Here is a 57,671-nt window from a genome sequence, read left to right on the forward strand (position 1 = left end):
CTCCATGAACATACATAACAACGGGCTTCCTTTCGCTTGTGTTCCGGAAATAGACGTCGAGTTTATTGTACCGTGGATCTGATACCGGTTCGGTGTGGTAGGAGATATCCGCGATTTTTTTGGCATACCCAAGATCTATCGATTCTCCGAGTTCTGAATTGGTTTGCTCGATCTCCTGGGGACTCGAGGTTTTGATTGGACTTCCAGGATTTGCGCATGAAGCCATCAACATGAGCATAGACATTCTAAGTAATATTGTTTCCATTGGATATCCCTCCCTCTTCATTTGCCAATAAGACGTTTGAGGGCCTCAGTTCGTTCCAACTACCGGCCAAAAAAAATCTCAAAATGAGAAATCTCGGTAAGTGATTGATTCTAAGGGGAGAAAATGAGCATATTCTACTTTATCGCATCAATAACATGACGGATCTTTGTGAAATCCTCTCCTCTGCAGCCGTCATTCGCACAAGAATTGGAGATATTGCAGCCATCTTTGGCGATATAGTCGGTCTCGCCTCTCACTAGAATTCCCTCCACTTGTCCTGTTTTTGAATTGAAAACAGGTGATCCAGAGTTCCCTCCATAGGTGTCTAGATTGGCGACGTAGAATTCGTTTTTGACAGCTCTTACGCGAGCACCACCTGCTATTTTGACGGGAAGGCCTGATGGATGTCCAATGACAAAAACCTCATCTCCCACGCTTAACTCACCTTGTGATCTCAATTCCAGAGAGGATCGTCCAATGGCCATTCTATCAATCCGAATAACAGCATAATCTGCTCCACTGTTTGCAATCTCGGATTTAATGAGCTCTGCACATGAGTAGACCTGTTGATCATCGAAAATATCGTCTTGCGCCTGCGGGCCCTTCACGGCAAAGCCGAAAACAAGCTGTGTGTTTTGGCATTCTGCCTGAGATTGTATGCAGTGTCCGGCAGTTGCCACGAGGTTAGGCGCAACAAGAAACCCCGTGCAAAACGCCGAGATCTGTTGACTGTAGTAGGGTTCCGTCGTGCAAAGTCCATAAGCGGATCCATATTGCCTTCCGGCCAATTTGTACTGGGCACCAGGTAGGTTTTGCAACTGTCGTCTATCTACGAGGGCCAAGGTACTGTCGGCCAAGTCCTTTACAAAGGGGTCGTTGATCTCATAGTATTCCTGTCGATTGTCGACCCCATATATCACTTTTGGTTGAATGCACAGAGACTCCCTCGACGGGAGCGCTCCTGCCATTGGACTCCAAAGGAGAAAAAGGCAGGTGACTGCAAATATGGTTGCTAAGGTATTGACTGGATTCATTTTGATCATGGCTCCCTCCTTGGAACTGAATGATAGATCGTGTCGGCGTCGGTTAAATCCATCCTGGATAATCGAAGTTATGAGTTATTTAGCTGCAAGTATTTGAGGGTCTTGTCATCTATCGCTCACAACGAACAAGCAACGTGAATTTTCTCATTATAAATGAAAAGAGCCGGAGTTAGAAATACGCCTTGATTTCAAAGGAGAAAATGGTCCTCGGTCCATCTGAACTGATGAAATTTAAGTCTAGGAAAATTTCTCTCTCACCTCAGAGATCGTATGCCAATCTTTGGATGTTTCTAGAATGAACCAATGAAGAAGTGCAAGCGCCAAGGGTCTTCGTTACGTTCTTTGATCCGGTCCAACTTGAATCCGATATCAAGACTGACGGGTCCGACTGGTGTATTAAAGCGGACGCCAAATCCCGCTGCATGTCGATAGGGTCTTTCAAAATGGTGTCCCGAAACTTGAACTGCCCCACCGTCATAAAATACGACCCCACCCAAAGAATTATAGACAGGAAAACGGAACTCACTTTTTATTAAAGAGTATTCGCTTTCCTTCTCTACGATCACTTCTTCGTTCGGAAATTCAATTCCTTGCGGAATTCTTTCGTTTGAGCTTGAGCCTCCAAAGCCACGAATACTCGAAGTGCCACCCAAGTAAAAAATTTGGCTACCAGGAACTTTGCTGCCAGGAATGGAGCTGAGATTAGAAACATTTCCGTGTCTGAGTTGGTTTGCCCACACCAGGCTCGGGGAGCCAAGATTCCAGAGATAGGTGTAGGAAATTTCGCTTTTGACAAAATTGACGTCGGACGAGGATCCAAAAGCTGGAGCTGAATAGGACAAATTCCATCGGACATGGGAGCCCCGAGTGGGAACAAATGGATTGTCCCGCAGATCATAATCGAGAGTGGGGCCAAGAAGAGCAATCCGATCTAACTGATCGGGACACTTTCCAGGCTGACCATCTAAGCAGTTGCCATAACGCTCGAAGGTCTTGACGGAATCTAAGCTCCAGAGAGTCCACGTCAGCTTGAAGTTGCGAGATAGGTCTCGTTCTAGGAGAAAGTCGACCCGGCTACTGTCAGAGATTTCAGTTAAAAGGGTAACGTCATTAAAGTTTGAAATCTGCTGTTGTCGAGTGAAATTAATGCGTCCTCTTGTGCGCGTCGAGAATAAAAATGGTTCAAGGTATCCGATAGTGGCCCGATGCGTAAGGTACTTTACTTGATCTGGATTGTATCCCAGCTCGAGTCTTGCGGCTACGGTCCGCGCAGTACCCTCAATATTGTTAAATGAAACGGATGTAAATTGGCGGAGCGTAAGATCGCGTTCACTATCGGCTCCAATGCCTATTTTGAAAAGTCCGGGATCTCGCTCTCGTAAACTAATGAGAACGGTTCTTTGGGATATGGATGTACCTTCCTCAAGTGTGCGAATCCTCACCTGGCTAAAGATTCCCAGGCGGTTGAGCCGCATTTGTGACTCCTCAATCTTTTCGGGAGTCAGGGTTTCACCGATCGAAAACTCAATCTCTCTGAGGATCACATAATCCTTTGTAAACTTATTGCCCTCCAAATTGATTGCCGACACGACAATCTTTGGGCCCTCAAGGATCTCAAAACGCACAATGGCTTGGGTGCCCTTTTCATTGTACTCGACGAGTTGGTTGTTGATGTTTTCAATTTTCATTTCCAGAAATCCGTGACTGAGATAAAAGGACTTCAGTCGATTGATGCTCTCCTCAATTGTAGACAATCGAAGGGGAGTGTTGCTGTGGACAGTAACGACTTCATTCAATTCTGCTTCATTGAAGGCCTTGATTCCTTGAAAGTTTACCTTTTTTACTTGAGTGAGGGGGCCTTCATCCATGACAATTTTAATTTTCGCTTCCGATTTTTTGTTCGTAAACTCCGTTCTTAACGACTGTATTCTTGCTTTGAGAAATCCCTGGTTGCGCAATTCGTTGATAAGATTCTTGTGTCCAAGCTCAATGTCAGTCCTGCTAAAATATCCGCTCTTGATCAGCTCGGAACTGTTATTTCGAATCAGCTCGGCATAGTATTGAGGATTCCTTGAAATTCTTCCGCTGACGTTCAGTTGTCCGATCTGGACTCTAGGGCCTTCGTAGATTAAGATTCTGGCTTTACGCAAAAATTGCTTACTGTCTTCATTGATCTCTGTCGAAACTTGAGCGTGTGCAAATCCACTGGCGAGGTATTTTTTTCGAATTCTCTCTGCTGCCTCAGAGATCGGGTCTCCTCCACTCTGTGCTATGTTCGGAGGGTTGAGTTCTCGGGAAATGTCAAAAATACTGAGTTGCTTATATCCTAATACCTGGCGGTCGTATCTATAAGGATCTTGAATTGAATATTTGAGGTGGGCGGAAGTGCGTTCTTCATTGTATGTGATTTCAGGCTCTCCAATAACGGCGCTCAAAAATCTTTCGTTCCTAAGGAACTCGTCAGATGTCAGCCTGATGTTTTGTAAGGCCGCAGACGTCAAAGCTTGGTGGACGTATTTATGTCCGCGGTATTGCAGTCTCTGTCGTAGGTAGGGATTGAGTGTGTTGAATTCGACCACAGAAATTTCGCATGGATTCTTTTCGTCTATCACAAAAGTGGCTTCTAGACGACCGTCGCTTGCATTCGAGAATCTTATCTCAACAATAGCATTGAAGTACCCTTGCTCGGAATAAAAAGCTTTTAGTCGTTCGCCACTCTCGGTGATCTTTCTTTTATCAAATTTGTCACCCTCCTTGAGTTCTATCATTTCTAGAAGAGCTGTCGTTGAAGCGATGCTATTTCCGGTAACCTTTATTCCTGAGATGAGTTTAATGGCCTGAGCCTCGATTGAGATGTTTCCCTCTGGACTCCGGTAGGCGGATACTCGCTCAAAAGCACCGTGCTCCATCAATAAACGGATCAGATAGTCAATTTCAGATAAAGATGAACTGTTATCAAATAGATCGGGATATCTTTTACGGAGAGATTCAATGATCTCTGGTTGGGCACCATGAATTGTTAGGGTCTGTGCTTTCGCTGGAAAAGCGAGTGTAAAACACAGAACAACAATAGAAATAAAGGGAACGAATAGTGAAAACATGACCTACCTAAACTCCAATCGGTACTCAAGATCCACTCCAACTTTCTCGGTAGAGGTATCTTTGATTTCCGGATTTCCTTCCTTATTCTCCCATGTTCCGATGACAGAAAGCTTTTTGTTTACTTTATATTCAATCTTAGCATTGTTTGTTGGATTATTTTCGACTGTTCTGCTTGCTGAAATACCAAATTTTGGAGTCCATTGCTTTTTTAATGTCAAATTTGGCACGACAGCCTGATCAGCGCCAGTGGCCCCAGACACATCAACTTCTACTCCCGTTAGTTTATTAATGTCTCCCAGTGGCTTTTGGAGCAGGGCTGAGCCTATTTGCAGAGTTGTCTGGGTTGCCAATTCTCCAGTTTGAAACTCCTTGCTATCACTGTCGCTTTTGGGCTTTATTCCGAGAGCCAAGAGGCTAATAATCTCGGATTCAGCCAAAGGGGGTTGGCTGGATAGGTTAAACTGAGGATCCTTGGCTCGCCCTTGAATTAACAGGTTAATATCATATTCATCTTTGACCCTGGAGCTGGCATTGAGAAATATATTTGGATTATCGGAGTCATCGCCCGAAAAAACAACCTGACCTATCGCGACATCAAAGGGCGTTTCATGGAAGAAGACTTTTCCATCTTTTTCCAGTGAGAGCTGTCCTTTGAGAGAGGGTGCAGAAATTTCTCCACTGACTTTAAGAGATCCTGAAAGAGGTGAGTTGACCAAAGAGTTTTTGACAACAATTGGACGCTTCAGAATGACGTTCCAGTCGAGAAGGAAAGGTTGAAATTTGTCTTCAATCAGAAAGGCGGGTAAAAAAGTAGACGGTTTGATTTTCCCAGCTTTTTGGGCGTTTCCATCAATCTCTTTGGAGACTTCTCCCTGACTGACCTGGTATTCGCCTCCCAAACTGTAGGGGAACCAATTTCCTTTCAAAAAGAAGTCACCGGAGCCCTTTGTTTTTACCCCATCAGGAATGTTGAGACTGATATCTTTAAATCGGCCCTTTACATCAATCAAGACGTCATTGATTTTCTTCACCTGAATTTTTCCCTCCGCCGAAAAAGGGCCGCCTCCCAATTGTCCACTGGCTGAGTTGACCACAATTTTCTTATGGCTAAAAAGTAGATCTGCGCGGATCTGCTCAAAGGACTGCGGGAAGTCTCTCACCCTCAGCAGGCCATTATCTATAAACGCAGACCCCATTACTTCTGGATTTTCCCAGTTGCCCTTTAGTTGCCCGGAGAGAGAAAGAACGCCCTTCAAGTCATCAAGAAATGGCAAAAAGAGAAGAGCCAGTCCCATGTCGAGTTTTCCATTTACTCCAATATTTATGCGATCTTTCGAGGTGTCTTTGATGGTAAGAGAAACAAGTGAGCCATGACCCTGAAGGTTAAAGGTTTCTGAACTCAATGTGCCTTCACGTACTTCCAAGTTAATCGGCCGATTTAGTGCAAGAGTGGTGTTTCCTCTCCGAAGTGTGAAATCATCGATTTTAGCGTACCCAGAGCTTTTGAAAAGACCTCCATTGCTTGAGCTTAAGTCGACGGTCGAAGTGAATTTGGAGTCAAAGTCCACTTTTCGTCCGGGCCCTGAAAAGATGGTGAACAATTGGGTAAAATTGAGATCATTGGCTTCTATAAACAGACGAAATGGTCCATCACTCGAAAAGGGAATTGTAAAGTCTGTCTTAATGAGATTTCCCATGATGTTACCGCCACCTTGCAGAGCAAGAGGAGTGAGCTTAATTTTGAGGCTGGAATCCTCAAAGGGTTTATCCGCAATTACCAATTGGGAGAGTCGCAGGTGTATGTCTGTTTTTGGGTTGCGAATCGGACCACGCAGCGAAGTCGTAAAATCGACAAGTCCAGTCACGTTGAGATTAATTTTTTCTATATTTTCGGACTGCTCGAGTCGCAAATTTCTTCCAAGGACAACAGCGTCAAGAATTCCGCTGGAACTGAGACCCCCATCGAAAGAAATTCGACCTGTCGCTTTTGATAGGTAGGCTTGTCGCAGTTTAACATTCCCATTTGTGGCTCCGGCATTGAGAATTAACTCGTCGAAACTTTCGTTGCCTAAGCTTCCTCGATAGAATGACGATCTAAGATCAAAATTTAACTGGTTAAGGATCAGCGGTCCGGACACCCTAATTTCGGCAGATCCTGAACCATCGATAGAGAGAGGAAACAAATATTTTCTTTCGAACAACAGCCTGAGATCTTCCAAATCAACGAAGGGGACTTGGCCAGTTATAGACAAGTTGTTTTTGCGGAGGTCAATTGCCACATTTCCTGTGTACCGCGAGGTTTTAAAGAAACCTTTGACCTGATTAAAATAAAGGAAACCTTCTTTGTATTGCAATTCGGTGCTCACCTTCCCGAGAGGGAAGTCTTCCATCCAGAAATCATCATTGCTGATATCCATTTTAATTGTCCCGTAAGAACTATCACCCACGGTGCTCCCTTTTACTTTTCCTACTCCTTCTAATTTTAACTTCGCTAGATTTTGGACGTCCGAAAAATCGACACGATCTCCCTCGTAATCAATATTAAAACCCTTGGAGTAGTTAATTGTGCCTGAAGATCTGCCAGTTGAGGATTTTCCAACCTTGATTTCGGCCTTATAAGTAACCTCATTCAAATTGACTTTTACCTCTCCATCCGCCTCGATATTTGCCACGTCAACAATCGGAAATTTCTCTGGTTCTCCAGAGTGTACACTTAGATTTTTACCAAAGACTTTTCCTTTGCAGTTCATCTGAAATGGGTACAATTCTCCTTCGCAGGGTAGGCTGCCGCTCAGATCAAGGTGAAGCGGGGTTTTCGGGACTGTGAGGTTGAGCAGGAGCTGTTGAAGCTCTAACTGTGCAATATTGACGGAAGTCGAGAATTTCCAATTATTTTTTGTGTCAAGGACAGATTGCTCAAGGAGGACCGTCCCTGCGTTGTTGCTTATATTTAACCGCTCAAAAAGGATATTTTCTTTTGAGAGACTGCCATTTGTAGTCAGAGTTCCCAGAACAAAATTGTTTATTTCTACTCCAGTGGCCTGAGTTCTGAATTGAATATTCGGGTAGACATTTTGAGTCCAATTGAGGTCCAAATCTAAGTCAATAGTTCCCTTGAGACGCGGAAGTCTTATTTTTTCCAGATAGTCTTGAACCAGTAGGCGCACTTCCGGCAAGGAAAAATGAGAGCGGCTGCTCATCTTACCTGATTCAAAATTTGCTTTGGCTAGTTTGCCATTGAGGTATCCGGAGGCGACAAAATAGGAAGATTGCTTTCTTAATTTGAGAGATGATATCTGCAAATTTTCGTCATCGATCAAGAATCTACTTTCAAAACTCAGATCAAGCGGTGCCAAGCCCTCTTTGCGTAAATTGACATTTGGAAAATTAGCTTCAATCAGCAACGCATCGAACATATTGGTCATCACGAAGGAAGCTTTCTTTAACCCTATTTGGGCTTTGTCTCCTGGTGATCGAGCCTTTAACTCTAGATCAGTGATAATGAGTTTATCAATTGGGATTGTGGAGATCTCTCTTATTTGGATGTCAAGCGAGGGCTGTTGAATGAGGTTCTTTTGTTCACTTTCCGAAGCGAAAAGATGTGGAAGAAGAATGTTCAAGTTGGGATGGTCGAAGATAACTTCAGCCAGGCGAAATTGTCCACGAAACAGTGCTAGCCAATTAAGTTTGATTCGCAATTCCTTGATATAAGAAGGTGAAAAGGACAGAGAAAGAGGTGGTTTTGGAATGATTCTGACTCCCTCAAAAATGAGCTGTGGAGGAAAGAGCCCGAGCCCGAGTCTTTCGGGCCATACTCTTGCCGATGTGTGCTTCTGGGATTGATTCTCAAGTTCGACGAGTAACCATGATTTGATGCGGGGCAGATGATATCGGTAGGAGAATCCGAGCAAAAAGAAAAATGCGGCAAAGACTGCCGAATAATAAAACCATTTACGCCATTTCTGGAAAAATACCCAGCTCATCTTGTCCCTTCTGCCCATTCCGCAAGAAGTGTTTGAGCGGATCGATAATTCGGGCGTATCTCAATGATACTCTGAAGGATCTCCATTGCGGCTCTGTGTTGGCCAAGTCCATGTAAGGCATGAGCTCTTGTGTAGGCGGCTGAGAAGCTTGTCTCGGGATCGTCCGAGTGGGTCAGCTCTGTTTGATCTACTTCAGAGAGGCAATCAACAAAAAGCCGACAATGAATAAGGATATCCAGTCTGAGCCAATCACGATTTTTGGAAGGAGGAGCCAAGCTAAGAATCTGAAGAGCTTGCTCCCAGGCTTCCGCGAATATAAAAAATATAGTGAACGTGTAAGCCATCTCAGGTCGGGCATCCGAGATTTTCTTGGCTGTTGTAAGCCAAGAATCCAGAAGTGCCATTTCATTTTCAGACCATTTAATCGACATCCGCTCTTCAGTTGTTGGAGTGAGGTAATTTTGATTACTGGTCGACAAGATGTTTCTTGCCCAGCGTTCCTTAAATCCAGTTTTATAAGCCTGAATTTCCTGATCCTCTGGAAACATGTTCAGGAGAGATTTGAGAATTCGCTCCTCCTCCTCAATCATCCGGTGGTTGGCGAGAAAACCCAATTTTTCCTTGAGTGTATTTTTCTTCTGAAGAATTTCGTCCTGGAGGCGTTTGCGGAGTTCGTCTCTTAATTTTTGAAACCTCGTGTCGTAATTGTCCCAGCCATGGGACAGAATTAGGTTTTCAAGCATTTGATGTTTCAGAGCCCCTTCAAACACGGCGCTGAGGACCTCGCGATTTGGCTTCACATCGTTGCGGCTCATGATTTCGATGAGAGCCAGCCAGGATGTCGGACGGTCACTTTGCAAGCGCTTAAGCAGAGGGTTAAACAGCAATTTAAGATAACCCGATTGGAGCAGAAAGCTCATTATCGCGAGTTCATGGGCGATGGGAAGTTCAGATTTTTCAAGCCGATCAGAGAGGATCTCCGCCACCTTTTCTGTATTTGACCAGCGTTTTAATAGTTCGCTGATCTCCCTCTCTATCTTCTGTTCCAATTGGCCCCCATCTTCTCCTTCTATATTATGCTCTCAAGAAGGGGCATCGGCGAGACCTGACGTCAGGCATTAAGGCCGTTGAAAGGGCTGTGAGATTTGATTTAACTAAAAAACCAAGTCTCTCAGCAAACGGGAAAAAATTGCCGAGCCTCAAGGCTGGAGCCTGGAAAGCACGGCCTGCCTTATTTCAAGTCGGGCTAGTCATTCACTCGGCCAACATAGTCACCCGTCCGCGTATCAATTTTGAGCTGGTCACCCTCATTGATGTGCAAAGGTACCTGCACAATGTAACCTGTCTGCAAAGTGGCGGGCTTGTAAGTATTAGTAACAGTATTTCCCTTATGGCCGGGATCTGTTTGGGTTACTTTGAGAACAACAGAGTTGGGAAGCTCAACACCGACGGCACGGTCGTTGTAAATGCAAACGTTCACTTCCATGTTTTCCAGGAGATATCGAGGAGCATCACCGAGAACATCATCGTTCAAAGCAAATTGCTCAAAAGAAGTCTGATCCATGAAGTTGTATCCACTCTCGTCTTTGTAAAGAAAATTCATCGTCTGAAAATGGACGTCCGGTACAGTGAATTTTTCGCCCGATTTAATCGTTCGCTCCAAATTAGAACCAGTGATGAGATGTTTCAATTTTGTCCGCGTAAACTGATTGCCCTTGCCAGGTTTTACGTGCTGAAAATCCACTATGGAATAAGGCTCGTTATCGATGAGAATCTTCATTCCCTTTTTGAAGTCGCTTGTTGCCACCATAAGTTACCACCTTGAATGAGGATCTTTGCTTTTAAATGAAGCAGACCTCAAAGTAAACAAAAGATCAATCATTTGGGTCAGATTCGGGACTCTCGAGAAGTCGACACATGACTAAGAAGCTCCCTAAGGAACTGAACCTTTTCGTCTTTGCTCTGATTTTCTCTGTCCTTTAAAGGCTGTCTTGAAGAAGTTGATTCGGGGCCTTCTTTGATATTGTCAGCAGAACTAGGATTCAGCAGTTTGAAACGTTTGATGATTTCATCGTGTTGTCCAAACTGCCTCTCAGCCTCGGCAAGGACTTGTCGGGCCTGATCGAGATCGTTGCGGACCAAAAAAGCATCAGCGAGGGAGATGATTCGCTCCAAAGTTTTTAGCTTTGTCGAATCTAAAGATAGCCCTGCGGTAGGTTCTGCCAACGGAATCAAAGGTATTGCAGCATTTTCTCGTTGCCGCACAGCTTCCTTCAGCGGCTGCATAGCAAAAAGATCGGCCTCATACTCATCCGCTGTCAAGCTTTCAAGTTTCTTAACCGCATTTTGGGCTTTCACATTATCGGGTTGGAGGAAAAGGAGCATTTTAAATGCTTTGAGCGCGCCCTTTGGATCTTTGAGACGAAGGAGAAGTTCTGCCAGAGTGGATTGCGCTAAGATATTTTCTGGTGAAAGTTCTGTGGCTGTGCGGAATTGACGTGCGGCCTCAATCCAGTTTTCCTGATCAATAAAAATTCTGCCCAATGCGACATGGCCGCCTGCAAAATCAGGATGCAATGAAACTCCCGATTGTGCGACTTCGAGGGCTTCCTTCAGGAGCCCCATCTTTCTGTAGGCCTCAGAGAGAGGGGCAAAAATTTTTGATTTGGGGTTTTTCTCGTAGATCAGTTGATAGCGTTCAATAAATTCTGGGCTGACTTCATCCATGATTCGATCTTGACATTGACCCCTTGAAAATTCAAAGAAATGAGAAAAGATGTGTCGATGTGTTAAAATCTCGTTCTTGAATGTTTGGAGAATTCCATAGTTAAATGAGAAATACTTGGCAGGGGGGATCGTGAGTCTCATTATCGGATTGGATCCAGGCAGTCAGTGCACTGGTTACGGGGTTCTCAAGCTGGGCGACAGCTCTCAGCTTCAGTACCGAGGCCATGGAACCTTGACTCCTCCTCGAGGCTTGGAGTTTGCTGCAAGGCTTCATGCTCTCTATGAAATGCTGGATGAAGTTTTTTCCCGCTGGAAGCCTTCGGAAGTCATCATCGAAAAAGTTTTTTTAGGGCAGAACGTGGACAGTGCTTTTAAACTTGGACATGCCAGAGGACTCTGTTTGGCCGTGGCTTCGCGCTATCGCTGTCGGATTCGAGAAATGGCTCCTAGAGCCGTAAAAAAAGCCGTGACCGGGTACGGAGCAGCCAGTAAGGATCAGGTGTCATTGGCTATTGTCGGTTGGTTAGGCCTGGAGACTCGCGGTATTCGCCATGATGCCACCGATGCCCTTGCTCTTGCGGTCGCACGCGGTCTTCTCTTGGAAAGTGAAGATCGATTGACCCAACTGATGAAGGAGAATCCATGATTGCATTTCTAAGAGGTGAAATTCTTTCCCAGGATGGGGAGGGTGTTGTTCTAGATGTGCGTGGAGTTGGTTATGAGCTTGATTGCTCACAGAGCACCTTAGACGAGTTGGCTGCACAATCAGGTTCAGTGGAGGTTTATGTATACACGCATCTGCGAGCAGAGGCCTTGCAGCTCTATGGCTTTGCTCAATTGAGTGAAAAGCAGCTTTTTCTTTCATTAACAAGAGTCAACGGAATTGGTCCTAAGATGGCAATCAGAATTCTCAGTGGAGCCAAGACTGGGGAGATCGTTGAGATGATCGAGGAAGGGGACGCAAAGAGTTTGGCGGGTTTGCCAAAAGTGGGAAAGAAAACGGCCGAGCAAATAGTTCTCACTTTAAAGGGGAAACTGGTATTGAACTGTGGCGAAATCGGAGTTCGATCCAATTCGGGCGTTCGTCAGGAAATTCTGTCGGCTTTGGTTAATCTGGGATATCGTTCTCACGATGTCGAAAAAGCGGTCGCACAATTGGATATCAAGACAGACGTGCAGAACGGGATTCGTGAGGGCCTGCGAATCCTTTCGGCGAATTTTTAATTTTTGGTTGATCGTCAATTCTGATGTCAACGGGTTGGCGATAAATTGGACAGCTTAGGAGAGAGTGTTGGAAACGATTCAAGATCGAATGATAGATGGTCAGGCAAATGAAACGGATCAGCCTCTCGATAAGGCCTTGCGTCCCATTCGATTTGAGGATTTTCCTGGACAAGACAAGGTGAAAGAAAAACTGCGGGTTTTTGTCTCATCAGCCAAAAAGCGCGAAGAGCCACTGGATCACACTTTGTTATGTGGCCCTCCTGGCTTGGGAAAAACCACCTTGGCTTACATCATTGCAAAAACGATGGGAGTTGAAATCCGAGCCACAAGTGGACCCGCCTTATATCGGAAGGGAGATCTTGCGGCAATATTGACGAGCCTTCGGCCCCATTCTGTTTTTTTTATTGATGAAATCCACCGACTCAGTCGCGATGTGGAGGAATATCTTTATAGCGCCATGGAGGATTTCCATTTGGATATCATATCAGGAGAAGGGCTCGGCGCCCGAACGATGCGTTTCAAGTTGGCTCCTTTTACTCTTGTAGGTGCTACAACACGAGCGGGCCTATTAAAGGCACCTTTTCGTGATCGGTTTGGGATTGTGGAACGTTTGAACTTTTACGACAAAGAGTCGCTCCGGCAAATCTTGGCTCGTTCGGCCTCCCTTTTGAAAATTGAACTGACTGATGATGGCTCGATGGAGATTTCTCGGCGCAGTCGTGGAACTCCACGAATTGCAAATCGCCTCTTGAGGCGAGTGCGCGATTATGCCGAGGTTGAGGGCAACGGCACGATTGATGGGGAGCTGGCTCGCTATGGTCTTGACCGTTTAGAGGTAGATCAATTGGGATTGGACAATATGGACCGAAGAATACTTCATTTGATTCACCATAAGTTTCAGGGCGGTCCTGTCGGGATCGACACCATGGCGGCGGCGCTCTCTGAAGAGTCCGATACCCTGGAGGAGGTCTACGAACCCTTTCTTATTCAAGAAGGACTTCTCCTCAAAACGCCACGGGGTCGTGTTATTACTGAGACCTCTCGTAAGCACCTTGAAAAAATGGAGCCGGACGAATTTTTGAGTCGATAGCGAAGTATTAGAATTCCAGTAGGCATTGAGCGGCATAGGTATTGCTTAGAAGGCTTGGATGTATTTGAAATACAAGTCATTTTGGAGGATGTCTGTGATTGGCTTACAGATTTCGTGTTTAAGCTTAGGAGTAAAATTTATAGCTTTGTGCCTTTTTTTACTCGCATTAAATTCCCGAGACGTGTACGCAGGTCCTCGACAGGCAGCGGGGTGCCTTAAATCTCTTGCTAGAGAAAAACCCACACAAGATGTGACAGCAGAAAGGCCTTCGGTGCCTTTGGTGACTGTTTCGTCTTGGGAAACTCTCCATTCCGTATTGGCGGGGGTCCTTAGCAAAATTGGCTATGAAGAACCTCGCTTTGTTCTGAGGTCCTTTCATACGGACCGCCTTTCACAAACTTTAGATTCTGGGACAGACCGAGACGACACTTCCACAATTTGGAATTTCGGAATTGATGCTGACTCCGGAGAGCGGAAAAATCATGGCGTCACTTCAGAAAGATTAATATATGCGTACCTGATAAATAATTCAGAATTTATGGAAAGCGTGCCACTTGATGGCGAAATCGAATATGGCAGAGTGCAAAGTTTGCAAGATATTGTCAGGTACAATGCCAAGAATGATATTTATGATCACGTTGTTATTTATCGAGCGAGCGGTCTGCGTCGTGCAAGTTCCGCGGAGTTCTGGTTTAACGGAAACCCTCGTGAATCTATTTTAGCCGTCTTCAAATTGACTTCGCCAGAGGATATGGCAAGGCCTTTGGATGATATGGCGTATAGGGAAATCCAGGGTAAAACAGGCCTTGGTTTAAAGGAAACATCCGAACTTCTGTCCTTTTTGTTAAAATCTTTGCCTTGGGCGAGAATTGACGGTTTTGCTATAACCGACCCGAGAACACATAAATTATGGAACTCCTCTGAAGCAATAATCGAAATCGGACTTTTACCAACCAGTCAAAATGAGCAAGCGATTGACTTAACTGGTATTGAAAATCAACTTGCTCGATTTAAAATGACCTTTCCAAAGCCACTTGCAACTTTGCTGGATCGCAATGGGTTAATAACAGAAGAAGCGAACAGAAAACTTAAAGTCATCGTTCATAATCATATGTTTGATGTTAATTATGCTTCACAAGGATTACGGCCAAAGGCGGATAATCCATTCCTAGGATTGCCTGTTCCATTGACTTCTGAAAATCAGGTAGTTAGGTCTGAGTACCTTGGTCTTTTCGATCGGTTGAATCCTGGTTCGGTGAAAGAAGGGGTAGGATTTCACACTCAGGATGCAGTGTTTGTATTAAAGCCAACAGCTACGTCAAATCGGGACGCCGCTCGACTTAGAAGGTTGGGATATAGATACATCTACGTATTGAATGAGTCCTCACAAAATTAGCTAGTAGGGATCGCTGCAAGTGTATGAAGTTTTTGAGTAGTAGGACCCTTGGCCAAGCTCTGTGCAGTGCTTATAATAAAATTGCAAAGGCGTCCAGTCCCCGCGATCTGGCATTGGGCGGCGAATATGCATTGCATCGACCAAGAAAGCGGCACCATGGGCTTTGTTGTTCTCATCATAGTCTTCAAGTCCGCTGGTCTTGGATGTAGCGCAACCATATGACAGGTAGCCGAGCACAAAAAAGGCCAGTATGAAAGGTCGCCTGGGCGGTATCGGATTGTTTTCCACACTCTCATTTTAAATCTAAGGGGATTGATACACAAAGAAGAAAGCGAGTGGTCTCGGGAGATTTCTGTCACATCTTCGACCGCGACAAAGCTCTAGGGTAGGCGTTTTAAATTCCATAAATATCAAAATTTGAAGATCTTCATATCTAAGGCTTGAAAGGCCGCCACCACCGGAAATTTTTCAATCAACACTCAACCTACTTGTACCGACTTTATTAACAAAGTAAGTGGTAGCAAAACTCCTGGCTGGTCATAAGTTCTACTTCTATTACAAATTTACAACGAAGTGAGGTTGAATCTGTGAATAAACTCTTACCCATCCTATGGCGATGGCCATTGATGATAATAAGTCTTGGACAGGTGACCTATGCTGCTGAACACCCACTGAATCAGCAAACTTACCGACCCCTTTTGAATTTAACTGACTACTTTCAGATATTTGAACCCAGTGTGACAAATAACACCATTGTTAACCTTAAAACGGTCGTTCTCGAACGGGCCATCGCCAAAGGCGTCTTCACATTACCCTCTCAGAATGCTGTTTCAGCCTGGAATTTTGGCGAACGCATGCCAGCAAGTGACTTTTTACGCTTACTATTCGATGAAGCCATGAAAGACGAAAGAATCGCAATCATTAACCAGATACAGAACTGGGAACTGGATTTGATGAAGGCTGCAAATTACTTTCTTAGCTCCCTGGGCCCTGAGGTACCGCTTCTCAGAAAATTCACTTCCATTCACTCGATGATCAAGGAAGAATCCTGGGTACTGCCGGATCTGCTTTGGTACTATTTTTCCCTGGAGGGGCGAGGGGAAGATCTGAAAAATAACATGCGCTTTAAAAATGCCGTTATTGATCACAAGTCAGTTTTTTCGGATGGTTCCGTTTTACTACTCTGGCCCGAGTTCTTACACTCGACTTTCTTTCCCAGAAATTTTCTTGGCCACCAGATGGTTCGAACTGATAATGCCTTCACCAAATTTGATCAGGCTATAATAGAGATTGGTGAGATAATGGAAGAATATGGAGTGGAACCACGAGAGCGCATGGCAATTTATGGCCTATTGAGTAAGATTAGGCAAAACCCGGCCCTAATCTTGAAAGCGGAATTTGCTGCAGAGGTTATCCAAAGGTGGAATGGCTCCCGCATTCTCAGCTTATTAGATGAGGTAAATCGGATTGGTGTTTCCAGAAGTCGATTAATTATGGGCGCATTTATAAGCACAGAACTAGCTAAACGGCCGGCCATTGAGAGAATGTTGGGAGAGCTTACGACCCAAGCGCACGCACCAGAACCAGGAAAACTCCGGAGAAGCTGCATTAGTTTTTTTGGTAGATTTTTTAATGGTCTTTGAAGTTCAATTACGCCGACTACCAATCACGCCATAGTTAGGGCGGTGATTGGGCTGCATTACAGAGGATGCTTCCGGCTTTAGTTCTTCTGCGCTTTCAGATTTACGTAGGTGGCGTTAGGTTGAATGGCTTTAGAGAGTGTGGTCTTTCAATTGGAGTAACTAGCTTTGTGAATTTTTTGGCAGTTTTTCTTTGTTTATCTTTGTTTATCTTTGTTTTTGATGATTTCGGCTCCCTTAGCTGTTGGCAGCCCTTGTCGAGAGATCATTGGGGACGCCAATTCTTTAGCGGCTTTTTTGACTGAACCCATTAGGTCCAATGATCCCTTTTTTCGCCTCCCGCCTGTGCGGGTTGATTTTCATAATTTTCCGAGGCATCGGACCGTCTCAGTGACAGGTTTCCGTTATACTGGGCAGGGGAGTAATGGCTACTATTTACTCCGGAAGTGGGATTCTTCTTGGAGATCCGGTATTGGACCAACTTTCTTTGCACCGGAAAGTGATCCCACCTTGGATCATTTCAGCTTTGGGGCCAAAGTTAGCGCGCTATTTAGGATTTGTGTTGGTCTCTGATTCGGTTATGCGTGTGCCAAACGCGGGCTTGTTCAATGAAAGGATTTTGGCTTTAAATGGTCTTTTGAAGCAAAAGGGTTTTGAACCGATTCCTATCAACTGGGTCTCTGGAATAGAAATTCCACCAACTTCAAATCCAGATGAGGTCATGACTTATGCTGAACAGTATGTGCGGATGTTTCATTTCAGACGATCCTCGCCCTTCGAAGATCCACAGCTCACACATGATGTGGCCCATCATGCATTAGAAATACTTTTGACCGAGTCCCAGTTAAGGCCGTTCTCGGCCCGATTAAAGGCTGCGATTGCTTTTTCTGACTTTTTGAGAATTTACCTGCCTGGGAAATCGGGAGATGTTTATCCACTTTTAATTCACCCCCAAAATAGAGAAGCCGTGATTGCTCTGTTATTTCAACTTATAGCTCGCGATAAGGACAATTTGTCGGGATTGATTCCAGTGGAGTTGATGAGTGAAGAATCCCAAGCCGAGAGGCCACTTAATACTTCTTTCTTCAGGGTCGGTGATTTTCACCTGGGGCCCGAGATGGGAAGACCTTTCAGAAGACCATTAAAAATAAAGCTTAATTGGGACTATCGTGTGGGTGATTGGATTGGATCAACCTTATTTATTCATTTGATTCCCTTATTACGCCATGACGAGAAAAGTCCGCCTGAACGCGATGAAGTAGATAGGAAGGGAATGGAACTCCTTTTAAGGTACACTCAAAAAGAATTTGGCCCATCTATTCAAACTTTCAGAAACGACGTTTCGGCATTGGAAGAGGAATTGAAAAGACTGTTTGCAATTTTTGATATTGCCACAGGAGATGAATATGTTTCAACGGTTCTGGCTAGATATGATGGCAATTTCGAAGTGATAGGCGGGATTGCGTCTCCAGAGCATCCCGTCGCTTCTTTTCGTCGGCGAATAAGAGAGATGCAATCCGTTCTTCCTGGGGATTGAAATCACTGCTCTGATCAATCGCCTCATCGGTAAAAGGTAAAACCTGGCGCACAACGAAAGATCCCAAAAGACGATCTCAAATTTAATGCTGCGGCTGGCCCGCAGGCCTTGGGTGATTCTGTTGTGTCCAAAGACACACAGGGAGCTGGCTGAAGCAGATCTCAGGGGTTCAGGATCGAGTTCGGCTTGGTGCAGTGCTCACAACGTGAGCGCTGCTGCCGGACGCATGTTTGAAGATCCTGGACTCCTGAGATTTGGTTCAGCCAGGCGCCCTTGGAGTTTGGAACAACAATCAAGTGGGCCAGTTCACACGTCTCTGGTGTTTCTCAGTGAGTGATTCCCTCCACAAGAGTGTTGCTTAAAAATCACACGCAATGCGTAGCATTGTGTTATCCGCATTGGGAAGAACAAAAAGATGTGTAAATCCAATAGGCTATTGCTGCCCCATCGGAGGTCCCGGTGGCACTTTTCTTGAAGGGCTTCTGATTTAATATGTTTTTACAACGAACAATTCGCAAGCGAGTGGAAGTGAGGGGAATTGGCCTTCATACGGGAAAACCCGCACTCTTGACCTTTTGTCCGGCTCCAGAAGGGACCGGAATTTATTTTGTCAGAAGGGATCTTCCCGGAAGTCCCGCGATTTCGACGCAAGCGAAATATGTGCAGGCAACGACAATGGCGACAACTCTCGGTGGTCATGCCTTTTCTGTTTCTACAGTTGAGCATTGTTTGTCCGCCCTAGCGGCGTTTCGTATCGATAATCTTTTTATTGAGTTGAGCGGGACAGAGATCCCCATTGGGGACGGAAGTGCGAGCATTTTTCTAGATGCTTTGCTGGAATCGGGAGTGGTGGAGCAGCAGCAGCCGAGAAAGTACGCCTATATCAATCAAGCGATTTACTATGGAGACGATGAGAAACATGCCTATGTTGTTCCTTACAATGGACTTCGCGTCACTTGTACGATTGAGTTTCCCCATCCTAAGATTGGTCGTCAGACTTTAGATTTGGACATCAATGAGCACTCCTTTGCTCGTGAGATTGCCAGAGCCCGAACTTTCGGTTTTTTAAAGGATGTGGAGGCCATGCGGGAGCGGGGTCTCGCTCTTGGGGGAAGCCTTGAGAATGCTGTCGTCCTCGATGCACATGATATTATTAATCCTGAAGGGCTTCGATTTCCTGATGAGTTTGTGCGCCACAAGATTCTTGATGCTTTGGGAGATCTGGTGACTTTAGGAATGCCGCTCATGGGTCATTTGGTACTTTACAGAGCGGGACATGACGTAATGAATCGTCTGGTGAGGACCATCATAGATTCTCCGGACCATTATCGTCATATTGAATTGGGGGCTGATCTTCCTGAAGACATCATGGTGGGCCGCCGTTTGTGGGCATTTTCGTGAGATTTTTTTCTTGGTCTCTTATTTAAACTCCCGAATCTTCGTGTCTTGGTGAGCAATCAAAACTCAAACCTGTTCTTTGCCTGCCCCATTCTCTTGACGGAGTGCCGTTTTTTCTCATAAATGAAATGGTGGGGAGAGGGATTGGGCGGATTTCAGCAAGAGTTTAGCGGTTTGTTGTCTTTTTATTTAACATTGTAGAAACCTGAGAATTAAGGAGAAGACGATGATTGTTGGTATTCCAAAAGAAATTAAGATCAGTGAAAACAGAGTGGGTATGACGGAGGCCGGTGTTCGTCAGCTCGTTCAAGAGGGGCACACTCTCCTTGTTGAAAACAATGCCGGACTGGGTAGTTTGATTACGAACGAGCAATACGAAAAGGCGGGAGCTAAGATCGTTGGGTCAATAAAGGAAATCTACAGTAAATCTGATATGGTTGTGAAAGTAAAAGAGCCACTTCCAGATGAATATGACTTGTTACGTCCCGATCAGATTCTCTACACTTACCTGCACCTGGCAGCGGAGCCAAAATTAACAAAAGTCTTAGTCGAAAAAAGGGTGAAGGCAGTAGCTTACGAAACCATTCAGGACTCCTTCGGAAATCTTCCCTTATTGACTCCAATGAGTGAAGTTGCGGGCCGAATGGCGACGCAGATTGGAGCCTTTTATTTGCAGAAGGATCATGGAGGCAAGGGTATTTTGCTGGGTGGAGTGACTGGTACTCATGCTGGGAAAGTCACGATTATCGGGGGGGGAGTGGTCGGAACAAACGCAGCCAAAATGGCGGTTGGATTGGGCGCCGAAGTGACTGTTCTGGATGTGAATCACAAGCGGCTTGAGTATCTTGATGATATCTTTAAAGGGCGTGTTCAGACCCTTCATTCAAATTCCCAAAACATTGAGAACAGCACTTGTCAAAGTGATCTCTTAATTGGCGGGATTTTAGTAACAGGTAGCAAAGCTCCAAAACTTGTCACCAAGGAAATGATTGCGACAATGTCCCGCGGGAGCGTTGTTGTCGATGTGGCCGTTGATCAGGGTGGATGTATTGAAACCTGTCGCCCGACATCTCACACTCATCCGACTTATGAAGTTGACGGAGTGATTCATTATTGTGTCCCAAATATGCCAGGTGTCGTAGCGAGAACATCAACTTACGCACTTACAAATGCCACCTTTCGTTACGCCTCTATGTTGGCCCGGATGGGGGTCGAAGAAGCCATTTCCAAAGATCCAGCTCTTTTTAAAGGCCTGAATGTCTATGGAGGCTACGTTTCCTACGAACCCGTAGCCAGGGATCTTGGAATGGAATACCGTCCATTTCGTTTTTAGTTGGAAGTGCTGCCGAATGCGGGGGGGTGAGGGTCGCTGGAATAACGAGGTGTCCCCAGAATTCCGTCTGAATAATGGGGATTCCTTTTTGGCGGCATCGTTGCACTATTTTTGGATGGGGGTGTCCGTAGCGGTTTTTTCTGGCGCTGACAAGGCCCATTTTCAATTGCGGGAGGTAGTTCAGTAGAAGTGCGGACGTACTTGTTTTACTTCCATGGTGACCGAGAACGAGAACTTTGGTTTGTGATATCTTATGTTGATTTTGAATTGCCCAAAAACGTTCTTGGTTCGAGGGAGAATCTCCTGGGATGAGAATCTTGTTTTGAGTGCCATAATACACGCGGCTGAGTTCATTGCTAGTTTTTTGCTTTGAACCTCTCCATGATATTTCGATTATGGAGGATGGAATTTCCAAACAGGGCTTTGCACCTTTAAGTATGTCTGCCTTGTTCGGAGAAGGAGGGGGGCCCAATGGTTCCCGATCGACGCAAAATTGAGTGAAAATATGTTTCCCTTTGCTGACCATTGAAATGTGATCCCAGTCCCAATGGGAGAGGGAGAGGCGATTCGATTTGCCTTGGCATTCTCTTGTGATTTCAGTCCAAGGGGCCTTGTCACCACCCATATCAAAGTGCCAGCAGGTTTGAGGATCAGAGAAGGTCAGAAACTGCCCCTGTCCGATGTTCCATAGAATCCATCTTGGAAAACTTTCGTTTTGGATTACTACGGGCGCGAAAAGAACCAGTAGGACTAAACCGAGCGACGCAAGCGAACGATTTCCCACGCAAAGCAGACTCCAAAAAGAAATAGCAGCCAAGCCCATGACCAATGATTGAGCTCAATACGAACGGGCTGAAGAGGGAGGGGTATCAATTGAGCCACTTGATCGAGAATTGAGAGAATAACAGATGTAAGTCTGCTAAGGAGACTTTCAAGGGATGGGAAAAAACAAATGGTCCATGAAATCGCAAGAAGGGGCACTGCGGTCAGCAGGGTGAGGATGATGTCAACAAGTAGACTGAAAGGGTGTGCGGCTCCCAGAGTGGCCAAGAACGGATACAGCCCAATATAAAATGCGATCGCCTTTTTCCAATTTGAAACGGGAAGACAGGCCATAAGGGAAGCTCCAAAACTCAACTGGAAAGATAGGGATATGAGCCACTGAGGGAACAGAACGAGGCTTATTGCTCCAGATACCAAAGTCAGAAGGGAGCGATTCCAAAATAAATGAAAACCAGTATTAAATTTTCCGACACAAACTTGCAGGAAGGCGCGGACGACTGGCGGTTGAAATCTGCAAATGAAAAGAAAGGGCAACAGAAAGAGATAGGATTTTTTAGAGAATGGGCCCGCCCAACTGAGTGCAATCACCATCGCTTTTTCAATCAAGACCAAATGAAGTCCGGATACAACCAAGAGATGAACCAGTCCCAGATGTCGAAAAAGCAGCATTATTGGTGAGTTCTGAGGAATAGATGCGCCGCAACATAGTGCTTGGTAGAGATTTGTGTATTGTGAAGCTGGGATTCTGCTTAAGCACATCAAATGTGAGGTTTGAGAAGCCTTTGTTAAATGGCCAATCATGTCAAATTCACGGAAAAGTGGGATGAAAAGAAGAATAAGGGGAAGTAAGGCCATGTGTAGTGTTCGTTGGCAAAATGGATACCAAATGTAGTACAGAACAGGTTCTCCTGCGGATATTTCATGTCCGTCTCTCGCCTGTTACTCGGATTGTAAGAAAAATTATATAACTGCTATATATTTAAAAAAAACGCTTTAATTCCAGGTAGTTAAATGTGCCTTTTTTTTAATCAATTCGCTGAAATGCAGATCAGAACACAAGTCCAAGGTCGTGAGGCCCGAGAAATTCACATACCTTGTGGATAAGTCGGCGTATCGACAGAAATTGACGAAAAATTAACGAAAACTCAATATATAAACACGAAATTGGACGATTTCCATTCGGCAAAAGATCCCTTCATTTTATGATCTTTGGATCGATAGAGGTCTGTTGAAAAGTAAACGGGTGACAGCGAGCTCTCATTTGTGGTGTAGGCCAGTTTGGAGTAAGCCCCCGAGGGGAATACCTTTGCAAATGGGTAGACATCCGCTAGGCTTGAAGGGGTGTTGATATTCGGTAGGGGGCCTTGATGTGCTCAAGATTTACAGTGGTCGTGGTTTTGGCACTGAGTGCATACGGAGGGCATATTGCTTCAGCCTTCTCACAAAGACCTGCGGGTCTTATCGAAGACAAAAAATCCACTCAAATTGTGAGCCCAACGCCGAACAAGGTTTTCAGGAACGAGAACCTTATTTTGAATGAAATGGCGTCTCAAAAGAAACAGAAGACTGCGGATGGCGTTTTGAACAATGAATCACTTCTGGACCGGAAGAAAGGTCGTCTCATTGAGCAATATGAGAAATTGGGGGAAGATGATCTTTATGCCAAAGTCATTGAGTCATTTCGCAGCAAGGACAAGGCTGCATTATCTGCGTCAGCTGAGTTGATACGAAGAAAATTTCCTTCGAGTTTACATGTGGATAATTCAATATATTTTATGGCTCTATTGGATATGCAAAATAATTCTTTTGTCCCAGCGCTTAGAAAATTTGAATCAGTTATTCAAGATTTTCCAGCAGGTAACAAGAGGGTTTCAGCCCTTTTTGCAAAGGCAATTCTATATAAAAAGCTAAATTTGGTTGATCAGAGTCAAACTGTTTTGAACCAGGTGATTAGGGAATATCCTGGTAGCCCTGAGTCCCAACGCTCTGTCATCGAATTGAAGCTTTTGAGTTCGGCCAGTCATTGAATGATTGTAAATAGACTAGAACAAGGAAGTTCTAAATGGTTTTGTTGCGACGTGGCTCCCATTTTCTTATTTCAGCCGCAATTTTTTTGCAGGGATTTCCATTTGGCAAAGCCCACGCCAGGGTCAGTCATTCGGATTTTTCTGCAAAGAAAGAGCCTCGGATAAGGGTTTCGTCTGGACCAGTGGTAGCTGAGAGTGGATTTTCGGACGAAAATGAAATGGAACTGGAACCCTCCGATGGAAATGAGTTCTCTCCTGGCGAAAACAATGAATCAGATGAGAGTTCGTCAGCTGCAGATGATTTGCCTCCTGCGGAAGATATTTCAGATTCGGAGTTAAGAAATTCAAGTGAGGGCCAGCAAGACTCTGGAGGAACATTTGATGATCCAGATCTGGCTTATGAGGCTCGTCTCTATGATATTTTTATTAATTATAATAGTGAGGCGACCTCGCCCGAGCAGTGGAAGGTCATCGTTGGGAACCGGGAGAGTGAAATTTACCCCATTCAGAAGGGAGACAATCTATGGGAAATTTCAAAGACCTTGTTTAGCGATGGATATTTTTGGCCAAAAGTGTGGTCGATCAACAGTTCTATTTCCAATCCTCATCTGATTGAGCCCGGTCGGAAAATTCGATTTGTACCGGGCGATGATTCGCAAGCTCCTGCATTTAATGTGACCGAGGGAAGCAAGGACGCCGACGAATCGACGGAGCCGGCGGAAGATCCAGGCAAAGCGGCTGAGGGAGACAAAGCCGATGCATCGCCAGAAAATTCCGAAAATGACGAGAGGGATTTGATTAAACCAGTGCTTCCTGCTCGAGTTACTCCAAAGGCAAGCGATAACGATCTTGATATTCCACCTCCAGAAAAAGTCAGCCGTCCAGTGATAAGGAAGTTTCCTCCGAGTTTGCCCGATTGGCAAAATGACAATGTTCTTGGGGTGTACGATTCGCTTGGAATCAGTTTCGGAAGGCGAAATGACCTGAACCTGATCACAAGTCTTGAATTGATCAACTATCTGGTTGAAGAAGTTCCAGAATCCTTGGGAGAAGTCAAAGAAGTTGAATCTGGTGGACTTTCTGCGGTGAGTTTTCAGCATATTTACGTGCAAGTGAAAAGAGGTCAAGCTCGTGTGGGAGATAAGCTCCTGATTATCCGAAATATGGGGCCTTTAGAAAGGCCGAATGAGTTTGTGGAAAAGCTTTCCTTTTATGGTCATGGAGTCGAGGTTCAGGGAGAAATTGCTTTGGTTGAAAACGTTCAAAGCAAAGAATTTTCATTTAAAACAGAATTGTTTCGTGCTCTTGTGATCAAGGCCGTCAATCCGATCGAGGTTGGATCAACACTGCTCAAAGGAGTAATTGAAAGAGTCAATTTGTTATCAGTTGGTCGACGAAGTTCTATCGTTGCCCAGATAGTTGGTGGTATGGCCAGCTCGAAGCGCCAGACATTCTATCCTCAGTCCGTTGCCTACCTAAATCGTGGATCCAAGGACGGTCTAAAGGTAGGAGATATTCTGCCTATTAGGACAAATCGTTTGCTTCGATTTCAGAAATCGATAGTTGATGAGAACACCCGTCCCAGCGGCTGGTTGAAAATTGCTCATTTAACCCCTCATTTTTCTACAGCGGTTATATTGAGAATATATGAGGAGATTTTTGCAGGAGATTTCACAGGCAGGGGCAAAACTATCAGCGGTCCGGGGGGCGAGACAAAGAGCCCGGGAACGACTCCGGAGGATTTGTCAGCGGAGGCCTTGACGGAATCGGATTCCAAAGACAAGAAGAAATAAGGCAGGCTCTCCGATTCAGAGCGAGGTTCGGACGAAAAAGTAGCCATCGCGTCTGACGGCCCTGCCGTCGTTGGGACGATATTGCAGTTTCTTTAATGGATGTACAGTATCGACAGGTGGGCTCTCGCTTTTTTAGTTTGGTCAAATTTTCCAATTCTTCCTATTGAGTTCGTCGGCTTGCGAGAAAAACTCAAAGATGTGGCCCCAGTCGACTGGGGAAGGCTTGAGATTTGGTCCCTGTTGCAGCAAGAATTTTTTGTGGCTCAGCCTTTTTGGTATGAGCAACTGGCGTCCTTTGTGAGCAGGGCTCAGTCACTACAACTTCAATTGTTGCTTTTTGGTGAAGCTGGCTATCCTCGGATGTTTTACGATTTGAGTCTTCCTCCTTTAGCAATGACTTGGCTTGGTCAATCTGGTTGGCAGGACGGTGGTCACTTTGCGGTTGTTGGAAGTCGTGAGATCACCCCTCAATCAAAGCGTTGGATGGAAATACATTTGCCGAAGGTTCTCAACCAATATCCCATCTTACTTCTGAGCGGAGGAGCTCGCGGAACAGATCAGGCCGCACACGCCATTTGCCTAAGATTACAGATGGCAACGGTTTGCTTTTTGCCAAGCGGTCTTTTGAACCCGTATCCTCAGGAAATCAAAAAGTGGCTCGGCGCAATTGTTGAGGGAGGAGGGGCTGTCGTAAGTCCATTTGCACCACTTCAAGGGATGCGCAAACAATTTTTTTATTTGAGAAACCAGCTCATTGCGAGTCTTTCGGGATTGGTTCTGGCTATTGATGGTCGACGCCGAAGTGGAACCATGATTACGGCACGTGCGGCGATGGAAATGGGGAGAGCTGTAGCTATCTTGCCGCAGCATCCACTTCACTCCAATTCATTGGGCGGACTTGATTTGCTTTACGATGGAGCTTTTCCATTGCGAGATCACTTGGATTTGGAGGCACTTTGTCGGTTGTACGTAAGGCGCTTGTAACCCGACCGATGAAACAGTTAATTCTCGTTTTTTAGCTCTTGGCCGCTCGTCGCAAAGTCCAAAAGCTAAGCCCAAGAAAAATCAAGTTTGTCAGCCAAATGACAGAGGGGACAGGTAAAGTACTGTTCTTCGCCATGTTCTCCAAAGAAATATAAACAATCCAATAGCTCACAATGACTCCAAGACAAATGGCAAAACTACCACCCTGTGCTGATCGTCGATTTGTTGAAATGCCAAACCCCATGCCGAGCAAGGCGAAAATTAAGCAGGCGGCAGAGAGGGCAGATCGTCGATGAAATTCAATTTCAAGCTTGCGCCTCTGTTCTTGATTCAGTGTTGTTTCGCCGAGTTCAGAGCGAATGTCCCTTAAGGAATAGGAAAGCAGGGATTTTTTCTTTTCTTCAACAGTTGCCGGATCAAACAGATTGATATCGTAGGATTTGAAGTGGATTTTAGTATAGGCAGCATCATTTGTTCGATGAATGTCTCCATCAATCAAACGGAGCAACGCCGCATTTCCATCTTTCTGTTGGCTCTGAAGAATCTGACCCTCTCTTGCAATAATTGTGAGGGGCGAAGCGGAGTCGCGCTCATCAAATATGAACACCTTATTAAGGCGGCCCTCTTTCGAGTTGACCTGACTCGCGTAAATCACCATATCAAAGAAGCCTTCAGAAAAAACTCCCTCTCGGATAGTCGCACTGGCCTTGAGTCGACTCAAATCTGTTATCATCAGCTCAAATTGGCGATTGCCCCAAGGGGCCAAATAGAACGCCGTTTCTGCCGAAATAGAGGCTGTGAGCATTCCTAGTACTATCGCTGGGATACTGAGGTGTTTTAAATTCAATCCGAGACTCTTCATCGCGACGATTTCAGAGTCTCCGCTCATGCGGCTATAGGTGAGAAGGACAGCAAAGAGGAGACTCATTGGAAGAATAATGGGCAGGAAGCTGATGCAAAGAAAAAACATCATCTGTAAGACGTCATAGAGTCTGACGCCGTGAACAAGGACAAATTCAGTTAGGCGCAGCGTTTGGAACATGAGCAGAATAAAAATGAAAACGACAGCGCCCAAGATGAGGCCTGGCACCATTTCTACCAAAATATACAGAACGGCCAAACGGGCTCGAAAAAAGCCTAACAAGAGACATCCTTATCAATTTTGTCAGAGGAGAGGCTCGACCAACCCCCTTCTCTCACTATCAAATTTGCCTAGACAGGTTCGATCATACCGACTTTTTCAGGAGATCCAATTGCTTTGCGAACTTTCAAAGCCATTTGGACCAAATTTTCAAAGTGTTTGAGATTTAATTGAGAGGCTGCATCGCATTTGGCTTCCATAGGACGAGGGTGGGTTTCTATAAAAAGAGCGTCACTTCCAGCTGCGACGGCGCCGAGAACCAGATGAGGCACGAAGCGCGGCTCACCTCCGGCGGGGTCAGCACTTGAAATTCCATAAAGTCTAATAACATGGGTCGCGTCGAAACAAACGGGTGCTCCCAGCTCTTGCATGACGGGAATGGACCTCATGTCGGCGACCAGGCGATTATATCCGAAACAGGCTCCCCTTTCTGTAAGGAGAACATTTTTATTTCCGGTTGAACGAATCTTCGAAACAGCCCCATTCATGTTTTCGGGTGCAAGAAACTGTCCCTTCTTAACATTAATAGGTTTGCCAGTTTCTCCGCAAGCGATGACCAGAGAGGTCTGCTGGCACATGTAGGCTGGAATCTGAAGAACATCGACGTGCTCGGCAACCATAGCGACGTCTTCCGTGCGATGAATGTCGGTAAGAACGGGTAAGCCAAATTCCTTGCGGACGTTGGCTAAAATCTTTAGACCATCCGTAGCCATTGGTCCTCTCCAGTTTTTTTCACTCCCTCGATTGTCTTTTTCAAAACTGCTCTTAAAAATCAGTCCGACTCCCAGCCTTTGGCTGATTTCGGCTAGGGCACGAGCCGTTTCGTTGATGAGTTCCTTGCTATCAATCACACAGGGCCCAGCAATGAGAGCTAACCCGTGCCCCTTACCAACAGCAATATCAGGTCCGCGTGGACTAGGGACGCGAAATTCACGAGCTGGCAAACTGATTGTTTCGATTTTCTTCATTTCCATGGGTGTCCTTTCGAAAATTCCATATTGACCTGCTTTGGTAGTCCTTTGCTCAGCACGGCGCCAAACGAAGTCTACTCTCCAGTATTCATATGATAGACTAAAGATTTAATATTGAGTGTCAATTCTGTCAAAGAACCAGATGCTATTTTCTGTCAAAGGTCTTCTTGTTGACCACTTGCTTCTTCGTGCTCGATAATAACGAATATGATGCGCGTGCTATTGGTAATTGATGATTATGGGGAAATGGTATACCTGCAGATCCTGCTGAAAAAGTTGGGTTTTGATGTTGATACTGCCCAGTCTCAGCGAGCATTCACCACAAAACATCTCGGTTTCAATCCACAGATCATCATTGCGACCGCTGATGGCCGCCGAGTAAATGGAATTGAAATAGCAGAAGGACTCAGGCGTCGCCAAGGGTTCCCGAAAGTTATTTTGTTGATACCTTCCGGCATGGATCGAGGGATTGAGGTCGCTGATCTCCTTAATGTGGATGGAGCCGTTGAAAGCCCGGTCAACGTGCAAAGGCTTTTGGAATTGATTTCGAGCGTCGGAGGAATTGAATCCCATATTTTAATGGATAAGTACGTTAAGATGCGGGCGAATCTCCAGCCTGATGAAGAAGGGGATTTGGCCATTATCAAAGGAGATTCTTTTTTCTTGGATAAGTCTGTTGTTCAGTCGAGGCCATCGCATGAGAAGGATTCGGCCCCCGAGACTAACGATCGACCCCGCTTTGAGGTCGTTGGTGGGCTCAGCAAAGAGCCTGGTGCGCCGGAGAATATTGACGCTGTCCTTGGGTCTCCCTCTCCAATCAATCTTTCTTTGGAGGTGAGGGAGGCGCGATTCAAGAAGTACCTCAGCGAATTACCTGATTCAAAACACCATGGTTTCTCTCGTGACAAAGTGACTCAGGCCAGTCGAGAAATCCGTCGCACCGAAAACCAGGTGATCTTGACCGAACTGGAAGAGGAGCGTCGGAGCTTCGTTTCATCCTTATTTTCTTTGAGAAAGAAATCCAAATGAGGCATTTGGTCATTAAGTCCTAACTAGGACTTTCCCCTTCCGGCCTTTCCCTTGTTATTAAAAAACATTCCCACGATGCTGGTTAGGTCGCCGGAGCTGTTGTTTCGTCTCAGAACCGCTTCCAATCCCACCAGTTCTCGTTTTGCCGGGGTGAGAGACGGGTCCATGGTGAGAGCGTGATTAAAGTAGGTGTAAGCTTTGTCAAACTTTCCAGTCATCTTTAGGTAAAGACCCTTGACGAACATGTAAACTGCCGTGTGCCGTTCATCGGGAGGGATATGATTGAGCTGGTATCCAACTTCATCGATTTGCCTTTCCTTTCCTGTCTCGCCAGGACCATTTTTGATCTTTGCCCATAACAGATAAATCAAAAAGTCAGTCCGATTTTTTCGCGTCTGACTGATTTGTTGAAGAATTTCGAGAGCCTTTTGATAGGTTCCGCGATGCAAAAGTCTCACGGCTTCCTCAAATTGTGACTCGTCCCGAAGCAAGCCATGTGCATCGCCCGTCGATAGTTCATTGAGATATCGTTCGCGGCGGCTTGATTCTCGCAGTACATCATAAGCCTCGGCAATTCTGGCAAAGACTTTTGTTTGGAGATCTTTAATGCGTTGAGGTACGGACTGTTCGAGCTTGTCAGGGTGAAGCACTTTGGCCAAGTCTAGATAAGCTCTGTTAATTTCCCGATCTTTCGCCTTTTGGCTAATCCCAAGGATCTCAAAATGATTTTGTGCCTTGCCTTCATTGATCATATGGGTGAGTCGCTTTTCCTTGCCATCATAGTCGATAGAATTAATAGGTCTGGTATCGAAAACCAGAATTCTCTCTAAAAAGAGAAAGTGCAGTGCTCGAAGAGCTTTGTGCTCTTGACCCGAAAAGAGATTTAAAATTTCCTGAAGAGTTTTGGAATTATCAACCATCTTTAACAGGCCTGGAACAAGGTTCAATAGCGATTGTCCCTTTAATATTTCATATCGACTCTTTTCAGCGCCAAACCTAACGGAGTATTCTAGCCAAGGAGTGTAAAAAGCCCGTAACCAGTTGACGGTTAGTTTTGAGATGACCCAATCATTCAAGAGAGTCGTCAGAGCCGACGAATCAATTGCTTCGGGACTGCCATTAACGGGGTGTTCATGAAAGCTGACTTGGACTGATGTATCTTGAATCGTTTTGCTGAGGCGAATGGCAGATTGTTCGCGTCGAATAAGGGAAATGGCATGGGGGCTTAAGGCATTGGCTTCAACGAGTCTCTCTCCTATTGGCTTGTCGCTTGTTCCGCTCAGGCCAGTTGTGACCTCCTCATTCGAGGCGAACCCGTGTTCAACCAATAAGACTCCAAAATAGGAGGTTCTATCCTGGATATTTACTTGGGTGATTTTTCCTTCAGAGAAAGTGACAGAAGAGGCTCCCCCATCGGCAGTAATGATATTGAGATCTCCACTCACTGTTGTCCCGATTAAAAGCGAATAGACAAAAGGGAGATCAAAGCCATGAATGCATTCCGTTTCTTCCAGAGCCTCAAGGCGTTCCTTGAGGGAATGAGACTCCTTGGTCATGAGGAGAAAAAGACGGTCCCTCTCCTGTTCCACAAGATCTCCAAAGGCCGCTTCAACTGCATCAACTAGCGTTATTGAGTCAAAGGGCTTTGAAAAAAATCCCAATGCCTTTGTCTTTCGTATTGCATCATTTATGAAGCTTCGATCCTTAAAAATCCCACTGATCAAAAGGATCTTGAAGCTTTCCCCGGCACTTTCACGAAATGATTCAGCTAACTGCACTCCATTCATTCGAGGAAGCATACAGTCCAAAATGACAACTGGATATTCATTGATTTTAAAGGCAGATTCAGCTTCCTCGACAGAAGAAGTCAATCGGCAGGGGTATCCGGCTCGTTTGAATGCCTCTTCGATTGATCGACCAAATATCTGGTCGTCTTCAACGATAAGAATCTTAATATCTTGCTTTAACATCAGTGGCTTATCGGTCGGATGCAGAATTGAGCTGAGGAATGATGGATTAATATTCCAAACTCTTTGGTTTCGTCCCTTCTTGACTTTATAAGTTTGTATTTCATATTGTGTCGGTTGGGATGCGAGTGTCTTTTCGTGTCGGAAGTGTGTCATTTCGCTACAAATATTTCGGTTTGCTGAGGAGGATATATGGGGACTAAAGGTGTAACGGACAGTGACTTTGATAGTGAAGTATTAAATTCAAGCGTTCCAGTGCTCGTTGATTTTTGGGCTGAGTGGTGTGGTCCTTGCCGGGCCTTGGCTCCAAAATTGGAAGAAATATCTAATGAGTTGGGGGCTAAGCTCAAAGTATTAAAAATGAACGTTGATGAAAATCCGACTATGCCTGTTCGCTATGGAGTTCGCGGTATTCCAACGATGATTATTTTTAAGGGTGGCAAGCAAGTGGGGCAGGTTGTTGGCAATCTTCCCAAGGATGAGATTGTAAAAATAGTTTCTCAGCATATGTGAGTGACCAGCCGGGGTCGTTTCTAAAACAAATAGCGGCGGAAGGCGACCGAAGAAATAAGGCCAAGTCCAGTCATAATCGAGAGAGTCCCCGTTCCTCCATAAGACAGGAGGGGCAAGGGGATTCCAACGATCGGGAGAATGCCAATCACCATCCCAATATTGATGAATACATGCCAGAAAACGTATGAAACCACTCCCACGACAATGAGGGCCCCAAATTTATCTTTTGCCTGGCTCGCGATTCTCACCGCCATGAGCAGGAGTACAATAAAGAGACCGAGAGTCAGCATGCTCCCGATGAATCCGTGTTCTTCGCTCAGAACAGAAAAAATAAAATCGGTGTGCCGTTCAGGCAAAAATTCCAACTGTGACTGAGTCCCTTTGCGAAATCCCTTGCCGAGGACTTTTCCACTGCCAACGGCTATCTTTGATTGAATGCTGTTGTATCCGGCACCACGTGGATCTCGTCCTGGATAGAGGAAAGTGAGGATGCGGTTCTTTTGATATTCTTTGAGTCCGAAATTCCAAATGACGGGTGCCGCAATTGTGGCCGTCACAAGGCCTACGATGAGAATGGTTCGGCTCACCCGAACAAAGGCGACCATGGTAGAAAAAACTGCAACCAACAGAAGTGCAGTGCCCAAGTCTGGCTGTCTCACGGTTAGGACAAACGGGATGAGAAGGAGGAACGCAGGGATTATTAAATCCTTAAACTTCAGGCCGTCACTCTGACTTTTCGTTGAAAAATATTTTGCGAGCACAATAATCAGGACAAGTTTCATTGTCTCAGAAGGTTGGTAGTGAAAAAAACCAAGATTAATCCATCGCTGAGCGCCAAGTGCTGTGCGGCCAAAAAAAGCAACAACGACGAGACTGAGAACATTGATGCCATAAAGGGCGAAAGCAATACGGCTGAAAATTTGATAGTCAATAAGAGTCGCTACAAAGAGGATCGCCCACCCTCCCAGCAGCCAAATAATCTGATTGATAAAGAGGCGGTTGGTTCCAATGTCATTCACTCCGTGCGTTGCGCTATAAAGATTAATCAGGCCAATGAAATTAAGACCTAAAATAACGATGAGAAAACTAATATCCAAGCGACGAAAAAATGTCCTTTCTTCGACTTGCAGAGCTGTTTTCATTTCTCGGTTGCCTCCCTAAAGGATCTGACTACTTGGTTCGATTCGCGGCTACTTATTCGATTATATCCTCTGTGTCCACTTGTGACGGAGGTTTGGTATTTGATTTCATGCCCTTATTCTCCGCTTCTTTGATTCTCTCAGGATGATATTTTTTCATGTAGGCGAGGATCACATCTCTCACTATGGGTGCTCCCCCAGTAGAACCATGACAGGCATGTTCGGCGAGTATGGCCACTGTTATCTCTGGCTTGTCTGCCGGGGCAAAGCCCACAAACCACCCGTGATGGCGTTGATTAAAGGGTCTTAGCTCACACTTGTCATAGATTTGTTCAGCTGAATAGGACCGCATTTGGACTGTGCCAGTTTTTCCGGCCATCTCAACTCCTGGAATTTTCCACCACCTCGCTGTGCCACGCTCACCATTTGCCACCCTCCAGAGCCCTTTTTTTACCGCTTGAAATGTACTCTTATCTATAGCAACCCCATCTTCATTGGGGATGCTGGCATCGCGTACGAGTTCCGGCTCGAAATCAGCAATCAACTCGTTATCTTGGTTAATGATCTTTTTGACGACGAAAGGTTTGTAAAGCGGACCTTCTTGGCCAATTGCGGAATAGGCCATGGCCATCTGAAGAGCATTTGTCAGGACATAGCCTTGGCCGATCGCATTGCTTAGATTTTCACCTGGCTGCCACTCTTCTCCGAGGTTTTTAAGTTTCCATTCCCGAGATGGCATCAGTCCTGGGACTTCATTTGAAAGTCCGATTCCCGTCAATTGTCCAAGTCCCAGCAGTTTTGCGTACAGTGCCATTTTATCAATTCCTAAGGAAATACCCATTTTGTAGAAAAAGACATTTGAAGACCTTTCTATCGCTTCTGAAAGAACCACGTTCCCATGGCCTCCCTTCTGATGGTCATGATAGACCCTGCGTCCAAAGCGGATAGATCCCGGGGCATTTATCACTGTCGTTGGGGTGATTATTTTTTCTTGGATTGCTGCCAAGGCGACAAATGGTTTAAAAGTTGAGCCAGGTGAATAATGGTCCTGAATGACCTTGTTGCGGAGAGGTCTAAAGGGATCATTGACCAGCTTGCCCCACAGTTCGGGAGAAATTCCTGTGGAGAAACTATTGGGATCGTAAGAGGTGTATTCACCCAAGCAAGGACTTCGCCATTGGATTTTAGAGCGACGAGGCTTCCAATTCGGCTTCCGATATGATCCTCGCGATTCATTGCTTTAAAGGCAGCGTCCTGAATGTCACGATCAATGGTCAATATGAGATTGTTCCCGGGAATTTCGTCTTGAGGTTTAAAGCCGAGTGTTCTCGGACTCTCCGTCTCTGCGCGGCGTCCTCGAGCATCAACCTCCACGATCGAAATACCATCGAGACCGCGAATATATCTTTCCCAAACTTCTTCAATTCCACTCTTTCCTATCATGTCGCCCTGATCATTTGATCGTTTCGTTGATATTTAAGCCGGGATGATCGAGGCGAAGAAGTTTCAGGCGGAAGACGTCCTCAATGCTGAGGTTTTCTTTGATTCTGACCGGACGAAAGGGACCATTTTTGGCCCGACTTCGCTTGACCAAGGCAATGATATTGGTTGGCATCATTCCCAATATTGGTCCTACAACTCGGGCGGTCTCTTCGAGGTTGGTTGCGTACTGGGGAGAAATGGTTGCCTCAAATCCCGGCAGGTTGTCGACCAAAACGCGTCCCTCTCGATCGAGCAAGAGACCTCTTGGAGCCGGAATTTTAGTCTCCTTAATGAGGTTTTTTTCGGAGAAGTCTCTCAATTCGGTACCCATAATAATTTGCAAATACCAGAGACGAACAAAGATAGTCAGACCGGAAGCTATGATGAGGATATAGATGTGTCGATAGCGGGGGGCGAATGCCTTGGCTTCCTCTTCCTCATTTGCAACAAATTTACTGCTCATGGCCGATAGCTTCCATTTTTGCAGGAAGCTCCTTATGAGTGAGTCGATCAAGCCAGTAAAAAAATCTAACGAGAGGGAGAGCAGCCAGCATCGTCAAGAGTGGTTCCAAAATCCAATCAAACCAAGCAGGATGGGAGAGCGGATTTGATTCAAAAGTCCAAGAATAGACAAAACTAATCAGGAAGAAACTAAAACTCGCCCCTCCGCAGAGAAGCATGAAATAGACCGTTCCGGAAGTGTAAATTCGATTGCGTATGGCCAATAGGCCTGCAAAAAGAGTCATGTTACATAGGAGTAATAGGGGGCCTTGGAGAGCGGTAAGCGCAGAAAGAAACAAACTGAGGAGATAGACCATGGCCATTCCCTCCTCAGTTTTTCTATAGAGACTCCAAAAGACTAAAACGGGAATCCATAAATTGGGCCCAGGTGAGTCACCAAAAACCTGCAGCCACAAAGAACACTCCACTCCTGAGAGAAAAATGGTTGCAGCAAGAAAGGCCAGATAATTGCCGACGAAGAGACCGATTTCTTTCATGAATTAGTTAGCCCTTCTCTTTTCTATTTTTGTGTTTGTGGCCTTATCTTTGTCCTTTTCCTTCTCGTCATTTGGAACAGGTCCTTCATCTGATTTTGGATTGAAGTCTTCGTTCATTGAATTGATGACAATGAACATTTCTTCAAGAATCGAGGGATTGATGGCCGGCTTGAGATCGATATCTTGGGTCATTCCGTAGCGGCTTTTAGAAACTCCAGTAACAACTCCTACGGGAAACCCCTTTGGAAAAATATTGTCAAGACCGCTGGTTACCACCAAATCGCCAACTTGAACATCGTCACTTCGGTTGAGGTACCTGAGTTTACAAGAGTCCGGCCCTCGGCCTTCCACAATGCCTCTCGCACGTGAGCGCTGGACAATGGCATCGATGATGCCATACCTGTCGATGAGAAGCAGGATTTGCGAGGTGAAAGCTTCGGATCTGAGGACGTATCCGACAACCCCGCCTGTGGTGATCGCGGCCATATTTTTCTTGATGCCATGTCGGGTTCCCCGATTTATGGTAACGGACTGATGGTCAGCTAAAAGGTCCCGTCCCACAACTTTTGCGGCCAAAAGATCCATTTTGGTCTCTTTTTTAAAAGACAATAGGTCCACAAGCCTTTGGTTTTCCATTTTCAATTCGGTCAAGGCGCCCAGTTGCGCACGCAGCTCAGCGTTTTCATCAAGGAGGGTTCGGTTCTTTGTTTTGACATCAATGAGGTTGATATACATTGCTGTCGTTCCGCGAATTCCGGAGCTAAAGGAGGAAAATGTATTCTGTACGACCCCGGCCACGAAAGTGAACGGACGCGCATACCAAGGAACTTCGTCCGTCGATTCTCGTTGCAAATTGGTTATCAAGAGAGGAAAGCCCACAATCCCCAAGATCAAAAGAAATTTACGCAAATCAATTGAGAAAAAATTCAAGGTATACTCCCCCAGGGGCCTAAAATATCAAATGCCAGGGATCATTCCAACAATCTCCTTGAAAAAGACCAGAAAAATAGTGAAGCTACCGAAATTGTCGGAAGGAGCTCACATTATGAAGAATCTTTTAGATAAGTTGCGCCATCCAGGTCGTACAAAAAGTATCGTGGCTTACATTCTTTTTGGCGCTATTATCATCGTCTTTGTTTTTTTCTTTCAATCGGGTCCACTCAGAGATATGGGAGGCGGAGGCTCTGCGGCAATCGTCAACGACCAGGTGATCCCACTCAGTGATTTTAGAATGAGAGTGCAGAGGCAGGAGGAGCAGTTGAAAATGCGAATGGACGGGCTCCCTGATTCTCAGCGTCAACTTTTTTCTGATGCGATTCGTCGCCGTGCGATAGAGGACCTCGTGATGGCGGAGGTGCTGGCGCAGAGCGCTCATCAGTTTGGTTTCTCCGCTTCAGATAGTGAAGTTCGTGACCGTATTCTTGAGATTCCGCAATTTCAGGTAGACGGAAGGTTTCGTCGAGATCGTTATGAGGATCTCTTAAAGGCCAACCACCTGAATACCCGCGAATTTGAAGAAAAAATTCGGAAAGATGTCATGAGCCAGAAGGTTCAGGTCTCTTTTTCTCGGGCGCTTTATCCCACATTAGATGAGTTAGAAAAAGAAAAGAGGCTGAGAGAACTCCAATTAAACGTGGCCTTTGTTGAATATGATAAATCTAGCTTGACCTCAAACTTCAAGCCCTCGGCCGCTGAGATCAAGGAGTACTTGGCAAGTCCCGAGGGAAAGGCTGCCTCGGAAGCTTATTTTGCGAAGAACAAAGCTACTTTTTTCACTCCAGAACAGGTTCGAGCTCAGCACATTCTTATCAAGGCCACGGCTGGCGATAAAGCGAGCGAAGAGGAATCGCTTAAAAAAATCAAGGATATTGCCGAGCGATCGACCAAGGAGGATTTCGGGAAGCTGGCTCAGGAATTGAGCCAGGACGAGGGCAGCAAGGTTAAACAAGGGGATCTCGACTATTTTGGTCGTGGTCACATGGTCAAAGAATTTGAAACTGCTGCCTTTGCTTTGAAGGTGGGAGAGATCTCTGCACCGGTGAAAACTCCGTTTGGATATCATCTCATTAAGGTCAATGATCACCGCAAAGGTGGAGAAAAACCTTTTGAAGAGGTTGCTGAGAATATTGCGGGAATACTTCTGGCGGAACAAGAGTTTTCAAAGGCAAACCTGAAATTGGAGGAGCTGACCAAGGCTCGTGGAGAGAAGGCCCTTTCTGCTTATTTGAAGCCATTGAAAGTCGAGTGGCAGGAAACGGGAGATTTTTCTCTGGGCCTTCCACAAATCCCTCGAATTGGCGACAAGGATAAGATCGTCACCGCAGCCTTAAGCCTTGAGAGCCCGGGGGCCATCTATCCTGAAGTTCTGCAGGTCTCTGGCAAGTATTATATCATCAAGCTTAAAAACAAAAAGGTGAAGAGGGATGACAAGGCAGACAAACTCTCTTACGCAGACGAAGCCCGGTATATTGCCGCTCGGAAGACGGGAGGAGTCTTTGAAGATTGGCTGAGTTCTCGGCGGGAACTTTTCAGGATTTCCACAAACTCTAAGCTTTTCAAGGAAGAGACTCAGTGATTTCTTCCGATTATTTTTTGGGATGATTTTTGAGATGATATTTGAGTGAGGCGCTGGCTAAGTTTGGTCTTTCCTTCACTTTTGTGACTGTATCAGAATGAGCCAGTTTTAGCCTCAATTGAGCTGAGTTGAGTCTAGCCTGGCGCCTCTTTGTTGCAAAACGGCAACTGCACAAATTATTTCCGATAAATCTCAGATATTTTAGCCCCTATATTGAGACTTTTATTAATTCTACCCGCCATTGGTCCGAAGAGGTCTAAGAGGGAAAAGAAATAATGAGAGCACTGCGGTACGTTTATCTATTTATTATTGTTTTTTGGACAATTCCAGTTGGTGCACAGAATTACGTGCCTGGAGAGGTGATTGTTCGTCTCAAATCAGCCTCTGGAAGTCAGTCGACCTCCTCTTTTCTTGGCAAGGCCAGCTCCGACAAAAGTATGTCTCTTAAACGAACATGGGGCAAATTGAATGCTTATCATTTTGGGATAAAGGCAGGAAAAACCGTTGATGAAACCATTAACGAGCTTCGAAATGATCCTGATGTTCTTTATGCTGAACCTAACTATTATTTGCAAAAGGCCACTGAATTTCGGGCCGAGCGAATTTACAATCGGGATCAGGTTTCAGATATTGTTCAGAGTGATCCATCAAGCGTGTATGAGGGGCAACTCGGAGTCGAGCAAGTCTACCAGTCAATGAAGGCGTCGAGCTTTTCTTATAAACCAATTGTGGCGATCATCGATACAGGCCTTGATGTGACGCATCCCGTGTTTGTCGAGTCCAATGCGCTTTGGCAGAATCCGCATGAAATCGCAGGGAACGGAATTGACGATGATGGGAATGGGTATGTTGATGATATCAATGGCTGGAATTTTGCCTATCATTCAAATAATGTCTCTGATGACGATGGCCATGGGACTCATGTGGCGGGCATAGTATTGAAAGCAGGAATGGATATTCTCGCAAATCCTGTGGAAGAAGCCAAAATTCACATCATGGCTCTGAAGTTTCTCGACAGCAGTGGAGTTGGGACTACCTCGGATGCCATTCAGGCCATCTATTATGCGGTTAATAACGGAGCTGTGGTTTTAAATAACTCTTGGGGAGGACCTTCTTATAGTGCCGCTCTCTTAGACGCCATTGTTTTTTCTTATAACCAGGGAGTTTCATTTGTTGCCGCAGCAGGAAACGCGGGAACAAATAATGATTCAGCCCCCATGTATCCCGCGAGCTATGGAGTTCCCAATATTATCTCCATTGCTGCGACAACGAACTTAGATTACTTGGCCTATTTTTCAAATTTTGGAAAGAGTTCTGTTCATGTGGGAAGTCCTGGTCTGAACATATATTCGACCTACCCAGGAGGCGGTTACGCGCCAATGTCGGGAACAAGCATGGCTTCTCCTTATGCCGCCGGTATTGCGGCTCTGATGAAGGTGGCGGCTCCCGATATGACCGGTTACCAAATAAAGTCAGGTATGTTGGCACAGGCAGATAAGATATCTCAACTGACAAATAAATTGGTGACGGACGGTCGGGTGAACGTCGCAAACGCGGTGGCTTACGCCAGTGGAGCTCCGATTGATTCTTCTCAGCCTGGTTATAATCCGTCTTATTTGACTCGAGAACTTGCTTCAGAGCTTGGTCAATCAAGTGGTGGCGGCTGTGGCTTGGTGACAAAGCTATATACTGAATTCAACCAGAACCAAGTTTCTGGAGGTAAGAGCACTCACTCGAGCCCCGAGACCTGGTATATCCTAGTTGTTGTGGCTCTGTTTGCTATTCCTTTGGCTTTGCGAAGCTATCTCAGGTCTCACTCTCCCGTCAGTCGTCGAAAGTTCCCTCGTTATGAAATCTCCACCTCAGTTTCGATGGACATTGGGGATAAAAAGCTCGTTGGGTCTGTGAGTTCTATTTCATTGGGCGGATTGCGAGTCGATACGGATGCCCTACTTGATCAGGGTGGGATCGTCACCATGACAATTGCGAGCCCAGATGGAAAAGATCAGTTACAGGTGCAAGGCAAAGTTGTGTGGAGTGAGTCTAAGAAATCCTACGGTTTGGCCTTTAGCGAGGCAAATGACTCAGTTCTTTCCTCTATCGGTAGCTGGACCAAGGGCCTCAAAAAGGCCTCTTAGTCCATATAACGATAACAAGAATTAAAAGCTAAAGCGAGCCTTGGCTAATAAATCAAAATACTGGATTCCCCGGTAGTCGTCGTTGAACCAGCCTGCAAAGAAACTGTTCTCAACTCCCACGGCGACATTGCGTTTGATTTGATACAGGAGTCCATAATTGATGCTTGGTCCCAACACGGTTTCATCGTTATTGGGTCCATCAACAATCATCAGGTTAAAACCGGGAGAAACATAAAAATCCCACTCTCTCCGATTAAAATGAGGGCGTATGAATCCCCCAAGAACGAACAAGCTGGACCGGCCCGAGCCGTTGGAATTGCTATCTTTGCTGTAGAAACGCGCCGTTGCTCCAAGTCCAAAGATTCGATCGTGGGCGTATTCGTAATCGCCACCAAAGGCAATTCCACCTTGCCAAAAACCAAGACTTGCATAGGCCGCATTGTTGTAACTATCGTAAGTCGCTTCGCTCGTTGCACCAAATGAAACAGATGCGCCTAGAAAAAAAAAGAGCACTGACAGAGCATATTTCATGGGACATGACCTCCAATTGTAAATCCTTAAAAGAAGTCATAGTGTTCAATTATATTTTACCAGGAGGCAAGCGCCGCGCGCTGAGTTATGGAGTTTAGCAGACGCTGCGTGCAGCGAGCCAGAGCAAGGCTATCCTGTCGAGCAAGGTATTTGAGTAATTCACGCCTCACCTGTGCGCGATCAGTTTGATTGGAAATCTCTTCAAGGGCTGCCGATCGAATGAGGACTTCCTGTTCGTAAAGCGCTCCCTGACTTGCAGAATATGGCAGCGGTGAATCCGCGACGGTTAAGAGAAGCGGTATGGTCTGGACATTTTCACTTCGGCCTAAAAAGAAAACAGCAATAAATCTATCGTCCCCGTTCCGGCTTTGATCATTGGCTATCTGTTTGAGACGATTTAACTGATTCAGGGTGAGTCTGCGGGCAATCAAGAGGAGTCTTTTTTCGGTTTCATTTGGATTGGAATCCACTCGTCCGATTTTGAGCGCCTCTCGCTGAACCATTTGCTCAATGGCACTGAGTTCTGACTCGGGATCGCTTTGATGAGGATCCTTCTTTGGTAAAGACTTTTCATTTTGAGGGGAGCGATTCATATCAGGAGACCAGCGGTTGTGGGAGGGTTCTTGAGCGATTGGAGTGAATGATATGTCTGTGGGCAAAATATTTTGAAGCAAATTATCGAGACCCACTAGCCACAAAATGAAGAGGAGAACGATTCCCCCGGTCAATGTGAAAGAGAGCGTTCTGAAGATCCTCATGTTCTCCCTTTCAGAGCGCTTCTGTGGACGAGGTGAAGGAGTCAAATAAGGGGACTGACACGATCTCATCGATCGGTTGATTCATCAGAAGGGGGTAGGGAGTGTGGGTGGAAGAATGAAGCACTTTCTTTTCACTATTGAGCTCAACCAACTCCTCACCCGCTATGGCGAATTGGACGATTTCCTCCGGCCAAAGAGAATGAGACTCCTGACAATTCAAAGTTTTTAAATCGACTTGGCAATAGCGTCCTCGACCCTTGATGGCAAAAAGGCCTTGGCTTCCGTCAGGCGCAACGCGCGCAAGTTTAACTGCACCTGGGATCTTAACAGGTCGAGACCAGGTCGCGTTTGAAAAGACAAATGACCTCAGCTGTTCGTTCGCAGTGAGTCCAATCAAAAACCGACGATCACCAAGGTCCACTTCCTCGATGTCAATCGAGGGAACGTGCTGTGGCATTCGTATGATTTTAAAATAGGAAAAATCATCAATCAGAGAAGTGGAACCGTGATTTCCCTTATAAAAATCGATAGCGAAGGCTTCGGAGCCATTAAAAAGGGAGGCTCCGAAAGAGGTGGACTTGAGAGCGTAGCCCTGAAGAGCAGGAAGGTCCGAGCGAACAAGTCCCTCTGGGCTCACGAAAAAGGCAGAATTTCCAGAACGGGCGAGCAGTCGATGCTCCTCTTTCATTGGATTTTCGTTAAACACAAAATTGGCGCGTCCGAGATTCATTAACCGAGCCATTGATTTGTAGAGGGGGTGAAAGTTTTTGCCTTGCAATACGACTCGAGAGTAATATTCCATCTCAACCGCATGAGCGCCTCCTTCAAAAATGCTTTCATCACATCCAGGAACCCCTGTGTTGGAGTAGGGGCCATGTGAACAGGACCGATGTGAATACCCCTCGGTGTGGCGGGCTTCATGAAGGAGAGTGCCGACTCGTCCAAGAGTGGATAACTTGGCCCAACCGTCTTGCATTGTAAAGTAGCCGCCTGAATTGTAGGCTGTCGCCCAAGGCAGGTCACTCCCGCGGCGAATTCCGTAGGTGACGGAACTGAGCCACTGATAATAACTGTTAGATGATATGAGATTTTGAATAAAAACGTTTGAATTGCCTGGTGCGAAGAGGCCTCGTTCAACAATCTCAAAATCATTGATCAGCTTTTTTGTGTCCACTTTCGAGTTGCACAATTCCGGCCCGCCGAAAGAATCAATATCAACTGAAAAATCATGAACGTATTGATCAAATTTCTCTTTGAGAGAACAGCCGAAATTTTCGTCGACGCTGGGTATGTCCGATGACTGAGCAAAGCCGACAGAACTTGCAGAGAAAATTCCCATGAGAACCAAGAGCCGGCGAAGGTACATACATGTTCCCCCATTTTGTTTTGCCACTTCTCCGACCCAGTTTTTCAGGCTCTCCACGGTTGGAGGTGGGATGCGGTAAGTCAAAAAAGAAGAGGCCTAAGACTTTTCAAGCTAAGATTTGGGTGCCTGACAACTCAAACCTTTGAAAGGAAAAGAACTTATGCCTCAGCACGAAAAAATATCACAATTTCTATTATTACCAGAATTAAAACTTTTAAAATTTGGGAGAGATCGATCTGGCCGAAAGCACAAACAGGTTGAAAAAGTATCCAGCTTTGAAATCTGTCCAAAGTGTGCGACACCTTCTAAGACTGTTTATGATCGAAGGTGGGCCAAAGCACACGATGCTCCCATCCACGGCAATCAAGTCTGGCTCCATGTTTTAAAACGCAGATTCTATTGTAAGACCTGCCGAAAGCCTTTCACCGAACCAGTTCAAGGAATCAGAAAAGGAAAAAGAACCACCGAGAGGTTTAAACGAGGTGTTCTTTGGGCCTGTGAGAACTTTACGGATCTCAGTAAGGTCAGAAGGGCCTATGCATGTTCAACGTGGACGGTCTATCAGACTCTTTATGAGAGGTTAGAGACGAACCTCAAGAGGCATATCAATTATCCGTGGCCAAAAACCATTGGCATAGATGAACACTTTTTCTCTCGAGCCAATGGGTTTAGAGAGTTTGCAACCGTACTCGTTGATTACAACAATAAGCGTGTTCGTGAACTCGCTCATGGAAAAGTAAAAGGGCAACTCATTGAACAACTTAAACATATCCCTGGTAGAGAAAATGTAAAAAACGTCGTTCTAGATTTGTCAGATAGCTATAAAAGCTTTGTTCGAGAGTTTTTTCCTAACTCCCAGATGATTGCTGATAAGTTCCATGTGCTCAGGCTTTTAAATCCAGCTCTTAATCGCTACCGAAAACAAGTCACTGGCGACAAAAGAACCAGTCCCCTTCGAAAACTCCTACTTAGAAATGGTAAAAAGCTTGAGTCCTATGAACGAAGAGCCCTTTATGAATGGCTCAATCTTCATCCCCAGCTAAAAGAAATTTATCATTACAAAGAAGCCCTCCATGGATTTTACCGAATCAAAGGAAACAGAACAGCTGCCAAAGTGTTAATTCGAATTACAGATCAAATGGCTTTAAGCCAAATCCCCGAAATAAAAACCTCAGGCGCACCCTCATGAAATGGAGAAATGAAATCTTGAATTACTTCGTCAATCGCATTACCAATGCCAGAACAGAAGGCTTTAACAACGTCGCAAAGCTAATCCAGAAGAGGGCTTACGGCGTTAAAAGTTTTAAATTGTACAGACTCAGATACCTAAGTGCTTGTGCTTAAATGACTTTTTTGAATTACCCACCATGAACCGAGTAGAACCGTTTTTCATCCATACAAGCTGAGGTCAGAGATCCCAGAGCACCTTTTCATCCTGTCAAGAAAGTGAGGGGTAAGTCGAGAAAAAAATCATTGGATAAAGATGGTGGCCTCTCCGAGACTTGAACTCGGATGGGGTTGCCCCCGGTGGATTTTGAATCCACTGCGTCTACCAATTCCGCCAAAAGGCCCATGAATCAGGGAACAATACCAACTTCTCGCCCTGATCGAATGCACGCAATGTAGAAGACGTGCTGAAGATTCTCAAGCAGTTTTTGTTCGTTTTATCGGGGGGCATTGATCATGTCCCTCAGTTTGAGAACAGATTCTGTACGAATATTGTCTTCAGAGAAACAATTTTGGGCAAAGAATTGGATCAACCTTGAGGGGAGGGAGGCTGGGAGCTTCTGAAAGATCAGTTATTTCAGCATATTAGAAAAATGACTCGGATTGTCTGGATCGGCATAAGCCTTGCTCCTGTGATGCCACACCAGAGACGAGCTCAGGTCTTGGATCTTTAGGAGAAACTTTATATGAAGCTGTTATTTTGGACGAGTAGATTGGCTGTTTTGGCCGTTTGTGGCGCAACTTTTGCCGGCTCAGCTCAGACTGACGGAGAAGTTCTGGATCTGGGCTTGCAGGACGAGGCAAAAGAGAGTGCAGTCAACCCCGTGAAGCCCCTTGTGAGTGGCCCATCCAAAGCAAGTGTTGTTTCGTCAAATAAGGTCATCTCGAAAACCAAAAAGCTGACTTCGGTGTCTAAAAAGTCTGGAGCTTCAGCAAATAAGACGAACTCAGGTTCGACAAATGAAGAAAACGTAGCGGCAGCTCCTGGGATCATTATTTTGAATCAGGGTAACGCAAATCCTTCCACCCAACAGCAGCCTACAACCTATGTTGAGGCGAGCCCAAGTCCTGAATCTCGAACTGAACAGTTCCGTCGTGCGCGCCAGGATGCTGAGGCAAATACAGAGAAGCTCCTTTCCGAAAAGCTAGAAGAATCTCGTTTGGTTGATGAGAGAAGGCGTTTGGAGAAAATATTGGGCAATACCATCGAGGGTTCGGCGATAAATACGGAACCTCAACAGCAACAACCTCAGCAGCAGAACACCCAACAAGGTCAAGGCTATAATTCTGTTCAGAAGGTTCAAGTGATCAATGAGGCACCTCGCACTTTTGGGCAAGAAAATGAATCTATGATCAAAGAGAAGGTTGAAAAGATTCAAAAATCAGATTTGGATCTTGTCCAGGAAGTCGAAGAATCGGAGACTGCGGCAGCGAAGCAAGCAGCCACAGTGGCTGTGGTTAATCCTCGCCAGTATTACTTGGGCGGCGCAGTGGGCTCTGCCAGTTACGTTGGAGTCGTCAATGTCCAGGGCAATATGGCTGCGGGAGTGACCTTCGGTTCGATTTTGCCAACTGGAGTTTCATTAGAAGCAAGTTTTATGTACTCTAATTTTTATATTGATGAATATTGGTGGAATTATCCCTACTTCAGAGAAATGGACCAATATAGCTTGGGTCTTGGAGCCAAATATAATTTTAGTTTTGGAATAGTGAAACCGAATTTTGGAGGATTAATCAGTTATAATTACCGCAAATATTTTGATCGTGGTTACTATAGCTACGGTTATTCCAACGACTCAGAAGTTACAAACCACACCATTGACCTCGGTTTAACAGCAGGCGCAGATGTGGATATTACCGAGACGTTTTCCTTGGGATTTGAATATCGCTACATGACCAATTTGGCTAATCGAGCGGACTCCGATTATTTGACTTCGCGTAGCGTTTGGCGTGATGGACAACCCGTCGAGCGCACGGACTACAACTTTGTGACATTGACAGGAAAGCTTCGATTTTAGCAAGGAGAATTTTATAACGGATCCATCCGCATCGAAGGATCAAAAGGAGGTCGCCTTGTACATTTATAATTTTTCTATTTCTATGATAATATTCGCTTTGTCGATCATGACGGGTTTGCAGGAGGCAAAGGCGGACCAAGTACATGATTCCTTCTCAATGATTTTGGACCACAGGTCGTAAGCGATTCAAAACCCGTATTTTTCAAGCTTGAGAATCAGGTGATAAAATGATCTCAGCGAGGCGCTCGAAGTCTTCGAGGGATTTGGCCAGTGGTAGCTCAGTGAGCAGTCGGACCATGGCTGTGTAAGGATTCACCCCATTGATTTTGGCTGTTACAGTGAAGCTGTACATGAGACTGCTGGCCTCAGCTCCTGCGGGGGTGTCGGAAAACAGCCACGCATTCCTTCCGATGGCATACTTGCGGATCGCTCTCTCCGTAAAGCCATTGTCCGCCTCCAGACGCCCATCCTTGAGGTAGACTGTCAGGTACTTATACTCATTCAAGAAGTAGCGGAATGCCCCTCCAATCTTGCTTTTTACTGGAACCTTGGGCTGATGCCCTTCAGCCCACTCCTTCATTTCTTTACAGATGGGCTCAGCTATTTCCAACCTCAGGCGATACCGCTCATCAGAAGACTTCTCGCCGATCTTCTCTTCCAGATCGTAGAGTTTTTTAAAGTAACCAAGGCCTGTTTCTCCAAGACTTCGGCCGGACTTAGCCCCATCCACTGTGGCGGATTCAAACTTCCTGCGGGAGTGCATCCCACATCCTATGCGGATCACTCCCTCTTGTTTCTCCAACACATCGTAGGTATTCAATCCGTCACATTGCAGATATCCTGTAATCCCGTCCAGAAGCTGCCTGGCCGTTTCCTGGCTCCGGGAGATGCGATAATCAAACAGAACAATCTTCTTGTCCCCGTAGGGCGTACTCCTCACCCACATCCATGATTTGTCTTCGGCCTTCCTGCCATTCTCTTTGAGAACCTGCACTTGCGTCTCATCCACGGCCACATAAAAAGAGGCGAGTAACCGGTCTGAAAGAACATTCCAGACAGGCACAAGAGCCTGCGCCACTTGCACCACCCAGCGGGCCATCGTGCTGCGGGGAAGATCAACTCCCTGACGATCCATGATCTCCTCAATCCGGTACAGCGGAAGTCCATCGCAATATTTGGATGTCATAATGAAGGCAAGTAACTCGGGAGTGGCAATCCCCTTAGGGATCACAGAAGGCACAGGCGGAGCGGTCTTCACATAGTCCCCGCTGTCCAATCCATACTTGGCCCTCTCATAGCGGATCACACTGACTTTGGCTGGCTCATACTTGAGCTTCTCCGAAAATTCCCAACCAATCACCTTGAGAGGTTGCCCCTCTTCAGAAAAACGCTCATTTTCTGGAAGCTCGATCTTCACCACTTCTCGCTCAAGGTTCTCGGGTATTGGACGACGATGACCCCGCTTCCTTTTATGCGCAGGAACCGTGACTTCGATCTGTGCCTCATCCTCTTCAGGTGTCCCTTTGGAGGCTTCAAGTTCCACTTCGTTGAAGAGCATCTTCTGCTCGGGCGACACCCAAGTCTCCGACTTTTTCCCAAACTGCGCCCGCTTAAGAGAACGGATCTGCTCATGCAGCCAAGTGACCTCACTTTGCAAGAACTTGATCTTCTCTTCATCGAGACGAACACGTGCTCTCAGTCCTTCATTTTCTGAGGATAACTGTTCTTGTTTTGAAAATAGCTCCTGCGCTTGCATGCGAGGGACTCTTCAACATTTTCTTTGAAAGATCAACAGACTCCTTCAAAATTTATTTCTGAAAATGGCTTCATTTTCCAAACATCATAGCCTTCCAGAAGCCAACTCAATTGATCTGTGGATATGTGGACGACTTCCTCCACAGATTTCATCGGCCATGGGAACTTTTCCACATCCAATTGCTTTTGCCATAGACAGAATCCACTTCGATCAAAATACAGAATCTTGATCGTGTGCCGTCGTCGACCACAGAACACGAATAGATTTTTCCCGTTCAACTTCCCCATTTGGGCACTCTCCACAATCTGACTCAACCCCGGAATCCCACGGCGTAAATCCACAGGCTCCCGATGCAGAAATACTCCCTCAAATTGGCTGGGAGATTTCATCGGGTACCTCCCTGCAGATAAAAAATCAGCTCGGCCACCCATTGCGCGTCAGGGAGCGAATGAGCTGCTCTTTTCTTGAACGTGGTGATGTTCAGCCCCTCTTGCCGACAGAACTCGGTCTCGGGCCCAGAAAAACTCTCTGCCTCCCTGATTTTGGTCTGCCAATATTCCTTAGTTTTTAATCTTTGCTCAGAATTTTTCACTCAAGCCTCCTTGGATGTGGAGTAATTTATGGGAAAAATCCAAGTGAGGGAAATAGGCTTTATGGAGCACCCACGCCGTTTGAGCTGACTCCGATTATTTGACGCTATGTCGTGTTCGGCATGATGGACAGCCAGTCGAGCTCACAGTCGATAACTTTGTTAACTTGATAGTAAAGCTTCGGTTTTAGTTTGTTGGCTGGCAAGGGCAAATTTCCATAGAACTGCCGCTATTTATCAAAAATTTATTCTTGGCTTAAAGACAGGTTGGCGTTCAGCCGGTGCTAAGTTTGCGAGATCTTCAGGATGAATCCATACTTCGATCAAATCTAAAACTGATATTGGCTTGCGGAATCTAAATTGGTTGACTGCACCGGCGAGGATTTCGTGAAAGAGGTCCTCGATTTCTTTCAGCGAGAATTCTTCCCCCATTTCACAGCCTAAGTTCCAGCCCAGGCAAGCAATAAAGTCGGTTCTGTCCAGAAGCTCGCGTCTGAATACAAGAATAGCGTCGGTGCCTTTTATGGCGGGCGGTGTATGGCCAATGCTCGTGCCATAGTAATCGACCGCCGAGCGGCGATTTCCAAAAAGCGGAGAGCCTTTGTTCGTTCTGCTGAATGCTTGGAGATAGACTTCGTCAAGGGCATGGATTCCGAGGCCATTGCCGGACGGTGCTGGTTTAACTTCAAGCCGCTTCCCAGGCTTAAGTTCGCCTGCCAGGAGAATGGGAAGGACGTTGGCAAGTGCAGTCACATGAATGAGGTAGTCAATACCGAGTTCTTTCATCAGCTGCGAGCGACTGGATTGCGGCCGACCGCTCAAGGTACGAAGGCATGAAATCAAAGGAAATTTTGGCAAGGCTGAAGCCAATTGGCCGGGCCAAATGATGGCCACCAAAACGAAATGCAAAAGACAACTGTGAATATACTGCCAAATGGTCACTGCGGAAATACAATAGCAAAGCATGCCAACTTCGGCTACAAAAAGTTGTGCCGCGGGAAAGATCGCCTGCAGACCTTGCGATAGCCAGGGGTGCGTCACACACCATTTTGAAACTATTTTAGGTACCTGAAATAAAGTCAGGGTTCAGATCTGCTTAGAATAAGAGTGTGGCGAGAAAGTTCTAGCACATTGAGGACGAAGTGGCTTTAGCAAAGGCGGTTCAAGTTCGATGGCATAGCAGTTGCTACGCCACTCGCGAATGATTGATTCACGTTCCCTATTTTTTCGGCTCATAGCCTTAATCTCACTTTTTGTTGTTGTCGGCACTTCGAACGCATCGCCTCGTCCTTTGGCCCTTGAGTCGGCAGAACCTGAGAATTCGCTTCTCGTTATGGGAGGGAGTTTCAGCCCAATTACTGAGATGCATTTGGCCCTTATGGCCGATACTCTATATGAGCATTCTTTTCCTCATGGCGTCCTTCTCGTGGCAAACCCCTACAAAGAGGGAGCTGAGAAGGTGGATGTGGTCCTGAAGTTGACTCAGGTGGCAGTGGAAAGTTTCGATTTCATTCTGCGAAAACGTAATATTCCATTTCGCGATTTTCGCATTGTGGGCCCCGGACATGTGACTTGGATATCTAAGGCCGGCCGTTTGGTCCACCTTGAAATGTCTCGCTTCGACGTTGACAATCACATCAGCGAATCCGTCGATTCGATCTTGCACTTTCGACAATTGGTCGGCCATCCTCGTAATCTTTGGTGGTTAGCAGGGGGAGACAGTGGTGCCAGCATGCCAAAATGGGGTCCTCGATGGCAGGAGATGTTTGAAAACACGAACATGATTTTTATTGGACGCCAAAGTTCTCCTGGAGAGACTTCCATTGATCACACTCTCAACAACCCCTTACAACAGATATATCCACAAGACTTCTTGGGAGGATATGAATACAGAAGAGAAGGGAATCTCCACTTTTATCAAGCCCGCGATCCACTTCGTCCGTCTCTTTATATTTTGAACAGGCGAACCTTGCCAATCAGTAGCACAAAAGTCCGTCGGTCTCTTTTGACTGAAAGCCAAGGCGAGGCTCAAATGATGTTAACTCCTGCAGTCTATCGAGCCATCGTTGAAGGTTCCCACTATCAATCGACCCGCGCCCACCTGTCTCGTCAAAATCTAGAGACTCTTCTCGTTGATGAATTGCAAAAAATTGAAGAGGGAAAGAATCATTCAAACCAATATGTTCTCTTCATCAAAAATCTCATTTCCAGCATCACAATTCTGAAACCTTCTGGTCCATCGGTGTCCGCGCCGCCGGCAGAGCCATATCCAAGTGTTTCGAGGGAGACCCAGCTATTTCCTGGAGCTTCGGGAACTACGACGAAAACTCCAAGGAACTTGGTCTCCCTTCGTCGGCAGATTTTACTTGGCGATCCAAGATTTCTTGTGAGCCGGATGGCTATTCGAAACGGGTATGCCATAAGACCCGACCGAGATGTTACTTTCAACCTCGTGAAGAGTCAGATGAGCCATGAATTGCCTCTCGCTGTTCGTCAAGCTGCCGATCGTGACATTGATTGGCTCGACCTCAATATTTCAATCAATGAGCTGAGGAATATTCTTGGCGATGGACCTTTGGCAGAGCAATTGGAGATCTCAGCAAGGAATGAACCAGGCGCACTCGCCAATTACCTTGCTGTCGCAATTCATAATGACGCTCGATTGCGACTGAGATTTGAACTCTTTTCGACCCGGCGCTATTTTTCGCGTTTGGCATTGGGCACAGTAAGACCCGAGTTTCAATCCGAATTGAGTCCAGAGGAAAGCTCATTCGAAACTTGGGCAAAGTCTTTTATCAATTCTATCGAAAATTATCTGACTCGTTCTCAGATAGAAAAGCTAATTGATGCAATCGCGGACCTCTATATCATCTCTCGAACCGCCTCTCTGAGACCTGAGTTGCTCGAGACCAACGAATTCTGGACAGAATTTTTAAGCCTTGCGGTGACCGGGTATCCTGGAGAATTTTTAGATCTGAACAGGGATTCGATTAAGAAGAAAGTGGTTTTTCGATTGACTCTCATAGGGCACTTACTTCCGCTTGTTCGTTTTAAAAATGGCCCTGAATCAAAGATTAGTCTCGAAATAGACGTTCGTATCGTCCATAACGGTCACTCCATCGGATATTTTGATCGGTCCGTTTTTGTTCCCGCGTCGAATGTGGATCAATTGGAGTCCCAGCTCTTCAGCGATCGGAGGCAGGAAGGAATTCATAATCTTGGGGTCCTGTCTGGCGCCAAAAAATATCTGGATACCTTTTTAACTCCAGCGTCTTTCTCGAGGGAAATGATCCCTTCGGTCCGATAAGAATGGACTTTTTGCCAGCCGCGCAGCCTTCGTTTTTGTCAACTTTAACGGGTCGACCTTCTCCTGATCAAAATTTGATTCGTGATATGCACTTTTTTGCCAGAGAGATGGGGCGGGATCTCAAATTAATCGACAAGTCTTTTTGGAATATGACTCCTGAGTCGTCAGCTGAATTCAACCGGCCTAGAGATGAAAACATGAAAAAGATCAGAGATCTCTGCGCTCAATTTGAAGCCCTTGAAATCTTCTGGCTCAGAAAAAAGAAGGCCTATCCTTTTGAAAGCATGGACTCTGATGTGCCAGGCTATCTTGAAGCACTTGAGAAATATCAATGGCTCCAGGCTGGGCTTGCGAAAAGTATCGATGAGCGAAGAGCAATCAACCACGTTGCGATGGGTATCACCGAAGAATTGTCTGATGCCATGGGATTGACCCCGAGTGCCTCCTCCTCAAGAGAGATTTCCTTGGAGATGTTATTTAATGAAATTATCGGTGATATTTTCAGGAAATACATAGTTAGTTTTCCGGGCGGGCCTCTCGGATTTGATGTTCGAGTCGCCCTGCAAAGATTGAGTGCGTTAACTTTCGAAGAGCTTAAGAATTTGAGACTTGAAGACTTGCTTATTCAGGTTTTGACAAGCCAGCATCCAGTTTCAGTTTCAGTTTCAGTTTCAGTTTCAGATTCAGAGTTCATTGGTCGCAAGGCAAAAGAAATATTGGAGTGGATAAATCAAAAATACGGACTCACAAACGAAGTCATATTGCGGCCAATGAATGTGTCTGAAGAGGGTTCCTATCGTTCGGCAGGCGCTATTCACTTTGAGATGAAGGAAGCTGACTTGCATCCGCTCTTTGATCTCGATGCTCCGAGTTCATTGGTGGATCTGGATGTTTATATCAAGAGAAAATGGGGCGGATTGAATCATATCGCTCGACCTGATCAAGTCATATTCTCGGAGCTGGGAACCCACGACACGATTCGAAGTCTTAGGCTTCAAGGCTATCGTGAATTTTTTCAGGTTAACTCCTCTTATGCCATGAGGGGTTCGAAAACCATGCTTGCGTTTAAACCCATGCGGGCAGAGCCGCTGATCATCTTTCATAGCTTTATTGGTGTCGATCTATTGCATCACAAAAAAATGCAGTTGGCGGTAGACTTTCGTGACGATTTTAAAAGCGTGAGGATCTTGACTTCGGACGGGCCAAAGTCGTGGGAGCAGGCGACCGAAGTTCTAGCCAAGGGAGTTCAGAAATTACCTGATTACCGCATTGATGATCTTGTGCTGGGTTACGGAGAGGTCATTGCACATGTTCTTGAACAGGATCGCTCCGTTCGCCATATCGAAACGAGTCGTCTGGGTGATTTTGCTGAGGTCGCCTACTTTGCTGTTTTGGGAAAAAGCGGTATTCCAAGAAATGTCGCAATTGTGACCAGAATGGACTATCGCTATTTCGGTAAGTCCGTTTTGCCTTTGATTCTTCCATTTCTTCAGCGTGGTGTTGATCGAGTTATTTTCGCTGGCTCTGCTGGGGTCACGGATCCACAGATTGGCAAACATAAAGTCGTAGCCCCAAGGAATTTCATGCTGTTAGACGATTCGGGCCGGGTCGATTCTTTAAAAGAAATTACGAACGACCTCTATGATTTAGCACCCTATGATGTCGTCTATTCGGGGCCTCATATATCCGTTCCTTCTCCGCTTGTCGAATCACGACAGCTTGTTCGGCGGCTGAGAGACGAGAATCAGATTCTTTCGATTGATGTTGAGGGTTCTCAAATAGCCAAGTTGATTCAAGAATTTAATGCGCAGACAAATCGAAATGTTCGGTATGCTTCCGCCTACATTGTGACAGATGTTCCTCAATTGGACGATTCGGCAAGGGCCAATTTTGGACTTCACGAGCCCGATTTTGAGGGAAAGAAGAAGGCCAAGGAACTTTACGCCCTCCTTGTTAAGCTTGTTTTGGGCCTTCCTACGAAAATGGGCTATTCCGCTCACAGTTCTCTTATTGCTCAATACTATTTAAGGCAGTTTCAGAGTTTTTCAGATAGTTCTGATTGGAACGGGATGAAGGATCTTTTTCAGGATGTTCGCTTCCGGCGGGATCGAGTGATTGAACTTTCCAGGAATGGAGAGCGTGTCTCTCGCGGATTAATTAAGATTTACGGAGACCTTTTGGCCCACTTTGAGAGCCATGCCTCTGCATCGGGAAACAGCTTGAGCAGAAGTAATTTTGTGCGATCCGGGCCTAATAACATTACAGGGGGAGATGGAGATTCGCATGCAGATAGAGACGCAAACGCAAACGCAAACGCAAACGCAAACGCAGAAGTCCATGGTGACTTAAGAGATTTACCTCTTGAGTATCAGCGCGCGATTGTGCTTCAATCGATGACCCGGTCTGCAACTCTGAATACGGGAGACGTCGTTTATCTTCGTGGAAAACGTGCAGACGTGGAAACCCTTGGCCAATCCGTTCAAGGAGCTCATCGGGCAGTAGATTGGATCTTTGAACACCGTCAAAGACCGATGACCGGGGCTGATGCCAAAGAACTCCACAGTTATCTGACCGAAGGAGTTCTCTCTACAGAATATCAAGGTTCGTTTTCGAACTTTAATTACACAGCGGTCATGGGTGAGACAAGGACCTCTGCACAGGTTCTCAATGAGTTCTTTGCTTGGCTGGAATCAGTGGAGCCAAGCTATCAAACTGCCATAGAGGCGTTCACGCGATACGAAGCGATTCATCCTCACAAGGATGGGAGCGGGCGTATGTCAGAACTGATTGCTCAGCACCTTCTTTTACGCGGAGGACTTTCGCCCCTTCTCTTTCCGAATCGATTTGATATTGACTACATTTTAACTTTGAATCGGAATGGGGGTTTCGTCGATAATCGACGAGAATTTGTTTCTGAACTTGTACGCAATACCGCGGTTTTTGCGGAGGGAATTCGACGAGCATCGATCCATAGTGCTGTCACCCATGCGAAATTTAATTCTGATAGTGGTCAAGTCGAGTTAGAAATGGACGATGGAAGAGAGCTGCAAATCAAGGTTTTTTATGCATCTGATAGGCCCATCGCTCTTGAGCGCGAGGTGCGCAATTTCGTCAAAGTGTCTGACCTCCCTGCGGAACTGCCTGCTGTTTTGGTTAAGAGGAAGGAATATGGGGCCCATTATGTCTTCGAACCGCGACGAGGTTGTCTTCGAACCCTCACGCAGAGTCCGTGAATTGTCACTTTTGCGCTGATTGTGCTGATTGGTAGATCAAACTTCTCTTTTGTATCAATGGCACGGAATCTGCAAAACTTTGCTCAAAAACCTGACTTCTAAATATCGAAATAGATGGTCTTTTCGGTAGAAGCGAACTTTTAGTCAGTGAGGAGACAAGGGTGAGTCAGCATTTAATTGATTCTAAAATATGGGGACATTCCTCTCGTCGTTCCTTAAAAATTTTTGGGCTTGCGGCCGGGGGCCTTCTGCTCGCTACAGTTGGCGGGTTGTCTTATTGGGGCTCCCTCGGGTCGGTTGAGCCAGGAGTGGTGATCGGAGTCACAAGTAGCCAGGTTCTGATTGAGTACGCTGATTCTCCCGAGACGAGAAAAACTATTTCTATTTCCCCCGAGACCGGAGAAGAAGTGGTTGGGTGGAGAGTGGGAGAAAAGGTTCAAATTTATTTGACGAATTGGAGTGGACCCAAAGGAGCTGAACGCTATAACGGAGATGCCCATAAGGTTGATCCTCCAGCAAATAAGTAGGAAGAACAGGGGATGAAGGTCAGAATGATCTTCATTTGTTCCGACCGAGAATTCTCAAAAGCCGTGACTACCTTTTGAGAGGTGGTTAAATAGAATCATGAAATTTCTCAATCAGGTGTGTATCATAAGAATTTTTGGTCTGAATTTGAGTCTGAGTCTCAGCTGGTGTTGCGGCCCCCTAGGGAGCTTGCTGGGTTTCGGTTTGTGTTTGTTTTCAATGCAGCAGCAAAGTCTGGCCCAACCGAAGCAAGGACAGGCCCAAGCGCAGCAGGAGAGGCCAGCAAGGCAGTTGCTGACCACCACGGTGGCCGTTGTCGGTGGGAGGCCCATCACCAGCCGGGAGGTGCAAATCGCTTTTCTTCTTGAGAGGGCGATGTATGGGAACAAGAAAATCCCAGAGAGCTTATCTCTCGAGGTGAAGGGGAAGGAATTTGATCGAGAGGTCGTCGCAAGTCTTTTGGAGTGGGTTGTTTTTCTTGAAGCGCAAAGTTTTTCGGCTCATGAGATTTTGGGTCCTGAGCTGGAGGTGGCGGAACAGAGAGCCCAGGAGACTTTGAAGAAGAATGTCCAGTGGAAGGGTCTCGCCGTCACTCGCTCTGAGTTAAAAAGCCAGTTGGAAAGAAAAATGCGAGCCAAAAGATTTATTCAATTCAAGGGTCGTAGCTCCGTGGTACCTGTGACGGACGATGAGGTTCGTGAGTATTTTGAGAAAAATAGGATAAAATTTGGCAATTTTCCGTTTGAGAAATTTAAAGATGATATCAGATCGTTTTTAGAACGTCAGCACGTGGACATGAGATTAAAAAACTGGTTTGAAATACTTCAAGAGAAGTACAAAGTGAAGAATCTCTCTTTGGATGTTTAATGGGTCTTATTAATTGTGATTCTTGGGAAATTCGGGCCCTTCGGGGGAGCGATTTTGCGGAGCTGCACCAGACAGTTGAGGCCGTCTATTCAGGTTCCCCATTTCCGATTGGGGGAGGTTGGAGTGAGGAACAGCTCGCAGAGGAAGGAATGTCAGGTAGTTCGCTCGGGGTCTTTTATAAGCCGTTTGGACTCACCTCCTTTGTCATCTGGCGCTGCTTTCCGGGAGGTCGTGAAATTCGGCTTCTCGGAACACACCCCCAGTGGTGCAGGAGAGGCATTATGGCAGAGCTTATGCGCTCGGTCATTGAGGAGGTTGATTCCGGCGAGGAGATCTGGCTTGAAGTTCATGAGGGAAATCGTGGGGCCCGTAACCTCTATGAAAAGCTAGGGTTTTCTAAAGTGGGCAGGAGACCCAATTACTATCGCGATGGTGCCGGTGCCGACCTCTATAGTAGGCTTTGTCCGTGAATCCAGACGAGTGAATAAGCTCTGATAATGACTTGCCTTTTATGTTTGCCTTCGTTATAAATCGAACACTCGTAAGGGGGCCAGTGGTCCTCTTTTTTATTGTGTCCGCGTCTGGTCGCGAGGGATCGGAGTGGTGTAGAAGGACAGAGATTTGAGTAGTTTGTCTGATGATGCTTTGGGTCAGATTCGTGAATTGGCGAGTGAAATTTGCCAGCGAGAGGGTTGTCTTCTATACGATATTCAGTTCTCTGGTGGATCTAGACAGAGAAATTTACGAGTGTTTATTGATCGTGCTCAAGGCGTAGTTTCTGTAGACGATTGTGCCAATATTTCGCGAGGCATCAACCTTCTGCTCGACGTGAGAGATCTCATTCCTGGCGGTGCCTACGATTTGGAAGTTTCTAGTCCGGGCCTTGAGAGGCAGCTTCTTGAGACCTGGCATTTCGAAAAGGCGATTGGTCAGCAAGTGAAAGTCTCCACCACGGAATCGATTCCTCTGCCTGAGGCTGTGGAAGCAAAACCTGGTAAGGGTGGTCCGTTGTCGGTTGAGGGTAAGCTTACGGAAGCATCGGACGAAGTGGTTGTGGTTGAGAATGATAGGGCAAAATAGAAAATTCCTCAACGAATTATTCGAAGGGCGAACGTAAAATTTGTTTTCAGTGAGAAGTCCGGAAGCAAAAAGAAGATGAAGAAGAGGTAATAGGGATGGCTGTGGAAAATGTATTCTCTGATTTGAGTCGTATGAT

48 protein-coding genes, 1 tRNA gene and 1 pseudogene (2 of these 50 cut by a window edge) are annotated in these 57,671 nt (G+C 45.9%); 26 read left to right on the plus strand and 24 right to left on the minus strand.

Annotation, left to right across the window (positions count from 1 at the left end):
* The 7 genes from IPJ71_00525 to IPJ71_00555 all read right to left on the minus strand — a co-directional run.
* Window positions 1-265 carry the start of a serine hydrolase gene (locus tag IPJ71_00525; GenBank protein MBK7842170.1) on the minus strand. The gene continues 1,880 nt to the left of window position 1, outside the view, so only the first 265 of its 2,145 coding nucleotides appear in the window; its start codon is at window positions 263-265; the stop codon falls past the left edge of the window.
* A gap of 134 nt (window positions 266-399) precedes the next feature.
* Window positions 400-1,308: a trypsin-like peptidase domain-containing protein gene (locus IPJ71_00530; protein ID MBK7842171.1), complete on the minus strand. Its 909-nt coding sequence runs from the start codon at window positions 1,306-1,308 to the stop codon at window positions 400-402.
* A 290-nt stretch (window positions 1,309-1,598) separates the two neighbouring features.
* Window positions 1,599-4,409 (minus strand): BamA/TamA family outer membrane protein, encoded by a 2,811-nt coding sequence (locus IPJ71_00535; GenBank protein ID MBK7842172.1) that lies wholly within the window; start codon window positions 4,407-4,409, stop codon window positions 1,599-1,601.
* A 3-nt stretch (window positions 4,410-4,412) separates the two neighbouring features.
* A complete protein-coding gene (locus IPJ71_00540) occupies window positions 4,413-8,393 on the minus strand; it encodes a translocation/assembly module TamB (protein ID MBK7842173.1) in 3,981 nt (1,326 codons plus the stop codon).
* Entirely contained in the window at window positions 8,390-9,442 is a 1,053-nt protein-coding gene (locus tag IPJ71_00545) for a flavodoxin family protein (GenBank protein MBK7842174.1), read from the minus strand. The genes IPJ71_00540 and IPJ71_00545 overlap by 4 nt, the downstream gene beginning before the upstream one ends.
* A gap of 197 nt (window positions 9,443-9,639) precedes the next feature.
* Window positions 9,640-10,203, minus strand: coding sequence for an elongation factor P (gene efp, locus IPJ71_00550; protein ID MBK7842175.1), 564 nt, complete (start codon window positions 10,201-10,203; stop codon window positions 9,640-9,642).
* 77 nt (window positions 10,204-10,280) lie between these two features.
* A complete protein-coding gene (locus tag IPJ71_00555; protein ID MBK7842176.1) occupies window positions 10,281-11,120 on the minus strand; it encodes a tetratricopeptide repeat protein in 840 nt (279 codons plus the stop codon).
* A gap of 130 nt (window positions 11,121-11,250) precedes the next feature.
* Between IPJ71_00555 and ruvC the strand changes: the two genes are divergently transcribed.
* The 4 genes from ruvC to IPJ71_00575 all read left to right on the plus strand — a co-directional run bounded on the left by ruvC (window position 11,251) and on the right by IPJ71_00575 (window position 14,830).
* A complete protein-coding gene (gene ruvC / locus IPJ71_00560) occupies window positions 11,251-11,766 on the plus strand; it encodes a crossover junction endodeoxyribonuclease RuvC (GenBank protein MBK7842177.1) in 516 nt (171 codons plus the stop codon).
* The gene (gene ruvA, locus IPJ71_00565) at window positions 11,763-12,344 is read left to right on the plus strand and encodes a Holliday junction branch migration protein RuvA (GenBank protein MBK7842178.1); all 582 of its coding nucleotides are present in this window, start codon (window positions 11,763-11,765) and stop codon (window positions 12,342-12,344) included. Before ruvC ends, ruvA begins: the two co-directional genes overlap by 4 nt.
* Window positions 12,345-12,408: 64 nt before the next feature.
* On the plus strand, window positions 12,409-13,434 hold the full coding sequence (gene ruvB / locus IPJ71_00570) for a Holliday junction branch migration DNA helicase RuvB (GenBank protein ID MBK7842179.1): 1,026 nt from the start codon (window positions 12,409-12,411) through the stop codon (window positions 13,432-13,434).
* Window positions 13,435-13,528: 94 nt separating this feature from the next.
* Entirely contained in the window at window positions 13,529-14,830 is a 1,302-nt protein-coding gene (locus tag IPJ71_00575) for a hypothetical protein (protein ID MBK7842180.1), read from the plus strand.
* On the opposite strand, the gene IPJ71_00580 is transcribed toward IPJ71_00575, so the two are convergent.
* Window positions 14,831-15,118: a hypothetical protein gene (locus IPJ71_00580; protein MBK7842181.1), complete on the minus strand. Its 288-nt coding sequence runs from the start codon at window positions 15,116-15,118 to the stop codon at window positions 14,831-14,833.
* Window positions 15,119-15,417: 299 nt separating this feature from the next.
* Here IPJ71_00580 and IPJ71_00585 point away from each other — a divergent pair, with 299 nt between their 5' ends.
* From IPJ71_00585 to ald, 5 genes are all read left to right on the plus strand, one after another.
* Entirely contained in the window at window positions 15,418-16,473 is a 1,056-nt protein-coding gene (locus IPJ71_00585) for a hypothetical protein (protein ID MBK7842182.1), read from the plus strand.
* Between the two features lie 421 nt (window positions 16,474-16,894).
* Window positions 16,895-18,007 carry a hypothetical protein gene (locus IPJ71_00590; protein MBK7842183.1) on the plus strand — a complete coding sequence of 371 codons (1,113 nt, stop codon included), beginning with the start codon at window positions 16,895-16,897 and terminating at the stop codon, window positions 18,005-18,007.
* A gap of 85 nt (window positions 18,008-18,092) precedes the next feature.
* Window positions 18,093-18,344, plus strand: a complete 252-nt coding sequence (locus tag IPJ71_00595; GenBank protein ID MBK7842184.1) for a hypothetical protein — start codon at window positions 18,093-18,095, stop codon at window positions 18,342-18,344.
* 155 nt (window positions 18,345-18,499) lie between these two features.
* Window positions 18,500-19,408 (plus strand): UDP-3-O-acyl-N-acetylglucosamine deacetylase, encoded by a 909-nt coding sequence (locus IPJ71_00600; GenBank protein ID MBK7842185.1) that lies wholly within the window; start codon window positions 18,500-18,502, stop codon window positions 19,406-19,408.
* 223 nt (window positions 19,409-19,631) lie between these two features.
* Window positions 19,632-20,738 (plus strand): alanine dehydrogenase, encoded by a 1,107-nt coding sequence (ald, locus tag IPJ71_00605; protein ID MBK7842186.1) that lies wholly within the window; start codon window positions 19,632-19,634, stop codon window positions 20,736-20,738.
* 750 nt (window positions 20,739-21,488) lie between these two features.
* Here ald and IPJ71_00610 read toward each other — a convergent pair.
* Window positions 21,489-22,190: a ComEC/Rec2 family competence protein gene (locus tag IPJ71_00610; GenBank protein MBK7842187.1), complete on the minus strand. Its 702-nt coding sequence runs from the start codon at window positions 22,188-22,190 to the stop codon at window positions 21,489-21,491.
* Between the two features lie 698 nt (window positions 22,191-22,888).
* Here IPJ71_00610 and IPJ71_00615 point away from each other — a divergent pair.
* The 3 genes from IPJ71_00615 to IPJ71_00625 all read left to right on the plus strand — a co-directional run bounded on the left by IPJ71_00615 (window position 22,889) and on the right by IPJ71_00625 (window position 26,325).
* Window positions 22,889-23,548, plus strand: a complete 660-nt coding sequence (locus tag IPJ71_00615) for a tetratricopeptide repeat protein (protein ID MBK7842188.1) — start codon at window positions 22,889-22,891, stop codon at window positions 23,546-23,548.
* A gap of 35 nt (window positions 23,549-23,583) precedes the next feature.
* Entirely contained in the window at window positions 23,584-25,341 is a 1,758-nt protein-coding gene (locus tag IPJ71_00620) for a LysM peptidoglycan-binding domain-containing protein (protein MBK7842189.1), read from the plus strand.
* A 99-nt stretch (window positions 25,342-25,440) separates the two neighbouring features.
* Entirely contained in the window at window positions 25,441-26,325 is an 885-nt protein-coding gene (locus IPJ71_00625; protein ID MBK7842190.1) for a DNA-processing protein DprA, read from the plus strand.
* Window positions 26,326-26,356: 31 nt separating this feature from the next.
* Here the strand turns inward: IPJ71_00625 and IPJ71_00630 are convergent, their stop codons facing one another.
* Window positions 26,357-27,469 carry an LptF/LptG family permease gene (locus IPJ71_00630; protein ID MBK7842191.1) on the minus strand — a complete coding sequence of 371 codons (1,113 nt, stop codon included), beginning with the start codon at window positions 27,467-27,469 and terminating at the stop codon, window positions 26,357-26,359.
* Between the two features lie 68 nt (window positions 27,470-27,537).
* Window positions 27,538-28,434, minus strand: coding sequence for a 3-deoxy-8-phosphooctulonate synthase (kdsA, locus tag IPJ71_00635; GenBank protein ID MBK7842192.1), 897 nt, complete (start codon window positions 28,432-28,434; stop codon window positions 27,538-27,540).
* Between the two features lie 210 nt (window positions 28,435-28,644).
* Here kdsA and IPJ71_00640 point away from each other — a divergent pair, with 210 nt between their 5' ends.
* Window positions 28,645-29,466, plus strand: coding sequence for a response regulator (locus IPJ71_00640; GenBank protein ID MBK7842193.1), 822 nt, complete (start codon window positions 28,645-28,647; stop codon window positions 29,464-29,466).
* Between the two features lie 23 nt (window positions 29,467-29,489).
* On the opposite strand, the gene IPJ71_00645 is transcribed toward IPJ71_00640, so the two are convergent.
* Window positions 29,490-31,589 carry a response regulator gene (locus IPJ71_00645; protein MBK7842194.1) on the minus strand — a complete coding sequence of 700 codons (2,100 nt, stop codon included), beginning with the start codon at window positions 31,587-31,589 and terminating at the stop codon, window positions 29,490-29,492.
* Between the two features lie 36 nt (window positions 31,590-31,625).
* On the opposite strand from IPJ71_00645, the gene trxA reads away from it, so the two are divergent.
* The gene (gene trxA, locus IPJ71_00650) at window positions 31,626-31,946 is read left to right on the plus strand and encodes a thioredoxin (GenBank protein MBK7842195.1); all 321 of its coding nucleotides are present in this window, start codon (window positions 31,626-31,628) and stop codon (window positions 31,944-31,946) included.
* A gap of 20 nt (window positions 31,947-31,966) precedes the next feature.
* On the opposite strand, the gene rodA is transcribed toward trxA, so the two are convergent.
* The 4 genes and pseudogenes from rodA to mreC all read right to left on the minus strand — a co-directional run bounded on the left by rodA (window position 31,967) and on the right by mreC (window position 36,495).
* A complete protein-coding gene (gene rodA / locus IPJ71_00655) occupies window positions 31,967-33,088 on the minus strand; it encodes a rod shape-determining protein RodA (GenBank protein MBK7842196.1) in 1,122 nt (373 codons plus the stop codon).
* Window positions 33,089-33,140: 52 nt separating this feature from the next.
* Window positions 33,141-35,030: pseudogene (mrdA, locus tag IPJ71_00660) on the minus strand (penicillin-binding protein 2).
* Window positions 35,020-35,565, minus strand: coding sequence for a hypothetical protein (locus IPJ71_00665; protein MBK7842197.1), 546 nt, complete (start codon window positions 35,563-35,565; stop codon window positions 35,020-35,022). The pseudogene mrdA and the gene IPJ71_00665 overlap by 11 nt, the downstream one beginning before the upstream one ends.
* 3 nt (window positions 35,566-35,568) lie before the next feature.
* Complete coding sequence (gene mreC, locus IPJ71_00670) at window positions 35,569-36,495, minus strand: rod shape-determining protein MreC (protein MBK7842198.1); 927 nt, start codon at window positions 36,493-36,495, stop codon at window positions 35,569-35,571.
* Window positions 36,496-36,610: 115 nt separating this feature from the next.
* On the opposite strand from mreC, the gene IPJ71_00675 reads away from it, so the two are divergent.
* Both IPJ71_00675 and IPJ71_00680 read left to right on the plus strand, forming a co-directional pair.
* Complete coding sequence (locus IPJ71_00675; GenBank protein MBK7842199.1) at window positions 36,611-38,140, plus strand: SurA N-terminal domain-containing protein; 1,530 nt, start codon at window positions 36,611-36,613, stop codon at window positions 38,138-38,140.
* A 275-nt stretch (window positions 38,141-38,415) separates the two neighbouring features.
* Window positions 38,416-40,278: a S8 family serine peptidase gene (locus IPJ71_00680; protein MBK7842200.1), complete on the plus strand. Its 1,863-nt coding sequence runs from the start codon at window positions 38,416-38,418 to the stop codon at window positions 40,276-40,278.
* Window positions 40,279-40,299: 21 nt separating this feature from the next.
* Here IPJ71_00680 and IPJ71_00685 read toward each other — a convergent pair whose 3' ends face one another.
* The 3 genes from IPJ71_00685 to IPJ71_00695 form a co-directional block, all read right to left on the minus strand.
* Entirely contained in the window at window positions 40,300-40,809 is a 510-nt protein-coding gene (locus IPJ71_00685) for a hypothetical protein (GenBank protein ID MBK7842201.1), read from the minus strand.
* Window positions 40,810-40,865: 56 nt separating this feature from the next.
* On the minus strand, window positions 40,866-41,402 hold the full coding sequence (locus IPJ71_00690; GenBank protein MBK7842202.1) for a hypothetical protein: 537 nt from the start codon (window positions 41,400-41,402) through the stop codon (window positions 40,866-40,868).
* Between the two features lie 175 nt (window positions 41,403-41,577).
* Entirely contained in the window at window positions 41,578-42,933 is a 1,356-nt protein-coding gene (locus IPJ71_00695; protein ID MBK7842203.1) for a hypothetical protein, read from the minus strand.
* A 160-nt stretch (window positions 42,934-43,093) separates the two neighbouring features.
* On the opposite strand from IPJ71_00695, the gene IPJ71_00700 reads away from it, so the two are divergent.
* Entirely contained in the window at window positions 43,094-44,122 is a 1,029-nt protein-coding gene (locus tag IPJ71_00700; GenBank protein MBK7842204.1) for an ISL3 family transposase, read from the plus strand.
* Window positions 44,119-44,277 carry a transposase gene (locus IPJ71_00705; protein MBK7842205.1) on the plus strand — a complete coding sequence of 53 codons (159 nt, stop codon included), beginning with the start codon at window positions 44,119-44,121 and terminating at the stop codon, window positions 44,275-44,277. The genes IPJ71_00700 and IPJ71_00705 overlap by 4 nt, the downstream gene beginning before the upstream one ends.
* A gap of 140 nt (window positions 44,278-44,417) precedes the next feature.
* On the opposite strand, the gene IPJ71_00710 is transcribed toward IPJ71_00705, so the two are convergent.
* Window positions 44,418-44,504, minus strand: a tRNA-Leu gene (locus IPJ71_00710).
* A 342-nt stretch (window positions 44,505-44,846) separates the two neighbouring features.
* On the opposite strand from IPJ71_00710, the gene IPJ71_00715 reads away from it, so the two are divergent.
* A complete protein-coding gene (locus IPJ71_00715) occupies window positions 44,847-46,178 on the plus strand; it encodes an outer membrane beta-barrel protein (protein MBK7842206.1) in 1,332 nt (443 codons plus the stop codon).
* A gap of 202 nt (window positions 46,179-46,380) precedes the next feature.
* On the opposite strand, the gene IPJ71_00720 is transcribed toward IPJ71_00715, so the two are convergent.
* The 4 genes from IPJ71_00720 to IPJ71_00735 form a co-directional block, all read right to left on the minus strand.
* Complete coding sequence (locus IPJ71_00720) at window positions 46,381-47,934, minus strand: IS66 family transposase (protein ID MBK7842207.1); 1,554 nt, start codon at window positions 47,932-47,934, stop codon at window positions 46,381-46,383.
* 32 nt (window positions 47,935-47,966) lie between these two features.
* Window positions 47,967-48,323: an IS66 family insertion sequence element accessory protein TnpB gene (gene tnpB, locus IPJ71_00725; GenBank protein ID MBK7842208.1), complete on the minus strand. Its 357-nt coding sequence runs from the start codon at window positions 48,321-48,323 to the stop codon at window positions 47,967-47,969.
* A complete protein-coding gene (locus IPJ71_00730) occupies window positions 48,320-48,526 on the minus strand; it encodes a hypothetical protein (protein MBK7842209.1) in 207 nt (68 codons plus the stop codon). The genes tnpB and IPJ71_00730 overlap by 4 nt, the downstream gene beginning before the upstream one ends.
* 234 nt (window positions 48,527-48,760) lie before the next feature.
* Window positions 48,761-49,564, minus strand: coding sequence for a hypothetical protein (locus IPJ71_00735; protein MBK7842210.1), 804 nt, complete (start codon window positions 49,562-49,564; stop codon window positions 48,761-48,763).
* Window positions 49,565-49,724: 160 nt separating this feature from the next.
* Here IPJ71_00735 and IPJ71_00740 point away from each other — a divergent pair, with 160 nt between their 5' ends.
* From IPJ71_00740 to nusA, 7 genes are all read left to right on the plus strand, one after another.
* On the plus strand, window positions 49,725-51,830 hold the full coding sequence (locus tag IPJ71_00740; protein MBK7842211.1) for a hypothetical protein: 2,106 nt from the start codon (window positions 49,725-49,727) through the stop codon (window positions 51,828-51,830).
* A 197-nt stretch (window positions 51,831-52,027) separates the two neighbouring features.
* Window positions 52,028-55,063, plus strand: a complete 3,036-nt coding sequence (locus tag IPJ71_00745; protein ID MBK7842212.1) for a Fic family protein — start codon at window positions 52,028-52,030, stop codon at window positions 55,061-55,063.
* A gap of 161 nt (window positions 55,064-55,224) precedes the next feature.
* A complete protein-coding gene (locus IPJ71_00750; protein ID MBK7842213.1) occupies window positions 55,225-55,590 on the plus strand; it encodes a hypothetical protein in 366 nt (121 codons plus the stop codon).
* A 97-nt stretch (window positions 55,591-55,687) separates the two neighbouring features.
* Window positions 55,688-56,455, plus strand: a complete 768-nt coding sequence (locus IPJ71_00755) for a hypothetical protein (GenBank protein MBK7842214.1) — start codon at window positions 55,688-55,690, stop codon at window positions 56,453-56,455.
* Complete coding sequence (locus tag IPJ71_00760) at window positions 56,455-56,925, plus strand: GNAT family N-acetyltransferase (protein ID MBK7842215.1); 471 nt, start codon at window positions 56,455-56,457, stop codon at window positions 56,923-56,925. The genes IPJ71_00755 and IPJ71_00760 overlap by 1 nt, the downstream gene beginning before the upstream one ends.
* Before the next feature lie 151 nt (window positions 56,926-57,076).
* The gene (locus tag IPJ71_00765; protein ID MBK7842216.1) at window positions 57,077-57,535 is read left to right on the plus strand and encodes a ribosome maturation factor RimP; all 459 of its coding nucleotides are present in this window, start codon (window positions 57,077-57,079) and stop codon (window positions 57,533-57,535) included.
* 95 nt (window positions 57,536-57,630) lie between these two features.
* Window positions 57,631-57,671 carry the beginning of a transcription termination/antitermination protein NusA gene (nusA, locus tag IPJ71_00770; GenBank protein ID MBK7842217.1) on the plus strand. The gene runs 1,393 nt beyond the window's last position, so 41 of the gene's 1,434 nt are visible here — the first part of the coding sequence; it begins with the start codon at window positions 57,631-57,633; the stop codon falls past the right edge of the window.

This window comes from Bdellovibrionales bacterium (genome assembly GCA_016714165.1).
In the GTDB taxonomy this organism is placed as follows: Bacteria; Bdellovibrionota; Bdellovibrionia; order Bdellovibrionales; family UBA1609; genus JADJVA01.

Coding starts and splice junctions, on each gene's coding strand:
- IPJ71_00530 (MBK7842171.1), bottom strand. CDS start 1,308: ATGATCAAAATGAATCCAGTCAATACCTTAGCAACCATATTTGCAGTC.
- IPJ71_00535 (MBK7842172.1), bottom strand. CDS start 4,409: ATGTTTTCACTATTCGTTCCCTTTATTTCTATTGTTGTTCTGTGTTTT.
- IPJ71_00540 (MBK7842173.1), bottom strand. CDS start 8,393: ATGAGCTGGGTATTTTTCCAGAAATGGCGTAAATGGTTTTATTATTCG.
- efp (MBK7842175.1), bottom strand. CDS start 10,203: ATGGTGGCAACAAGCGACTTCAAAAAGGGAATGAAGATTCTCATCGAT.
- IPJ71_00555 (MBK7842176.1), bottom strand. CDS start 11,120: ATGGATGAAGTCAGCCCAGAATTTATTGAACGCTATCAACTGATCTAC.
- ruvA (MBK7842178.1), top strand. CDS start 11,763: ATGATTGCATTTCTAAGAGGTGAAATTCTTTCCCAGGATGGGGAGGGT.
- IPJ71_00590 (MBK7842183.1), top strand. CDS start 16,895: ATGGCTACTATTTACTCCGGAAGTGGGATTCTTCTTGGAGATCCGGTA.
- IPJ71_00595 (MBK7842184.1), top strand. CDS start 18,093: ATGCTGCGGCTGGCCCGCAGGCCTTGGGTGATTCTGTTGTGTCCAAAG.
- IPJ71_00600 (MBK7842185.1), top strand. CDS start 18,500: ATGTTTTTACAACGAACAATTCGCAAGCGAGTGGAAGTGAGGGGAATT.
- ald (MBK7842186.1), top strand. CDS start 19,632: ATGATTGTTGGTATTCCAAAAGAAATTAAGATCAGTGAAAACAGAGTG.
- IPJ71_00610 (MBK7842187.1), bottom strand. CDS start 22,190: ATGCTGCTTTTTCGACATCTGGGACTGGTTCATCTCTTGGTTGTATCC.
- IPJ71_00615 (MBK7842188.1), top strand. CDS start 22,889: ATGTGCTCAAGATTTACAGTGGTCGTGGTTTTGGCACTGAGTGCATAC.
- IPJ71_00620 (MBK7842189.1), top strand. CDS start 23,584: ATGGTTTTGTTGCGACGTGGCTCCCATTTTCTTATTTCAGCCGCAATT.
- IPJ71_00625 (MBK7842190.1), top strand. CDS start 25,441: ATGTACAGTATCGACAGGTGGGCTCTCGCTTTTTTAGTTTGGTCAAAT.
- kdsA (MBK7842192.1), bottom strand. CDS start 28,434: ATGAAGAAAATCGAAACAATCAGTTTGCCAGCTCGTGAATTTCGCGTC.
- IPJ71_00640 (MBK7842193.1), top strand. CDS start 28,645: ATGATGCGCGTGCTATTGGTAATTGATGATTATGGGGAAATGGTATAC.
- IPJ71_00645 (MBK7842194.1), bottom strand. CDS start 31,589: ATGACACACTTCCGACACGAAAAGACACTCGCATCCCAACCGACACAA.
- trxA (MBK7842195.1), top strand. CDS start 31,626: ATGGGGACTAAAGGTGTAACGGACAGTGACTTTGATAGTGAAGTATTA.
- rodA (MBK7842196.1), bottom strand. CDS start 33,088: ATGAAAACAGCTCTGCAAGTCGAAGAAAGGACATTTTTTCGTCGCTTG.
- IPJ71_00665 (MBK7842197.1), bottom strand. CDS start 35,565: ATGAAAGAAATCGGTCTCTTCGTCGGCAATTATCTGGCCTTTCTTGCT.
- IPJ71_00675 (MBK7842199.1), top strand. CDS start 36,611: ATGAAGAATCTTTTAGATAAGTTGCGCCATCCAGGTCGTACAAAAAGT.
- IPJ71_00680 (MBK7842200.1), top strand. CDS start 38,416: ATGAGAGCACTGCGGTACGTTTATCTATTTATTATTGTTTTTTGGACA.
- IPJ71_00685 (MBK7842201.1), bottom strand. CDS start 40,809: ATGAAATATGCTCTGTCAGTGCTCTTTTTTTTTCTAGGCGCATCTGTT.
- IPJ71_00690 (MBK7842202.1), bottom strand. CDS start 41,402: ATGAATCGCTCCCCTCAAAATGAAAAGTCTTTACCAAAGAAGGATCCT.
- IPJ71_00695 (MBK7842203.1), bottom strand. CDS start 42,933: ATGTACCTTCGCCGGCTCTTGGTTCTCATGGGAATTTTCTCTGCAAGT.
- IPJ71_00700 (MBK7842204.1), top strand. CDS start 43,094: ATGCCTCAGCACGAAAAAATATCACAATTTCTATTATTACCAGAATTA.
- IPJ71_00705 (MBK7842205.1), top strand. CDS start 44,119: ATGAAATGGAGAAATGAAATCTTGAATTACTTCGTCAATCGCATTACC.
- IPJ71_00715 (MBK7842206.1), top strand. CDS start 44,847: ATGAAGCTGTTATTTTGGACGAGTAGATTGGCTGTTTTGGCCGTTTGT.
- IPJ71_00720 (MBK7842207.1), bottom strand. CDS start 47,934: ATGCAAGCGCAGGAGCTATTTTCAAAACAAGAACAGTTATCCTCAGAA.
- tnpB (MBK7842208.1), bottom strand. CDS start 48,323: ATGAAATCTCCCAGCCAATTTGAGGGAGTATTTCTGCATCGGGAGCCT.
- IPJ71_00740 (MBK7842211.1), top strand. CDS start 49,725: ATGATTGATTCACGTTCCCTATTTTTTCGGCTCATAGCCTTAATCTCA.
- IPJ71_00745 (MBK7842212.1), top strand. CDS start 52,028: ATGAAAAAGATCAGAGATCTCTGCGCTCAATTTGAAGCCCTTGAAATC.
- IPJ71_00755 (MBK7842214.1), top strand. CDS start 55,688: ATGAAATTTCTCAATCAGGTGTGTATCATAAGAATTTTTGGTCTGAAT.
- IPJ71_00760 (MBK7842215.1), top strand. CDS start 56,455: ATGGGTCTTATTAATTGTGATTCTTGGGAAATTCGGGCCCTTCGGGGG.